This window comes from uncultured Marixanthomonas sp., assembly GCF_963974425.1.
Lineage (GTDB): Bacteria > Bacteroidota > Bacteroidia > Flavobacteriales > Flavobacteriaceae > Marixanthomonas.
The window spans coordinates 1-57,671 of the sequence record NZ_CAXBCK010000018.1 but is presented as its reverse complement, the minus strand read 5'-3'; the positions used below and the strand labels follow the sequence as shown (position 1 = coordinate 57,671).

At 36.1% G+C, this 57,671-nt stretch carries 55 protein-coding genes and 1 other RNA gene (1 of these 56 running past the window's edge); 28 read left to right on the top strand and 28 right to left on the bottom strand.

The features are described from left to right. Positions 1-535: the 3' portion of a lysophospholipid acyltransferase family protein gene (locus AACZ92_RS07020; protein WP_339698926.1), read on the top strand. 269 nt of this gene lie to the left of the window's left edge; the window shows 535 of its 804 coding nt (coding positions 270-804); the start codon falls outside the window, past its left edge; its stop codon occupies positions 533-535. 39 nt (positions 536-574) lie between these two features. On the opposite strand, the gene AACZ92_RS07015 is transcribed toward AACZ92_RS07020, so the two are convergent. The 3 genes from AACZ92_RS07015 to rlmD are packed head-to-tail and all read right to left on the bottom strand — an operon-like array spanning position 575 to position 3,189. Next, positions 575-1,288, bottom strand: a complete 714-nt coding sequence (locus AACZ92_RS07015; RefSeq protein WP_339698923.1) for a DUF6048 family protein — start codon at positions 1,286-1,288, stop codon at positions 575-577. Continuing rightward, the gene (locus AACZ92_RS07010) at positions 1,254-1,748 is read right to left on the bottom strand and encodes a DUF6452 family protein (RefSeq protein ID WP_339698920.1); all 495 of its coding nucleotides are present in this window, start codon (positions 1,746-1,748) and stop codon (positions 1,254-1,256) included. Before AACZ92_RS07010 ends, AACZ92_RS07015 begins: the two co-directional genes overlap by 35 nt. Positions 1,749-1,779: 31 nt before the next feature. Beyond that, positions 1,780-3,189, bottom strand: a complete 1,410-nt coding sequence (gene rlmD, locus AACZ92_RS07005) for a 23S rRNA (uracil(1939)-C(5))-methyltransferase RlmD (RefSeq protein ID WP_339698918.1) — start codon at positions 3,187-3,189, stop codon at positions 1,780-1,782. A gap of 145 nt (positions 3,190-3,334) precedes the next feature. Between rlmD and rocD the strand changes: the two genes are divergently transcribed. Continuing rightward, positions 3,335-4,579 carry an ornithine--oxo-acid transaminase gene (gene rocD / locus AACZ92_RS07000; RefSeq protein ID WP_339698917.1) on the top strand — a complete coding sequence of 415 codons (1,245 nt, stop codon included), beginning with the start codon at positions 3,335-3,337 and terminating at the stop codon, positions 4,577-4,579. A 76-nt stretch (positions 4,580-4,655) separates the two neighbouring features. Here the strand turns inward: rocD and AACZ92_RS06995 are convergent, their stop codons facing one another. From AACZ92_RS06995 to AACZ92_RS06985, 3 genes are all read right to left on the bottom strand, one after another. After that, the gene (locus tag AACZ92_RS06995) at positions 4,656-4,979 is read right to left on the bottom strand and encodes a CCC motif membrane protein (protein WP_339698916.1); all 324 of its coding nucleotides are present in this window, start codon (positions 4,977-4,979) and stop codon (positions 4,656-4,658) included. A 76-nt stretch (positions 4,980-5,055) separates the two neighbouring features. Next, positions 5,056-5,352 (bottom strand): DUF2752 domain-containing protein, encoded by a 297-nt coding sequence (locus tag AACZ92_RS06990; protein WP_339698914.1) that lies wholly within the window; start codon positions 5,350-5,352, stop codon positions 5,056-5,058. A 5-nt stretch (positions 5,353-5,357) separates the two neighbouring features. Beyond that, a complete protein-coding gene (locus AACZ92_RS06985) occupies positions 5,358-7,268 on the bottom strand; it encodes a T9SS type A sorting domain-containing protein (RefSeq protein ID WP_339698912.1) in 1,911 nt (636 codons plus the stop codon). Positions 7,269-7,437: 169 nt separating this feature from the next. On the opposite strand from AACZ92_RS06985, the gene AACZ92_RS06980 reads away from it, so the two are divergent. After that, on the top strand, positions 7,438-7,986 hold the full coding sequence (locus AACZ92_RS06980; protein WP_339698910.1) for a Smr/MutS family protein: 549 nt from the start codon (positions 7,438-7,440) through the stop codon (positions 7,984-7,986). Positions 7,987-8,118: 132 nt separating this feature from the next. On the opposite strand, the gene AACZ92_RS06975 is transcribed toward AACZ92_RS06980, so the two are convergent. Continuing rightward, positions 8,119-8,991, bottom strand: a complete 873-nt coding sequence (locus AACZ92_RS06975; protein ID WP_339698908.1) for a hypothetical protein — start codon at positions 8,989-8,991, stop codon at positions 8,119-8,121. Positions 8,992-9,172: 181 nt separating this feature from the next. On the opposite strand from AACZ92_RS06975, the gene AACZ92_RS06970 reads away from it, so the two are divergent. Both AACZ92_RS06970 and AACZ92_RS06965 read left to right on the top strand, forming a co-directional pair. Continuing rightward, positions 9,173-10,321 carry a cysteine desulfurase family protein gene (locus AACZ92_RS06970; RefSeq protein ID WP_339698906.1) on the top strand — a complete coding sequence of 383 codons (1,149 nt, stop codon included), beginning with the start codon at positions 9,173-9,175 and terminating at the stop codon, positions 10,319-10,321. Between the two features lie 81 nt (positions 10,322-10,402). Next, positions 10,403-11,113, top strand: coding sequence for a hypothetical protein (locus tag AACZ92_RS06965; protein ID WP_339698904.1), 711 nt, complete (start codon positions 10,403-10,405; stop codon positions 11,111-11,113). Positions 11,114-11,137: 24 nt separating this feature from the next. Here AACZ92_RS06965 and AACZ92_RS06960 read toward each other — a convergent pair whose 3' ends face one another. Both AACZ92_RS06960 and AACZ92_RS06955 read right to left on the bottom strand, forming a co-directional pair. Then, a complete protein-coding gene (locus AACZ92_RS06960; RefSeq protein WP_339698902.1) occupies positions 11,138-13,600 on the bottom strand; it encodes a carboxypeptidase-like regulatory domain-containing protein in 2,463 nt (820 codons plus the stop codon). A gap of 12 nt (positions 13,601-13,612) precedes the next feature. Next, entirely contained in the window at positions 13,613-15,301 is a 1,689-nt protein-coding gene (locus AACZ92_RS06955; RefSeq protein WP_339698899.1) for a M23 family metallopeptidase, read from the bottom strand. A 149-nt stretch (positions 15,302-15,450) separates the two neighbouring features. On the opposite strand from AACZ92_RS06955, the gene AACZ92_RS06950 reads away from it, so the two are divergent. The 4 genes from AACZ92_RS06950 to rny all read left to right on the top strand — a co-directional run bounded on the left by AACZ92_RS06950 (position 15,451) and on the right by rny (position 17,820). Then, on the top strand, positions 15,451-15,741 hold the full coding sequence (locus AACZ92_RS06950) for a hypothetical protein (RefSeq protein ID WP_339698896.1): 291 nt from the start codon (positions 15,451-15,453) through the stop codon (positions 15,739-15,741). A 15-nt stretch (positions 15,742-15,756) separates the two neighbouring features. Then, positions 15,757-16,047, top strand: a complete 291-nt coding sequence (locus AACZ92_RS06945) for a cell division protein ZapA (RefSeq protein WP_117160001.1) — start codon at positions 15,757-15,759, stop codon at positions 16,045-16,047. Positions 16,048-16,098: 51 nt separating this feature from the next. Next, positions 16,099-16,206, top strand: a non-coding RNA gene (ssrS, locus tag AACZ92_RS06940) — 6S RNA. 48 nt (positions 16,207-16,254) lie between these two features. After that, a complete protein-coding gene (gene rny, locus AACZ92_RS06935) occupies positions 16,255-17,820 on the top strand; it encodes a ribonuclease Y (protein WP_339698892.1) in 1,566 nt (521 codons plus the stop codon). Between the two features lie 161 nt (positions 17,821-17,981). Here the strand turns inward: rny and AACZ92_RS06930 are convergent, their stop codons facing one another. Both AACZ92_RS06930 and xerD read right to left on the bottom strand, forming a co-directional pair. Beyond that, on the bottom strand, positions 17,982-18,929 hold the full coding sequence (locus AACZ92_RS06930; RefSeq protein ID WP_339698890.1) for an aldo/keto reductase: 948 nt from the start codon (positions 18,927-18,929) through the stop codon (positions 17,982-17,984). Between the two features lie 81 nt (positions 18,930-19,010). Next, positions 19,011-19,907, bottom strand: coding sequence for a site-specific tyrosine recombinase XerD (gene xerD / locus AACZ92_RS06925; RefSeq protein ID WP_339698888.1), 897 nt, complete (start codon positions 19,905-19,907; stop codon positions 19,011-19,013). A 99-nt stretch (positions 19,908-20,006) separates the two neighbouring features. Between xerD and AACZ92_RS06920 the strand changes: the two genes are divergently transcribed. The 6 genes from AACZ92_RS06920 to AACZ92_RS06895 all read left to right on the top strand — a co-directional run bounded on the left by AACZ92_RS06920 (position 20,007) and on the right by AACZ92_RS06895 (position 24,335). After that, positions 20,007-20,567, top strand: coding sequence for a porin family protein (locus tag AACZ92_RS06920; protein WP_339698886.1), 561 nt, complete (start codon positions 20,007-20,009; stop codon positions 20,565-20,567). A gap of 86 nt (positions 20,568-20,653) precedes the next feature. Continuing rightward, on the top strand, positions 20,654-21,268 hold the full coding sequence (locus tag AACZ92_RS06915; protein WP_339698883.1) for a porin family protein: 615 nt from the start codon (positions 20,654-20,656) through the stop codon (positions 21,266-21,268). 154 nt (positions 21,269-21,422) lie between these two features. Next, entirely contained in the window at positions 21,423-22,049 is a 627-nt protein-coding gene (locus AACZ92_RS06910) for a porin family protein (RefSeq protein ID WP_339698880.1), read from the top strand. Between the two features lie 341 nt (positions 22,050-22,390). Then, positions 22,391-23,017: an outer membrane beta-barrel protein gene (locus tag AACZ92_RS06905; protein WP_339698877.1), complete on the top strand. Its 627-nt coding sequence runs from the start codon at positions 22,391-22,393 to the stop codon at positions 23,015-23,017. A gap of 161 nt (positions 23,018-23,178) precedes the next feature. Continuing rightward, positions 23,179-23,601, top strand: a complete 423-nt coding sequence (gene aroQ / locus AACZ92_RS06900) for a type II 3-dehydroquinate dehydratase (RefSeq protein WP_339698874.1) — start codon at positions 23,179-23,181, stop codon at positions 23,599-23,601. Beyond that, positions 23,601-24,335, top strand: a complete 735-nt coding sequence (locus AACZ92_RS06895) for a diphthine--ammonia ligase (protein ID WP_339698871.1) — start codon at positions 23,601-23,603, stop codon at positions 24,333-24,335. Before aroQ ends, AACZ92_RS06895 begins: the two co-directional genes overlap by 1 nt. Before the next feature lie 75 nt (positions 24,336-24,410). Here the strand turns inward: AACZ92_RS06895 and lpdA are convergent, their stop codons facing one another. Further along, on the bottom strand, positions 24,411-25,787 hold the full coding sequence (gene lpdA, locus AACZ92_RS06890; protein WP_339698868.1) for a dihydrolipoyl dehydrogenase: 1,377 nt from the start codon (positions 25,785-25,787) through the stop codon (positions 24,411-24,413). A 277-nt stretch (positions 25,788-26,064) separates the two neighbouring features. On the opposite strand from lpdA, the gene AACZ92_RS06885 reads away from it, so the two are divergent. Then, positions 26,065-27,459: a hypothetical protein gene (locus tag AACZ92_RS06885; RefSeq protein ID WP_339698865.1), complete on the top strand. Its 1,395-nt coding sequence runs from the start codon at positions 26,065-26,067 to the stop codon at positions 27,457-27,459. A gap of 67 nt (positions 27,460-27,526) precedes the next feature. Then, the gene (locus AACZ92_RS06880; RefSeq protein WP_339698862.1) at positions 27,527-28,906 is read left to right on the top strand and encodes a T9SS type A sorting domain-containing protein; all 1,380 of its coding nucleotides are present in this window, start codon (positions 27,527-27,529) and stop codon (positions 28,904-28,906) included. Between the two features lie 78 nt (positions 28,907-28,984). Here the strand turns inward: AACZ92_RS06880 and msrB (AACZ92_RS06875) are convergent, their stop codons facing one another. Genes msrB (AACZ92_RS06875) through AACZ92_RS06860 form a run of 4 tightly spaced genes read right to left on the bottom strand, consistent with a single transcriptional unit; the run spans position 28,985 to position 30,495 of the window. Next, on the bottom strand, positions 28,985-29,386 hold the full coding sequence (gene msrB / locus AACZ92_RS06875) for a peptide-methionine (R)-S-oxide reductase MsrB (RefSeq protein ID WP_339698859.1): 402 nt from the start codon (positions 29,384-29,386) through the stop codon (positions 28,985-28,987). Further along, positions 29,379-29,861: a peptide-methionine (R)-S-oxide reductase MsrB gene (gene msrB / locus AACZ92_RS06870; protein ID WP_339698856.1), complete on the bottom strand. Its 483-nt coding sequence runs from the start codon at positions 29,859-29,861 to the stop codon at positions 29,379-29,381. The genes msrB (AACZ92_RS06875) and msrB (AACZ92_RS06870) overlap by 8 nt, the downstream gene beginning before the upstream one ends. A 3-nt stretch (positions 29,862-29,864) precedes the next feature. Beyond that, the gene (locus tag AACZ92_RS06865) at positions 29,865-30,032 is read right to left on the bottom strand and encodes a hypothetical protein (protein WP_339698854.1); all 168 of its coding nucleotides are present in this window, start codon (positions 30,030-30,032) and stop codon (positions 29,865-29,867) included. Then, positions 30,007-30,495, bottom strand: a complete 489-nt coding sequence (locus AACZ92_RS06860) for a collagen-like protein (protein WP_339698852.1) — start codon at positions 30,493-30,495, stop codon at positions 30,007-30,009. The genes AACZ92_RS06865 and AACZ92_RS06860 overlap by 26 nt, the downstream gene beginning before the upstream one ends. 116 nt (positions 30,496-30,611) lie before the next feature. Between AACZ92_RS06860 and AACZ92_RS06855 the strand changes: the two genes are divergently transcribed. Next, positions 30,612-31,430, top strand: coding sequence for a M48 family metallopeptidase (locus AACZ92_RS06855; RefSeq protein ID WP_339698850.1), 819 nt, complete (start codon positions 30,612-30,614; stop codon positions 31,428-31,430). Between the two features lie 87 nt (positions 31,431-31,517). After that, on the top strand, positions 31,518-32,846 hold the full coding sequence (locus tag AACZ92_RS06850) for an MFS transporter (protein ID WP_339698847.1): 1,329 nt from the start codon (positions 31,518-31,520) through the stop codon (positions 32,844-32,846). Positions 32,847-32,963: 117 nt separating this feature from the next. Here the strand turns inward: AACZ92_RS06850 and AACZ92_RS06845 are convergent, their stop codons facing one another. Genes AACZ92_RS06845 through AACZ92_RS06830 form a run of 4 tightly spaced genes read right to left on the bottom strand, consistent with a single transcriptional unit; the run spans position 32,964 to position 35,903 of the window. Further along, positions 32,964-33,698, bottom strand: a complete 735-nt coding sequence (locus AACZ92_RS06845) for a head GIN domain-containing protein (protein WP_339698844.1) — start codon at positions 33,696-33,698, stop codon at positions 32,964-32,966. Positions 33,699-33,713: 15 nt separating this feature from the next. Next, on the bottom strand, positions 33,714-34,802 hold the full coding sequence (locus AACZ92_RS06840) for a hypothetical protein (protein ID WP_339698841.1): 1,089 nt from the start codon (positions 34,800-34,802) through the stop codon (positions 33,714-33,716). Continuing rightward, positions 34,786-35,355, bottom strand: a complete 570-nt coding sequence (locus AACZ92_RS06835) for a hypothetical protein (protein WP_339698838.1) — start codon at positions 35,353-35,355, stop codon at positions 34,786-34,788. The genes AACZ92_RS06840 and AACZ92_RS06835 overlap by 17 nt, the downstream gene beginning before the upstream one ends. Continuing rightward, complete coding sequence (locus tag AACZ92_RS06830) at positions 35,352-35,903, bottom strand: RNA polymerase sigma factor (RefSeq protein WP_339698835.1); 552 nt, start codon at positions 35,901-35,903, stop codon at positions 35,352-35,354. The genes AACZ92_RS06835 and AACZ92_RS06830 overlap by 4 nt, the downstream gene beginning before the upstream one ends. A gap of 620 nt (positions 35,904-36,523) precedes the next feature. On the opposite strand from AACZ92_RS06830, the gene lon reads away from it, so the two are divergent. The 4 genes from lon (at position 36,524) to rpsA (ending at position 43,011) form a co-directional block, all read left to right on the top strand. Then, positions 36,524-38,974, top strand: coding sequence for an endopeptidase La (gene lon / locus AACZ92_RS06825; protein ID WP_339698832.1), 2,451 nt, complete (start codon positions 36,524-36,526; stop codon positions 38,972-38,974). A 146-nt stretch (positions 38,975-39,120) separates the two neighbouring features. Beyond that, entirely contained in the window at positions 39,121-40,143 is a 1,023-nt protein-coding gene (gene porQ / locus AACZ92_RS06820) for a type IX secretion system protein PorQ (protein ID WP_339698829.1), read from the top strand. Further along, the gene (gene cmk, locus AACZ92_RS06815) at positions 40,143-40,838 is read left to right on the top strand and encodes a (d)CMP kinase (protein ID WP_339698826.1); all 696 of its coding nucleotides are present in this window, start codon (positions 40,143-40,145) and stop codon (positions 40,836-40,838) included. Before porQ ends, cmk begins: the two co-directional genes overlap by 1 nt. Positions 40,839-41,133: 295 nt before the next feature. Next, a complete protein-coding gene (gene rpsA, locus AACZ92_RS06810) occupies positions 41,134-43,011 on the top strand; it encodes a 30S ribosomal protein S1 (RefSeq protein WP_339698823.1) in 1,878 nt (625 codons plus the stop codon). Positions 43,012-43,075: 64 nt separating this feature from the next. Here the strand turns inward: rpsA and AACZ92_RS06805 are convergent, their stop codons facing one another. Then, complete coding sequence (locus tag AACZ92_RS06805; RefSeq protein WP_339698820.1) at positions 43,076-43,480, bottom strand: glyoxalase; 405 nt, start codon at positions 43,478-43,480, stop codon at positions 43,076-43,078. A gap of 155 nt (positions 43,481-43,635) precedes the next feature. Here AACZ92_RS06805 and AACZ92_RS06800 point away from each other — a divergent pair, with 155 nt between their 5' ends. Continuing rightward, the gene (locus AACZ92_RS06800) at positions 43,636-44,997 is read left to right on the top strand and encodes an NAD-dependent succinate-semialdehyde dehydrogenase (protein ID WP_339698817.1); all 1,362 of its coding nucleotides are present in this window, start codon (positions 43,636-43,638) and stop codon (positions 44,995-44,997) included. Between the two features lie 54 nt (positions 44,998-45,051). Here the strand turns inward: AACZ92_RS06800 and AACZ92_RS06795 are convergent, their stop codons facing one another. Continuing rightward, positions 45,052-48,144, bottom strand: coding sequence for a hypothetical protein (locus AACZ92_RS06795; protein ID WP_339698814.1), 3,093 nt, complete (start codon positions 48,142-48,144; stop codon positions 45,052-45,054). 80 nt (positions 48,145-48,224) lie between these two features. Further along, a complete protein-coding gene (locus tag AACZ92_RS06790; protein ID WP_339698811.1) occupies positions 48,225-48,959 on the bottom strand; it encodes an outer membrane lipoprotein-sorting protein in 735 nt (244 codons plus the stop codon). Positions 48,960-49,086: 127 nt separating this feature from the next. On the opposite strand from AACZ92_RS06790, the gene AACZ92_RS06785 reads away from it, so the two are divergent. Together AACZ92_RS06785 and AACZ92_RS06780 are read left to right on the top strand one after the other, a co-directional pair. After that, on the top strand, positions 49,087-49,974 hold the full coding sequence (locus AACZ92_RS06785; RefSeq protein ID WP_339698808.1) for a DUF72 domain-containing protein: 888 nt from the start codon (positions 49,087-49,089) through the stop codon (positions 49,972-49,974). Beyond that, the gene (locus AACZ92_RS06780; RefSeq protein WP_339698804.1) at positions 49,974-50,363 is read left to right on the top strand and encodes a hotdog domain-containing protein; all 390 of its coding nucleotides are present in this window, start codon (positions 49,974-49,976) and stop codon (positions 50,361-50,363) included. Before AACZ92_RS06785 ends, AACZ92_RS06780 begins: the two co-directional genes overlap by 1 nt. 10 nt (positions 50,364-50,373) lie before the next feature. On the opposite strand, the gene AACZ92_RS06775 is transcribed toward AACZ92_RS06780, so the two are convergent. The 4 genes from AACZ92_RS06775 to AACZ92_RS06760 are packed head-to-tail and all read right to left on the bottom strand — an operon-like array spanning position 50,374 to position 53,053. Further along, positions 50,374-51,081: an endonuclease/exonuclease/phosphatase family protein gene (locus AACZ92_RS06775; RefSeq protein WP_339698954.1), complete on the bottom strand. Its 708-nt coding sequence runs from the start codon at positions 51,079-51,081 to the stop codon at positions 50,374-50,376. Positions 51,082-51,084: 3 nt separating this feature from the next. After that, a complete protein-coding gene (locus AACZ92_RS06770) occupies positions 51,085-51,450 on the bottom strand; it encodes a hypothetical protein (protein WP_339698801.1) in 366 nt (121 codons plus the stop codon). Between the two features lie 41 nt (positions 51,451-51,491). Continuing rightward, a complete protein-coding gene (locus AACZ92_RS06765; protein ID WP_339698798.1) occupies positions 51,492-52,775 on the bottom strand; it encodes a mechanosensitive ion channel domain-containing protein in 1,284 nt (427 codons plus the stop codon). Continuing rightward, the gene (locus AACZ92_RS06760) at positions 52,775-53,053 is read right to left on the bottom strand and encodes a DUF3817 domain-containing protein (RefSeq protein WP_339698794.1); all 279 of its coding nucleotides are present in this window, start codon (positions 53,051-53,053) and stop codon (positions 52,775-52,777) included. Before AACZ92_RS06760 ends, AACZ92_RS06765 begins: the two co-directional genes overlap by 1 nt. 124 nt (positions 53,054-53,177) lie before the next feature. Here AACZ92_RS06760 and AACZ92_RS06755 point away from each other — a divergent pair, with 124 nt between their 5' ends. Next, a complete protein-coding gene (locus tag AACZ92_RS06755; RefSeq protein ID WP_339698791.1) occupies positions 53,178-56,000 on the top strand; it encodes a pitrilysin family protein in 2,823 nt (940 codons plus the stop codon). 6 nt (positions 56,001-56,006) lie between these two features. Beyond that, the gene (locus AACZ92_RS06750; RefSeq protein WP_339698788.1) at positions 56,007-56,942 is read left to right on the top strand and encodes a mechanosensitive ion channel family protein; all 936 of its coding nucleotides are present in this window, start codon (positions 56,007-56,009) and stop codon (positions 56,940-56,942) included. On the opposite strand, the gene AACZ92_RS06745 is transcribed toward AACZ92_RS06750, so the two are convergent. Continuing rightward, positions 56,935-57,546 (bottom strand): M15 family metallopeptidase, encoded by a 612-nt coding sequence (locus tag AACZ92_RS06745; protein ID WP_339698785.1) that lies wholly within the window; start codon positions 57,544-57,546, stop codon positions 56,935-56,937. The genes AACZ92_RS06750 and AACZ92_RS06745 overlap by 8 nt on opposite strands. Positions 57,547-57,671 lie beyond the last annotated feature (125 nt).

Sequence of the window (57,671 nt, the reverse complement as noted above, 5' to 3'; positions counted from 1 at the left end):
CTGGAATCCTAAAATGAATATTTATTTTGTAGCTGCCAAGGAAACTATGAAATCTGGATTGTTGCCAAAAATACTGGCATACGCAGGTTCTGTGAGTATTGAGCGTACTTGGCGAGCTAAAGGTGAAGAAGTGAACCGTCAAGTAAAAATGAGCGATGTAAGTAGCATTACTACGGCATTGAATGATGGGTGGGTAATTACATTCCCACAGGGTACTACAAAACCGTGGAAGCCTATACGGCGTGGAACAGCGCACATTATTAAGAAGAACAAACCTATTGTTGTTCCTATTGTTATTGATGGTTTTAGACGTTCTTTTGATAAAAAAGGAATCCGTATTAAAAAACGAGGTATTCTACAATCTATGGAAATTAAAGAACCGTTGGATATAGATTACGAAAACGACACGGTACAAGAAATTGTTGAAAAGTTGGAATATGCTATTGAACAACATCCTTCCTTTTTAAAGGTTATCCCGGAAAAAGAAATTGAAAAAGAAGAAGAACTCAACAAAGAGCGGCATTGGCGATATTAAGTTTTAGCAATAAAGCAAAACTTTATTTCAACACATTTTTTACTTCTTAAAAATTGGAATTAAATATGAAATAGTGTAACCGTAGCCTACACCAAATTCACTAAAGTCATAGGTTCTATTAAAGCCAGGGATGTAAAGGTTGCCAAAATTATCAGGCTCGTCTTCTCCTAATTTACGCTTTAACTGCAGATTTACTGAAAGGTATAGATTGTTTAAGATTTCAGTTTTAATCCCAACAATCAATTCTAGCCAATGACCTGTTAATCCTTTATATTCAACGGGGTTCTCTTTAAAAGTCTGCGGAAAATCTTGATTGGTAGTATAAACTTGATACGATAGTAATTCTTGTTTAAAAGTAGAAAAACCGTAGCGTAACCCAGCGAAAATAGCATTTTCCATTCCTATCCAGTTGTTGTAGGCGTTATAATCAAAACCTAATTTAGCGTAGCTTCCGGTGGTTATGGAGTTTAAATTATCTTCAAACCGTTCTTTTTTTTCATTTCCTATTTCTGCTGCTGCATAAAATTTTTCGGTCACCCTAAAATCTCCCATCAATTCAAAGCCTGAATAGCCTTTTTCAAAAGCAGTTCGGGCAAACTTAGACAAATCTGTACCTACCCGAATACCATATTTGTTATTCGTAACTGTAGAGTCGAGAACAGCCTCTTCTTTTTCAATGTCTTCTTGTGCCAAAGTTGAAAATGACACACAAAAAACACTAATGTAAAATAGTAATATGTGTGTCGTTTTCATTTTCTACTGTATTATTGTTTACATTAATTTGAAAAATCCAATTATTAGCTCCATCATCTTCAAAACTAGCTTGTAAATTGTTATATATTGTTTTAAAAGAACAAGCGCGATTTACATAAATATCTTCTCGTCCATAAGAAAATTCCACAAAATCGGAATTTGGAAGCGAGGGAACACTATCAGTGTTAATGGTAAATCGGTACCGAGTTAAATCGGCTCCAGTATTTAAGGGGATGGCGATAGAATCAGTTGTTTCGTTATCAAGTACTATTTGGCTGTCCTCTAAGGTTGTTTCAATAGTTAATGCATTGGCTGCTTTTGCTTCCGTAGGAATTGCTGCATTTTTAAAAGTAACGATAAGTAGAGGAGTGGTTTGGGTAGTTTCCGGACAAATATCATCACGCGTACAGCCATGAAAGACCAGCAAGATGAGGAAAGCGAAGCAGATTTTTTTTATCATATTCATTTTTTCGAAATTCTTCCGAAGAAGGTTATCGTTTTTCCAAAAGTACAACATTTTCCACGTGATGTGTTTGCGGAAACATGTCTACCGGTTGCACTTTTGTTACTTTATAGCGTTCGTCTAATAAAGCCAAATCTCTAGCTTGTGTAGCACTATTACAACTTACATACACAATTTTCTCTGGTGATAACTTTAAAAGCTGCATAACTACATCGGTATGCATGCCATCACGCGGTGGATCGGTAATTACCACATCTGGTTTTCCATGTGTGTTGATAAAGGTTTCGTTGAACACCTTTTTCATATCACCTACGTAGAATTCAACGTTTTCTATATTGTTTAATTGTGCATTTTCTTTAGCAGCTTCAATAGCATCTGGAACGGCTTCTACACCAATTACTTTTCCAGCCTTTTTAGCAACAAACTGAGCGATGGTTCCCGTTCCAGTATAAAGGTCGTACACTAATTCATCACCTTTTAAACCGGCAAAATCACGGGTTATTTTGTACAGTTCGTAGGCTTGTTCCGAATTGGTTTGATAAAAAGACTTTGCGTTTATTTTAAACTGCAGTCCTTCCATTTCTTCAGTTATATGATCTTTTCCGTGGTAACAGATTACGTCTTGATCGTAAATAGTATCATTTCCTTTACTATTAACCACGTATTGAAGTGAAGTGATTTCAGGAAACTCAGCAGTTATAGAGTCTAAAAGCTTTTCACGATTTGCTTCATCTTCAAAGTAAAACTGAACCAACACCATCACATCACCAGTAGTAGTGGTACGAAGCATTAACGTGCGTAAAAACCCTTCTTGTTTTCTTGGGTTGAAAAAGGACAAGTTTAATTCCTGTGCTTTCTCTTTTACAAAATTTCGGATCGCATTACTAGGGTCGCGTTGTAAATGACATTTTTTTATATCGATGATTTTATCCCACATTCCGGGTTTATGAAACCCTAAGGCGTTTCGGTTTTCAATTACTTCACCGCTTTCAATTTGCTCTGTTGTAAGCCATTTACTATCGCTAAAGGAAAATTCCATTTTATTTCGGTAAAAATAAATGTCTTCTGAACCTAAAATAGGGGTAACTTCGGGCAAATCAATTTTCCCTAGCCTTTGTAAGTTATTAACAACTTCCTTTTGTTTGAAGTATAATTGATGTTCATAGCCCATATTTTGCCATTTGCACCCGCCACAGGTATCAAAATGTTGGCACACAGGCTCTACTCGTTTATCAGAATAGGTTGAAAAAGCTACCGCATTCCCTTCATAATAGGATTTACGTTTTTTATAGGTTTCAATTGTAGCTACATCGCCAGGAATGGCGTTGTTTATAAAAATAACCCGTCCATCAGGTGCTTTTGCGACTGCTTTACCTTTTGCTCCGGCATCAATCACTTCTAGATCTTCAAATACTTTACGTTTATTGCGTCTTGCCATAGACAGCAAAAGTACTATTTATAACTTTTTTATAACAACTTGTAGCTTCAAAAAACATAGAATATTTAGTAACTTGCGCCTTTATGGATGATTTCTCTCCGCAAAGCAGGAATCAATGTAGTTACACGATAAATAATTAAAGAAAATGGCAGTTTTAGAAAAAAAAGCTACGCAAGATGCGATTGATTTAGAAAACAAGTATGGAGCTCATAATTACCATCCATTACCTGTTGTATTGAACAGGGGAGAAGGAGTCTATGTTTGGGATGTAGAAGGAAAAAAATACTACGATTTCCTTTCTGCTTATAGTGCCGTAAATCAAGGGCATTGTCACCCTAAAATTGTTGAGGCAATGGACAAACAGGCTAAAACATTAACTTTAACCTCACGTGCTTTTCATAACGATATGTTAGGAAAGTATGAAAAATATGCTTCGGAATATTTCAACTTTGATAAGTTGTTGCCTATGAATACAGGTGCTGAAGCAGTAGAAACGGCTTTAAAAATCTGTAGAAAATGGGCATATGAGGAAAAGGGAATTTCAGAAAATGAAGCTGAAATCGTTGTTTGTACCAATAACTTTCACGGAAGAACGACTACTATTATTTCTTTTTCAAATGACGAAGTAGCTCGTAACAACTTTGGTCCATACACACAAGGATTCACAAAAATTGAATACGATAACTTAGATGCTTTAAAAAAGACCATTGAAAACAATAAAAACGTTGCAGGATTCTTGGTAGAGCCTATACAAGGTGAAGCAGGAGTTTATGTGCCTTCTGAAGGTTATTTAAAAGAGGCTAGAACTATCTGTGAAGCAAATAATGTTTTGTTTATCGCCGATGAAGTACAGACCGGAATTGCACGTACTGGAAAATTATTAGCAGTGGATCACGAAAATGTAAAACCTGATATTTTAATTTTAGGTAAAGCGTTGAGTGGTGGAGCGTATCCAGTTTCCGCAGTATTAGCCGATGATGAAGTGATGAACGTTATTCGTCCTGGAAATCACGGTTCTACTTTTGGTGGTAATCCAGTTGCAGCAGCAGTTGCTATGGCAGCTTTAGATGTTGTAAAAGATGAAAACTTAGCCGAAAATGCTGAGAAACTTGGTCAGCTTTTTAGAAGTGAATTAAATAAGTACATCGAGACTAGTTCGATTGTTAAACTAGTTCGTGGTAAAGGGTTGTTAAACGCAATTGTTATTAACGATTCTGAAGACAGCGAGACCGCTTGGAATATGTGCTTAAAATTACGTGATAATGGTTTGTTGGCAAAACCAACACATGGGAACATCATCCGATTTGCTCCACCATTGGTAATGAATGAAGAGCAATTACTAGATTGTGTTTCTATTATTACTAAAACACTAAAAGAATTTGAGAAATAAGATATAGCATATTTTGCTTAAACAAAAACCCCGGCTATTTAAAGACCGGGGTTTATTGTTTTTAATTATTTGAATATTACATTCCGTACTCACGCATCATTTCTTCTTGCATTTCTTGTATACCATCCATACCAATGGTTGCATAGAAATAAATGTTTATTAATAAATAAATAGCGCTTAATACAATACCAATTATAGCTAGTATTTTACCAGTTTTTACATTCTGAAAACCAGAATAGATTTCTGGGTTTTCCAAATATAAAGCGGTTGCTTTTTTGGCCATTACAATAGCAATGACACCAAAGATAAGTCCTAATACTCCATAGCAACAGCACGTTACTATCGATAAGATACCAAATACTAAAATTAGGGTTGAATTAGGTAATTTTTGTTTTTCCATGAGTGTTTACATTAGTTGGTTACTATGCTTTAAAAATAAGGTAAATAATTGAAAGCGGCGAATAGTCAATAATACTTTAAAAAAAAGGACGCATTTTTACAAAATAACTAATCACAATAATTGCTACGTTTAATAGTAACAGACCCACTTTAATTTTAAAATCGTGTTTAAATTTTACGAAGAGGTTAAATACTACAAAAAGAAGTAGCACGATAAGGGTGTAAATTGCTGGATACATGTGAAAGGCCGCAGCAAACTCACCTCTAAAAAACAAGACTGTGGCACGTTGTGTACCACAGCCTAAACATTCTATTCCAAAAAGTTGCTTGCTAGTGCATTGCAACATATAGTCTTCAATGCCTTTTAATGCCATATAGTTTATTTCCTGTTGTAAACCGAAGTTTTATGACTAATATCTATATTGTCAGTTGTTTTTAACTTAACAATATAAACACCATCACTTAGGTTTGATGTAGGGAATGAGAAGTGCGTCTCTGCACCAATGTTTTGTTTTTCATAGACCAATTTTCCAGTCATATCAAAAATAAGAGCTTGTTTAATATTGTATCCTTCAGGATTTTGAACTTCAAGAACACCTAAGTTATTATTTTGAAAGAAGTCTACGTTTTCTTCAACTCTTCCTTGTGTTTCTTTTGCGTAATTGCTAAGTTCATTTTTACCTTTAAAGACCACAAAAAAGCGGTCATCATATGTTCCTGCATCTAAGTTATAGGTTGCAGACTTACCGTTTGTAAATTCTTGGTAGGTGTTATCTGCACTATCAAAAATATAAGCTTTTTTGTTATGCATTTTTACTTCTTCTACAGTTTCTACAAAAAATTTAGTTTGTTTAGTTAATTTAAAACCAATTGGAATCATTTTTTCTTTTCCATACGGTACAAACTGAATTACGAAGGGTTTTCTATTAGAATCATCACCAATAAGAAAATATGCTTCCCCACTTTTAGCATCCATAGGGCTTGGTGCATCCCAACCATAGTCCATGTTATCTGTTGTTCTATCATCTAAACCTAAAACTAATTGACGAGCATAACTTTCGTGCATTACCACATTTATGCGTAAATAAGGAGAGCGTGGGTCTGCTTCGGCCCAAGTACTAGATTCATCTCCAGGATTGTTCGTGTTTTTATCTATCTTGTTTTCAGGAGCTTCAGGTCTTTTAAAAATAGAGTTAGCACCTTCTCTTTGAAATACTCTATGACTATTGCTATACGTAATAAGTCCCGGAGTTCCGTCTGTTAAAATTTCAAAACCTTGTCCTATTGGGGAATACCTTCTTGAATAAAGTCCTCCTCTTCCAGTACCAGCTGAACCGCCTATGCCAGAAGCACTGTAGTTATTAAATGTTGGAGGTGTATATACGCCATCTGTCCCAGCACCAGCAGGAACCCAACTACCCCAACCTCCAGACTTATCAGCGTAAAAGTGACTATATTCAATATCTGTGTCTTTGGGTTCGTCCCAGAAGCGTATAGTAGCAATCTGTGGTCCACCAGAAGCATTATTATCCGCAACGAATTGCGATAAATCTATGGCAGAAGGATAAGGGTTTCCCGAAACCACTCTAACCTCTCCTCCGGCAGGCATATTAATTGAAAGTGTTCCTGTATTGGGTCTGCCTCTTAAGTCGAATTTAAAGTCTTTAACTAAATCTGCAAGTGTCCCTCTGTTCCCAGAAGGATCTGTACTAACCCCTTTCATAATAAACCCTTGAAATGGAGAAACCACATCATTGTTATTAATGCGTCTCCAATTGGCTTCATTATCGTTATTAGGTGATGGATCTTTTACATAAATCCATCGCGTAGATAGGGTAGTAGGGTTTAAGCTTCCATTACGTCCAGTAGTCGTTCCAATTGCAGTAGCAGCAGTTTCTGTGTCTCCACAACCATCACAATCAAAAAAACGGGAAACTCCAGCATTAGAGTTTCCTGAGCCAGAAGTAACACCTACCGGCATATTGTAAAATTTATAATGATAAGCTGAAGTGGAATCAACACTTCTGTATACCGAAAGCAATCCATCTCCTTGGTTATCCGCAGTGTCATTACCTTGTATTAATTGCCCGTTATTACGAAGATAAATACTAGCTTCGGTTGCACTACCGCTGGCATTTTTATCTAAGTTTACATCGTTTTCAACGTATAAAACTGCATCGTTTACATAAACATAAGAGTCGGTAGAACCATTTGGCCCTACATACAAATCAGATTGCGCCGTAACGCCGACACTGCTTACTATTAATAATGAGAGTAGTAGGTGTTTCATAAGTATTCAGTTTTAAAACTATAAGATCTGAGGTTAATATAGCCAAATTTTGGTATAAAAATAAAAATAAATTTTTTAATATTGGAGTAATTCTTTTCAAAAACGTAATTTTTTAGTTTTTAAGAGTTTATCTATTTAATATACGAATACTTAATACGTTTGGTTTTTTATGAAAAAAGGAGATACGGTTTCGGTGGTGGATGATGCTATCTCAGGAGTGGTAACCGCTGTTGATGATAGTATGGTTACGGTATTAACAGAAGATGACTTTGAAATGCAATTCTCTGAAAATGAATTGGTTGTTATTACGGGTGCGATTTCAGAAACCGATATGATGCAACAGGATATTTCAGAAATTCTTTCAGAAAAGAAAAGTAGAAGACCAAAAGCTTCTAAAAAGGTAAAGCCTAAAGAACGAAACCGTCCGCCCATGGTGGTCGATTTGCACATTCATCAATTAACGCAACAATATAAACGGATGAACAATCACGATATGTTGGTGCTACAAACCGATACTGCGCAACGGCAACTGGATTTTGCTATCGATAAAAAAATACAGCGGATCGTTTTTATACACGGAGTGGGTGAGGGTGTATTAAAAGCCGAGTTAGAATACCTTTTTAGAAGGTATGACAATGTAAAATATTACGAGGCAGATTACAAGGAGTATGGTCGTGGGGCTACTGAGGTGTATATTTTCCAAAATAAAACCCCTTGATTAATCGTGTTTGAGTAAATCATAAGTCATAAATCGTAAGACACTTCAACAGGTTAAGTAAAATGCCTAAAACTAAATCGATAATAAACTGCAAATCAGTTACTGATACTGCCAACTGCAACTACTTATAATTTACTCTGGAGCAATAAAATCTGGGGTCCCTGTAAATTCGCCACTACTTACAGTTTCAATACTACCTAACGAGAGCGCGTCTTGGGTAATCTGTTCTTCACCATTGACTAGAACTAGATTAGTTAAACGAATTACCACATCACTATCAAAAGTGTAAGTGTGCTCACGAAATGATTGTACGTCATATTGATCTGCAACTGCAGGATTTAAGTAATCGGCACCTACTTCCGGATTAGTGATATCGTCAAGCGGGTTTTGGTTTTGGTTTATATCTTCATAAATAGTGAAAATACCATCATCATCATCATCGGTGTCTAAATAATCGGGTGTGCCGTCTCCATCTGTATCTTGAGCTGGCTCATCTGGGAAGTTCGGGCCCAATTCAACAGAGGTAGGAACATTGTCGCCGTCGTCATCAAAATCGTAACTATCAGGAATCCCGTCTCCATCAGTATCGCCAGTCTCATCGTCGAGGCCATCATTATCATCTAAAACCGTGGTTGTGTTTAAACTTGCCGTGCCAGAAGCGCCTACATAATCCACGTTAACAGTTGGAGAGGTTGGCGGAATGGTGCTACAAAAATAATCACCGGTTACATTGTCATTAAACCTGCGATAGTTAACAACATTTGTACTACCGTTTAATTCAAAGGTTTTAGTCTCGCTTTGCAAAAACAGTTGATCATCGGTAGTGATTTTAAGTGAAATGCTTTCTGAAACGTCATTGTTTATTTTATAGAAAACATATTGATTGCCATTGTTGCAAAGGTTTAGGCTTGCATCTTCAAAGTCAAAGGTAGTAACGATTACTTCACCATCATCACAAGATTGTAGCGTTGCGAATACGAGGATAAAAAACAAGAGATTTTTCATAAACAATACGAGAATGTTGTGTTTTTACAAAGTAACATATTTCTTTGCACTTGAAACGTATTCAAGAATAATATTAATATGTATTTTTGAAGAATTAATTCTGAAAAAATCAGTTCTGAACTATTTCAGCAAAGCTAATAAATCAGGTTTTTCTACTGAAAAAGATAATTTTACAAAGAAGATGAAAAAAGTATATTTTGACAGTGCAGCGACAACTGAATTGCGAAGCGAAGTAATAAGATGTATCACCGAAGTTTTAAAGGTTGAATACGGAAATCCTTCGTCTACACACTCTTATGGTAGGTCGGCTAAGTCATTACTTGAAAATGCAAGAAAGCAAGTTGCTGGGTATTTAAATGTTTCGGCGGCTGAAATTATTTTCACTTCAGGCGGAACAGAAGCCGATAATTTAATATTAAATAGCTGTGTGCGTGATCTAGGTGTAACACGTATTATTTCAAGTAAAATAGAACATCACGCCGTTTTACATACACTTACCGAATTGGAAAGCAACAATGGTGTTCAAGTAGATTATGTAAAATTAGATGAATGTGGACACGTAGATTTTGATCATTTAGAATCTTTATTGAAAGAAGACGATAAAAAAACATTAGTTAGTTTAATGCACGTAAATAATGAAATAGGTAATATTTTAGATATTGAACGTACCGCTAAGCTTTGTAAAGAATATAACACCTTATTTCATAGTGATACCGTACAATCGGTGGGGCATTATGAGTTGGATTTTTCTGAAATTCCTATTGATTTTGCAGCCGTGGCGGCACATAAATTTCACGGCCCTAAAGGAGCTGGATTTGCCTTTATTCGTAAAAATAGCGGATTAAAGCCTTTGATTTTCGGTGGGGAGCAAGAACGTGGCATGCGTGCAGGGACAGAATCTGTTTTTGCTATCGCTGGTATGGCCGAAGCGCTTAAAATTTCCTATGAAAATTTAGAAAAAGAACGAAACTATATCGTTGAGCTTAAAAATTATTTTAAGGAAAAACTGACTTCTGAAATTCCAGGAATTAAGTTTAATGGCGCCTGCGATGATGATGCAAACAGTACGTACACACTTTTAAACGTTTGTCTGCCTATTTCGCCAGAAAAAGCAATGATGTTGTTATTTCAATTAGATTTAAACGGAATAGCCTGTTCTAAGGGTAGTGCTTGTCAAAGTGGGAGTGGGAAAGGCTCTCATGTTTTGAATGAAATATTAAGTGAAGACGATATGAAAAAGCCCTCTATTCGCTTCTCCTTTTCAAGCTTCAATAAAAAAGACGAAGTAGATTATGTGGTTGATGTCTTAAAAGAATTTATTGAAAAGTAGTGTTTTTTATTCCTTAAGCTATTACTTGTAATCTTGTAATAGAATAATTGTTTCCAATTTTTTGTCCCAATCTCACATAGTATGAATGCTTTTTTAAACTTTTTATTGTTTTCATTTTTCACTACATCTATTGTTGCCCAAGTAGGAATCAATACAACTACACCAGATGACGGTTCTTTACTTCAAGTAGATGGCACAACAGGAGCCTTTGTGCCACCAAGAGTAACAACAACTCAAATGAATGCAATACCTACGCCATTGAAGGGTGCTACTGTTTTTAATACAACGACCAATGCTATTTTTGTTTATAATGGCAGCATTTGGCAAAATCAAACAAAAAACGAAATATCGAACCTTACTTTATATAGAAACTTTTCCGGAGGCGAAGCTTTACAGGGGGATAGCACTTTTAACAATTTTCCAATTGGTGATGGTGTTAATGAAGTAACTAGTATTGATACGAGTGTTTTTGAAGTTGTTGGTGATGGAAAAATTAAGGTTTTAGTAGACGGAACTTATCAATTTTCTGCTGGTTTAAGTGTTCGGAATTTAAAAGGGGGACAACGAAAATATATTCTTGCCATTTTTAAAAACACAAGCAGATTCGGTTATTTGGCACGTGGATTTGCTTCTATTCCGACCCCCGCTACTAATATTGAATATTGGGGTGTCTCAGGTGTTTTTCAGTTAACCTTAAATGCTGGTGATATAATTGAAGTTCAGTATTATGTGAATAATGATGGTGTTGATTTAGCAGCCGATTTTCTAAATATCGGGGTTATAAAAATGTAACCTCTATATAATATCTTTTTTAACTTAAAACTTAGCCGTTAGTCTCACATTAAAAACTCTTGGAGTTAGGTAATTAGGAATGGAGTATTGCACTTTGGTGTACACATCGCGTACAAACGTATTGGTGATTGAGTTTTGAACATCAAAAATGTTGAAAATCTCTGCGCCGATAGTCAGTTCTTTAAATGGTTTTAAAAAACCGTTGTCTCGTAATTTTTTGTCATTAACAATCACATAGGAAACTCCAAGATCAGCTCGTTTATAATCTGGTAAACGTACTTGATAGTCGTACGGATCTGCATAACTTGGTGAGCCACCTGGTAAACCTGTATTGTAAACTAAGTTTAGGTACATTTTTAAATCAGGTATAATTTTCACATAATCCTGAAATAATACTGCAAACTTTAACCGTTGATCTGTTGGTCTAAAAATATAGCCACGATCATCTATATTTTCTTCGGTTTTAAGATAACCGAAACTTACCCAACTTTCTGTACCTGGAACAAATTCTCCTGCAAGGCGTGCATCTAATCCATACGCATAAGCAACCGCATTGTTGTTGGCACGATATCGAATACGCACGTTTTCTAGTGTGTATGGGTTTACATCGCTTAGACTTTTGTAATACAATTCAGAGTTTAATCGGAATGGCCGTCCCCAAAGGTCAAAACTGTAATCGTTTCCTAGTACAATATGAATAGATTGTTGTGCTTTTACATCGGGCCTAACCGTTCCTGTGGAATCACGTAATTCACGATAAAATGGCGGTTGGTGATACAACCCTCCAGATAAACGGAATAACATATCCATATCCCAATCAGGTTTTAGCGATACCTGTCCACGGGGACTAAAAACTGTTTGTGATGTACTCTCAATGCCATCACCACTTACATTCCAGTTATGTGCTCGTACACCGGCATTTAACCAAATATCGTTGGAACCTAAAGTGGTTCTTCGGCTCCATTGCGCATATCCTGAAACTCGGTCTATTTGTACATCATTTTGAGCTCTAATCGTTGTGTAAGGTACAATAGGGGAAGTATAGGGCTCATATGGTTGGTTGTTTGCAAAATCGGCTATAGGGGGTCTGATGGAAAACCCAGCCGAATCTATAATTTCATACTCCTGTACTCGATCACGGATATCTTCGTGTGTATATTTTACACCATATTCAATAGTGTTTTCATCAATGTTAACGGTTCCTTTGTGTTCCGCATTAAAAATTAAAGCATCTAAGTCGTTACGGGCGTGAGTAAGTTGACCGCCAATTCCTTCAGTAAACTCTACTTCACCTAAATCTTCATCCCCAATATTGGTATTCACTTCTCCTAATCGGTATTCTGCCAAGATATCATAATATTCCTGCTCGGTAGTTTGGTAAGCCGAAGCAATAAACTTTGCGGTATAATTTTCAGACGCTACATATGTACCTTTAAAGGCTCCAAAGTAGGTGTTATAGCGATCTTGTTCTTGACCTTCATAGAAAACTAGTAACGCTACAGGATCTGCAATTGTACCAAAATTGGTTTGGCGTGTTAAAGGCTCGTAATCATAGCTGTTTATAGAGACATTTCCGAGGAAACCTAATTCAAACTTATTACTTACTTTGTAAGTTAAATACGTTTGTGCATCTGCAAATCGAGGTTTGAAGTTGGTTTCAGTTTGTTTAGCATCTACTAGTAGGCTATTGTCACGGTAGCGCAAACCAACAATACCGGTTAATCTTCCATCATTTGAAATACCACCTGCCGAAACACTGGCTCCTAGCAAACTTAAATCTGCAGAGGCGCTAAAATCTGCGGGTCTGCGGTAGGTAATGTCCAACACCGACGACAATTTATCGCCGTATTTAGCTTGAAACCCACCTGCTGAAAAATCAACATTCGAGGTTAAATCACTATTAACAAAACCAAGTCCTTCTTGTTGACCGCTTCTTATTAAAAACGGGCGATACACTTCAATTTCGTTTACATATACGAGATTTTCATCGTAATTTCCTCCACGGACAGCGTACTGCGTACTCAATTCGTTATTACTGTTTACACCAGGAAGTGATTTTAGTAAATTTTCAACTCCTGCATTGGCACCCGGTATTTTCCGAATGGCTTCAGGACTTATAGTGGTAATCCCTTCTATACGTTTTCGTTCTCGTCCTGAAATTACGACAGTGGCAATTTGTTCTACATTGGTGCTCATTACGGGATTAAGTTCGAAATCTTCGTTAGCACCTAGATTTAAAGTTACCTCTATTTTTTTATTACCTACGTGCGAAAAAGTAAGCGTTACATCTTCATTTGCGGGAATTTCCATTAAATAATACCCGTTAAAATCTGACAAGGTCCCTTCGTCCCCATGAGAGATAGAAGCTCCAACAACTGGCTGGTTTTCTTCGTTGAGAATAACTCCTTTGACCACTGCTTCTTGTGAAAAAACAGTTGTGGAGATAAAGAATAAGATAAGCAGTAGGGGTAGTGATTTTGTTCTCAAAAGCAGTAGTTATTATTGTTTTCTGAAAAAAGTTGCCTCAAATGTAGCACTATTTCCCACATTATCGGTAACAATTACTTTCAAATTGTTTTCGGATTCTGATATGATTTTGTCATCAAAATTATAAGTTATAACGTCTTTTTTGTAATCATATTCCATTAAAATGAATTTTCCGTTAATTGTTCCCCGATACGAACTTATGCCGCTCAATTCATCATCAATAGAAAGTTGTAACGTTTTATTACTACTTATCCACTTACCATCATCAAAATTAATAGGTTTAATTGTTGGTGGTGTTGTATCTGTGGCTATAACATAAGTTCCAAAAGTTCGAGTTTTTGCAGAAAGCTTGTCACCCTTTCGGTATGTTGTATTGTAATAAGGGCGTCCATAATAATTTAAGCGACCTATGTATAGTTTGTCTTTGTCAACATCATTATAGTTTGAAATATCTGCAGTAATGGTAATATTTTTATGAATAGGAATTACATCAGTATGAAAATCGAGTGTGTCGCTGGAGGTCCTTATATCAAGAAAAGTATCGTCATATAAACTGTTAGCTGGAATATATACGCTGTATTTGCCTTTGGTTATCGACGTGGCTTGGTCTGCATAAATATAATCATCTGTCTTAATAACTTCTCTTGGGGTAACGATCTCTTCCTTTTTCCCTTCAATAGGAACGGTAATAAGGGTTTCATTCCCTTCAAAATCGGTTACTTTAATAGTGTAATTGGCGTTAAACCCTTCTTTAACCTCAATATATCCGTCAGTATCCTCGCTTACAATGATGCTCAAAGGATTATTTGATTGTCTAAATAGTTTTTGAACACGGCTTTTATTGGTCATCCAATAGTTATAATCGATAAACCGATTTAGATAGCGTGTTTCGGCAAAAGAAAATTTTTCAAACAGTATATTTATTTTTTCCTGCCCATTGTAGGTTGTCTTTATTTGATATACTCCATTTTTATTTGAAGCCCCATCTAATTGGTCGTATGCCGAAACACCAAACCCTGTTTTCCCGAAGGCTTTTATTTTTTCTGTTTTGTAGCTGCCGTCTTTTTGAAGAATCAATCGAAGTTTAGTACGGTCTTGACTATGGTTTACTTGAGCATCTTCGCCAATAGGATACGCTTGAAGATTAATAATTAAGGGTTTCTTAGAATCTGGGACACCAATACCAAAAAGCATAGGGTTCATAGGGCGAGAAGCTGCGTCACGAATTTCAAAATGCAAATGAGGGCCACCGCTACCTCCAGTATTCCCAGAATAGCCAATTAAATCACCTTTGCTCACCTTAAGTGCCGATGCATTAGGGAAAAGTTCAACTTCTTCCGTCTCTTTTTTGTATTGAATATCGTGAACATACTTAAAAATATCCCCAGCATAGTTTTTTAAATGGGCATAAACGGTAGTATAACCATTTGGATGCTTAATGTATAACGCTTTGCCATAGCCATAATGAGATACTTTTATTCGGCTTACGTATCCATCGGCAGGAGCGTATACCGGAAGCCCTGTTCGTTGTTGGGTTTTAATATCCAACCCGCTGTGAAAATGGTTGCTACGAAGCTCACCAAAACTTCCAGAAAGGATTAAGGGAATCTCCATTGGATTACTAAAATAATCTTTAGGTATCGATTTTTGTCCAAGAGCAGTAAAGCCCAATAATAAAAGGCAGAATATAAATTTCTTCATATTGTAAAAATAAGAATATGCTTATTTAAAAAGGGGAGTAGTGTAAATTTATTGTGCAATAATTCAATATTACAAAAAATTACAGAAAACTGTTGTCTTATTGAAACTCGAATGTTAACTTTGTGTTAGAAGTATTGAAATAATTTTTAATGAGCAAGCTTTCAGAAATTGTTGATTCTCTTGAAAATAGAATTAGTAAGTTATTGCACAGATACGAAAAACTGAGGCAACAAAACACTAGATTAGAAGAAGAACTCAGCGTTTTACGTTCACAAAAGGAAGAATCTGAAAAAGAAATTGAAACCCTGCGTGAAAAATGCAGTTCGTTAAAAATGGCAAATTCAATGCTTGGCAGCGACCAATATAAAAGAGATACAAAGCTCAAGATAAATGCTTTAGTTCGGGAAATTGACCAATGTATTACCCAGCTTTCTGAATAAAAAGATAAAAAGAAGATGTCGAACCAATTAAAAATAAAACTTTCTATTGCTGATAGGGTATATCCATTAACAATAAACCCTTCACAAGAAGAGGGGCTGCGATTAGCCACTAAGAAAATAGAAGAAATGATTAAACGGTTTGAAAAAAGCTATGCCGTAAGGGACAAACAAGATGTATTGGCCATGTGTGCCTTGCAATTTGCAGCCCAGGTAGAGCAAAAACAGATAGATAAAACAAATGACAAGCAGGAAATGGAGGAAAAGCTAGAGGCTTTAAACCAATTACTGCAAGAGCACCTGTCATAAACGTTCTTTTCATAACAAAGGTTACTGCCTGCATTAATATCTTTTTGGTAAACTCAACACTAATTCTTATAAGAAGGGTGAGTTAAAGCTGTTAAAACGAGCCGTCTTTGAGCGGATGTTTGACCAGTTTGTTAGCCCTAAACTTTCTTTTAGGAGTTTATTCAAAACACATTAGTGCAGGCTTTTTTTATATATAAAGTTTAAATTATGGACAATATGGTTACCCTAATAATAGTGGGAATTGTAGCTTTAGCAATAGGCTTTTTAATAGCTAAGCTAATAGAGCGTAATAACTCTTCCCATTTAATAAAATCAGCGAAGAAAAATGCAGCTTCTATTTTAAAAGAAGCCAAAACCGAAGCTGAGTCAATTAAAAAAGACAAAATATTACAAGCGAAGGAAAAATTCATCGAGCTTAAATCGGAACACGAAAAAGTGATTAATAAGCGCGAATCTAAAATGGGTGATGCTGAAAAGCGTACCAAAGATAAAGAATCTCAGGTTTCTAGTGAATTAGCAAAATCTAAAAAGCTAAATTCACAAATTGAAGGCAAAAAGAAAGAATATGATGAACGACTAGACTTTCTTGAAAAGAAACAAAATGAAGTTGAAAAATTGCATAAAAGTCAAATTGAGCAATTGGAGGTTATTTCAAGCCTATCGGCAGAAGAAGCAAAATCACAATTGGTTGAAAGCTTAAAAGATGAAGCCAAAACTGACGCTATGAAATTTGTGCAGTCTTCTATCGACGAAGCCAAAATGACGGCACAGCAAGAAGCCAAGAAAATTGTAATTAACACAATACAACGAATAGGTACTGAGGAAGCGATTGACAATTGTGTGTCCGTATTCAACTTGGAAAGCGATGATGTTAAAGGACGTATTATTGGTAGAGAAGGACGAAACATTCGTGCGATTGAAGCTGCTACTGGTGTAGAAATTATTGTTGACGATACTCCAGAGGCTATTATCCTGTCGTGTTTCGACTCTGTACGTAGGGAAGTGGCGCGATTATCGTTGCATAAATTAGTGACCGATGGTCGTATTCACCCAGCACGTATTGAAGAAGTAGTAAAAAAGACTTCAAAACAAATTGAAGATGAAATATTAGAAGTTGGTAAACGTACAGTAATCGATTTAGGTATCCACGGCTTAAGCCCTGAATTAATTAAAGCGGTTGGTAGAATGCGCTACCGTTCTTCGTATGGCCAAAACTTATTACATCACTCACGTGAAGTTGCTAGATTGTGCGGGGTAATGGCTTCAGAGTTAGGCTTAAATCCAAAACTAGCTAAAAGAGCTGGTTTATTACACGACATTGGTAAAGTGCCAGAAACCGAAACAGAAGTACCTCACGCAATCTTAGGAATGCAATGGGCCGAAAAATATGGTGAAAAACCAGAAGTATGTAATGCCATTGGTGCTCACCACGACGAAATTGAAATGACAAGCCTATTGTCACCAATCGTTCAAGTATGTGATGCAATAAGCGGTGCTCGTCCAGGTGCTCGCCGTCAAGTATTAGATTCGTATATTCAACGTCTTAAAGATTTAGAAGATATAGCTTTTGGTTTTAACGGTGTGAATAAAGCGTATGCTATTCAAGCGGGCCGTGAACTTAGAGTTATGGTAGAGAGTGAAAAAGTGAGCGATGAAAGAGCAGCGCAACTTTCTTTTGAAATATCTCAGAAAATTCAAACTGATATGACGTATCCAGGACAAGTTAAAGTAACTGTAATACGAGAAACAAGAGCTGTTAACGTTGCCAAGTAGTTGGTAGTTGTTAGTCGGTAGATGGTAATTAGCTCTCCGACTCCGGTCAGAACAAGTTAATAAGGCTGTTTTAAATTATATTCAAATAAAAAACCAAGAGTCAAAAGCTCTTGGTTTTTTGTGATTCATTGTGTTGAGATTTTTAAAACCTCGAGTTTATTTTAATCATTATAAATGTTATCATAGCCTTTTTCTGGGCATTCAAAAAACTTGCCTGTTATAAATCTGTAATTCTTGTTTAGGCTTTTAATGGTTTTTAAATCTTCCTTATCCAACTCTAAGCTGGCAGCTTGAAAGTTATCTTTAATGTGTTCTTTACTGGCAGATTTTGGTATAGTCGCTGTTCCACGTTGGGTGTGCCAATTAATTAATACTTGAGCTGTTGAAGCGCCGTTCTTTCTTGCAATTTCTTTAATTTCATCAATTTCCATCAAATTTGGTTCGTCTTCACCTTTCATCGCAGCACTTCTATCGCCAGAACCTAATGGAGAATAGGCAGTCATTAAGATATTTTCATTTTTACAAAAATCGACCAAATCATCTTGTTGTAAGTACGGGTGCATTTCTACTTGGTTCATTTCGGGTTTTATTTCAGCTTTTGAAATAAGATCTTTTAATTTTTCCTTACTGAAATTAGAAACCCCTATATGTTTAGCATGACCAGTTTTTTTAGCTTTTTCCATCTGCTTCCAAGTTTCTATAATAGGAGCTTCATCTGCTGAAACATAATCTGAAGGCTTTGAAGGTTGTCCTACTCCAGATTTAAAAGCCACTGGCCAATGGATTAAATATAAGTCTAGGTAATCTAATTTTAGTTTGTTTAAAGAGTCTTCAATTGCGGGAATTACCTGACCTTCTTGATGAGCATCATTCCAAAGTTTAGATGTAATAAATACATCTTCTCTTAAAATATTACCTTCTGCAAAAACTTCGGCTAACGCTTCTCCAATAACTTCTTCATTTCCGTATACGGCTGCCGTATCAATATGTCTGTAACCAGCATATAAAGCTTCTTTTACAGCATTTTTCACGTCGCTTCCAGTTGCTTTCCAAGTTCCTAATCCTATGGCGTGCATCGTGTCGCCATTGTCAAATTTCAGTGTTTTCATAATCTAATTTCTTTTTTGTTTAAGATACAAAACACTCGTTTTTATAGAAAGAAGATGTTAGCTTTTAGCGTTTTTTTAACCCTATTTCCGGGGATGGTACTTATTAATCACTTCAGTAAGGTGGGTAGTGTCAACATGCGTGTATATTTCAGTAGTAGTAATACTTTCATGACCTAGCATCTGCTGTATAGACCGTAAATCGGCTCCATTTTCAAGTAAATGTGTAGCAAATGAATGTCGAAAAGTATGCGGACTTATCTTTTTTTGAATTCCTATTTTTTCAGCCAACTGTTTTACGATGGTAAAAATCATGGCTCGTGTAAGCGGGTTTCCTCTTCGGTTTAAGAATAAGTTGTCTTCCGCTTTTGGTTGAATAGGTGTGTGAATACGCACTTCATTTTTATAAATATTGATGTATTTTATGGTATTTCCGCCAATGGGCACAAAACGTTCTTTATCACCTTTTCCAGAAACTTTTATAAATCCTTCATCGAAGAACAAGTCTGATATTTTTAAACTAGTTAATTCAGAAACACGCAAACCGCATGCATACAAGGTTTCTAGTATGGCACGGTTTCGCTCGCCTTGCGGGTGGTACAAATCAATAGCTTCAATTAAGGAATCTATTTCTTCGGTTGATAGCGTGTCGGGCAGTTTCCGGGCAATTTTTGGGCTTTCAATGAGCTCTAAAGGGTTTGTTTGTCGATATTCTTCAAAAACAAGATAATTGAAGAACCCACGCAAGCCTGAAATAACTCGGCTTTGCGATTGTGGTTTCATTTCTTTCGCAATCGTATAAATAAATTGTTGCACGGTTTCTTCTGAAATAGATATAGGGGATTCGTTAATTTCTACTTCAGAAAGCCATTTTATTAGCTTTTTAAGGTCTAATGAATAATTTTTAATGGAATTGGCTGAGAGACCACGCTCTATGCGTAAGTAGTCTTGATAGTCGTTTAAAGCTTGTTGCCAATTCATAGTACGATATTACTAAATATAGCGGTATTAAAAAATAATAAATGGTGAGATACGTTATTTCTTGTATATTGTATAATACAAACTTAAAAAACAAATACTATGAAAAAACTGATTTTTGCCGTTCTGGCAGTGATTACTATTACAACAACTCAAGCTCAAGGTCTTGACCTGGGTATAAAAGCTGGAGTTAATTTTGCCACTTTGACGGATGCTAGTGGGTTAGATAACCGTACTGGATTTGTTGCTGGTGCTTTTGTCGGCGCAAAATTGGGTGATAAATTTGGCATACAGGCAGACTTACTGTATTCGCAACAAGGTGCAGAATTTGATGCAGGGGAATTTAACCTAGATTATGTTAATGTGCCCATTGTTGCAAAGATTTATCTTACAGACAAGTTTAATGTTCATGTAGGACCACAATTTGGTGTGCTTGTGAATGATGAAGCGCAAACTGTTATAGGAGAGGTGATTAATGACATTGGTACAAACGAATTTGATGTGTCTGGAGTAGTAGGTGTTGGCTTTGATGTACCATTAGGGTTACGATTAGAGGGGCGTTATAACTTTGGTTTAACTGATGTACCTGAAGAAAGTGGCGCAGATTTTAATAAAAGTAAAAACAGTGTATTCACATTATCACTAGGTTATAGTTTCCTTTAAGAGCCTTTAATAAAAGCTTATAAAAGTCTTAATACTTTTTTTATAGTCTTCACTTTAGATTTGTCCAAAATTTAAAAACAAGAACTATGAAAAAAGTATTTTTTATTGCTGTACTTGCAGTATTTGGAGTAACAGCAACACAAGCACAGGAAGTAAGATTAGGAGCTAAAGGTGGTGTAAACTTCTCCTCTTTTTCAGGAGATGGTTTTGATGCCTTTGACGATCCTGAAGGTAGAACCAGTTTTCATATCGGCGCCTTTGCAGAGATTCCATTAAGTGAACGATTTTCTATTCAGCCCGAGGTTTTATATTCTGGGCAAGGATTCGATTTAATAAGTAGGGAAGGTGCTGACGATACAGAAGTACAATTAGATTACATAAATGTACCAGTAATGGCAAAGGTGTATATAGTTGAAGGATTGTATGCTGAGGCAGGACCACAAATTGGTTTTAATGTAAAAAGTGAAATTGACACCGACCCTGATGATGTTGATTCTGGAGATGTTACAATTGATGAAGATGTTATTAATGATGTTGATTTTTCAGTAGGAGTAGGAGCTGGGTATCAATTTAATAATGGATTATTTTTAAATGCTCGTTATAACTTTGGTTTAACCGATGTGTTTAACAATGAAGATTTGCTAATTGATAGTGATGCTAAAAATTCAGTATTTGCTGTATCAGCGGGTTATTCATTCTAAAATGTGAAACACTTTAGAGAAAAAGCAGGGTTATAACCCTGCTTTTTTTATTGATATTCATAAATATATAACTTTAAGGAAGTTATATATTTATGAATATCATAAAAATTTTAGTACATTTATCTTATTAACTAATCAAAAACACAATTTTATTATGAAAAAACTATTACTTATGACAGCTTTAGCTGTATTCGGATTAACAACTACTAACGCTCAAGAAGTCCGGTTAGGGGCTAAAGCAGGTGCTAACTTTGCCTCAATTGGTGGCGATGAAACTGATGACTTAGACGGGAGGACAAGCTTCCATATTGGTGGTCTTGTTGAAATTCCTATTTCAGAAGTTTTTTCTGTGCAACCAGAATTACTTTACTCTTCACAAGGAGCGAAAATAGAAGAAAGCTTTGAAGGTGGTACTATTGAAAGTAAAACCAAGTTAGATTATATTAATGTTCCTATTATGGCAAAGTTTTATGTGGCCGATGGGTTTAGTATAGAAGCAGGACCGCAGGTAGGTTTTTTGGTATCTGCTAATGCTGAAACTGAATTTAGTGGTGATTTTGGAGATATAGAAATTGAAGGTGATGGTGAAGATGATATTTCAGACTTTGTATCAGGAATCGATTTAGGAATTGGAGCTGGAGCTTCCTATCGCTTAACCAACGGTGTTTTCTTTGGTGCAAGGTACGTACTTGGTTTATCCAATATTAACGATGGTGAAGGGGCCGATGATTTTAAACAACAAAACAACGTGATTCAACTTTCAGCTGGATATTCTTTCTAATTTCTAAGAAAAGATTGTATTCAATAAATCTAAAGCAGAAGTGTAAGGCTTCTGCTTTTTTATTTAGTTATTTTGAAGTAAACATAGAGTTTGCCCTTCATTTCTACACTTTCAATATATAAACACTTAAAAACAGAGAGAAACAGATTACGTTCTTTTAGTTTCTGAAATATAGTGTACCTTCATACAAATAATTCTAATTTTTAAAAAACAGATGATCAAACACTTAAGATATAAAGTGTTTTTAATGGCTTATACAAACTGTTTTTTTTAAGAATACTTTAATAGCTCTAGTTACATTTCAGGATACATTTGCGGGTTCTAATATAAACCTAATAATGATGAGAAATTTTTTTTTAGTAACTGCTTTAGCAGTATTTGGATTAGCGAATGTAACCGCTCAAATTGAAGCACCTACCTACGGCTTTGATCAAGGCGATATATTTTTGGAAGGAAATATTCAGTATAATGCTACAAACAACAGAAATACTGAAGTAGAAACCAGTAATTTTAACATCAGCCCGAAAGCTGGTTATTTCCTTAACAGTGATTTTGCATTTGGAGTGGAAGCTTCTTATGGTCAGAACAAGGAAACTGAAGAAGATATTGAGACGACTAACTCAAATCTTTCTGCAGGAATTTTTGGCCGCTATTATTTTTTAGATCTTGGTAAGCGTTTTAAAACTTTTACCGAACTAGGTGTAAACTACTTGCATACTAAAACTGAAATAGATGGTGTTGACGATGATTTAAAAGCCAATGGCTTTGGTGCAGGTCTTGGCCTTGGGATTAACTATTTTGTAAATGACAATATTGCGATTACTTTTGGGTTGTCAGATTTAATATCGTATCAATCTGTAAAAGCAGATATAGACGGTGCTAAAGCTGTTAGTCAAACCAATGCAGATATCAATATTATCGATAACTTTTTTGACACGGCTCAGTTTGGATTGTTGTTCAAATTGTAATCAAATAGTTTTATAATTCATTTTATAAAGAAAGCAAGGGCATATCGTCCTTGCTTTTTTATTTTCTATCTTTGAGGTATGAAATGCCCATAAACAATTTGTAAACTAACTGAAGATAAAAAGGGCATTCCATCTTCCAGTTTATCAAATATTTTAAACAGATGAAAATAATCATCATTAACGGTCCTAACTTAAATCTGCTTGGTAAACGTGAAACCGACGTCTATGGCGATCAATCGTTTCAGGATTTTTTTACTCAACTTCAGTTTAAACATACAGAAGTAGAATTACAACAATTTCAATCTAATATTGAAGGCGAATTGATCGATAAGTTACAAGAAGTGGGCTACGATTACGATGGTATTATTTTAAATGCAGCCGCTTATACGCATACTTCTATTGGGATTGGCGATGCGGTAAAGGCAATTGAAACTCCTGTTGTTGAAGTGCATATCTCTAATACTTTTTCAAGAGAAGATTTTAGGCATAAATCATACATTTCTCCAAATGCACAAGGTATAATTTTGGGTTTTGGTTTACAAAGTTATGAGTTGGCATTACAAAGTTTTTTTACTGAAAAATAATGAAACAAACCTATCTAAATTGGAGTTCTGGTAAAGATTCGGCATTGGCGTATTATCTTTTAAAAAATAATCCTGATTATAACGTTTCAAAATTAGTTACCACTATAAATACAGCTGTAAGTCGTGTCTCTATGCACGGTTTGCAAGAGGCATTGTTAGATGCTCAAGCGAAAAGTATGGGACTCCCGCTTCAGAAAATATACTTGCCGAAAGATACTTCTATGCAGCTTTATAATTCTAAAATGCAAGAAGCAACTCAAAAATTAATGTCAGAAGGATTTACCCACGCTGCTTTTGGTGATATTTTTTTGGAAGATTTAAAAAAGTATAGAGAGGAACAATTAGAAAAAGTAGGTTTACAAACTATTTTCCCACTGTGGGAAAAAGACACTACCGCGATAATGAAAGAGTTTTTAAGCCTCGGTTTTAAAGCTTTTACCGTCTGCGTTAATGCAAAACTATTAGATGAATCGTTTGTGGGAAGAGAAGTGAACGAACAGTTTTTAACGGATTTACCCGATACGGTAGACCCGTGTGGTGAAAATGGCGAATTTCATACGTTTGTGTACGATGGGCCAATTTTTAACCATCCAATTTCTTTTGAAATAGGGGAGAAGGTGTTAAAAGGCTATAGTCCTTCAAAAGAGGACGATGACGATTGTTTTACTGGTGATACTAAAAGCTGGGACACACAGTTTTGGTACTGTGATTTACTTCCAAATAATATAGCATAATGTCCGGTCGAGCTCAGTCGAGACCTCATTGGCAGTCGGTAATTTATAGTTCTCGACTGCGCTCGAACAGACAGGCTATAAATGAATTACTTCATCGTAAGCAGCAGCTGTTGCTTCCATCACCGCCTCACTCATCGTTGGGTGTGGGTGAACTGCTTTTAATACTTCGTGTCCTGTAGTTTCTAGCTTTCTACCTAAAACGGCTTCAGCAATCATATCGGTTACACCGGCACCAATCATATGGCAACCTAACCATTCGCCGTATTTGGCGTCATAAATTACTTTTACGAAACCATCTTTTGTTCCGGCAGCACTGGCTTTCCCACTAGCAGAAAACGGGAATTTACCAATTTTAAGTTCATAACCAGCTTCTTTAGCTTGCTTCTCTGTCATACCTACGCTTGCAATTTCAGGCGTTGCATACGTACAACCTGGGATGTTTCCGTAGTCAATAGCTTCTACGTTCATTCCAGCAATTTTTTCAACACAAGTTATTCCTTCAGCAGAAGCAACGTGAGCTAAAGCTTGTCCAGGAACAGCATCACCAATAGCGTAATAGCCAGGAATGTTAGTTTGGTAATAATCGTTTACCATAATCTTACCTTTATCGGTAACAATACCAACATCTTCCAAGCCAATGTTTTCAATATTTGCGGCAATACCAACTGCGGAAAGTACAATATCTGCTTCAAGCGTTTCTTCGCCTTTTTTGGTTTTTACAGTCGCTTTTACCGTTTTACCAGAGGTGTCCACTTTTTCTACGGAAGAATTTGTCATTACCTTAATCCCCGCTTTTTTGAAGGACTTTTCAAACTGCTTTGAAACGTCTTCGTCTTCTAATGGAACTAAGTTTGGTAAAAATTCTACAATGGTAACTTCGGTACCCATAGCGTTATAAAAATGAGCAAACTCAACACCAATGGCGCCACTACCTACAACAATCATCTTTTTAGGTTGCTTGTCTAATGACATAGCTTCACGGTATCCAATTACTTTTTTACCGTCTTGTTTTAAATTAGGCAACTCACGAGAACGCGCTCCGGTTGCAATAATTATATGATCGGCTGTATATTCTTTTCCATCAAGATCAACCTTTTTACCTGGTTTCAGCTTTCCGAAACCATCAATAACGTCAATTTTGTTCTTTTTCATTAAGAATTGAACACCTTTACTCATTCCATTGGCAACGCCACGGCTACGTTCAATTACTTTTCCGAAGTCTTTATCAGCACCTTTTACTGTAAGACCGTAGTCTTCGGCGTGGTTTAAATAATCAAAAACCTGCGCACTTTTTAATAGTGCTTTAGTTGGTATACAACCCCAGTTAAGGCAAACGCCTCCAAGGCTTTCTTTTTCAATAACAGCTGTTTTTAAGCCTAATTGTGAAGCCCTGATTGCAGCAACATAGCCTCCGGGACCACTTCCTAAAACGATTACGTCGTATTTACTCATTTCGTTGTTTTATGTCGTTATTTTGAAGCTACGAATTTACAAAATGTAACTGTAATGAAATAAGAAAGCTGTAAAAAACAATTAGCGAACTTAAAACCATCCGCTTTTAATTTTTATAAAGTTGATTGTTAAAGCGGAGTTAAAAATATTTTTGTATATTTAGCAATGGCTCCCCTTACTACTAACCAAAAATTTATTTTATTATGAAAAATTCTAAAAAAATCCTTACCCCCCCCCCCTCAAACTATTATTGATCTTTTTGTTGTTTGGTAATTTTATGAATGCTCAAACACTAAGTGATTTTTGTGCCACTATTGAAGACACAACACTTGATCCAGCCAATGTTTATAGCTACTCGGCAGATCCCGCTACATTAGATGATTGCCAACCCATTGTTGTGAATATCTTTTTCTGGGGAGTTAACAGGCCAAATGGACAAAATGACTATCCGGAACGGGAACACACGACATTGGAGGCTGTAGCAAACTTGAATATAGTGTACAATGAATTTGGTATTTATTTTAAATACCGGGGCTACGAAGAATTTGACAGTCCAGCAATTCAGAATGACCCCAATGGCTATTATATACTTGAAAGCACAGGTGATTTTCATCATTTAACCAGTTGGGCGGCTAACAATGGGTACAAAAAAAACGACGCCTTTAATGTATATGCCTACGGTTGGGGTAATGGCTTTGGTGGTATTTCCCCGGGACTCAACGCAACCACAACAGGACTTTCTTCTGGGCATTTGGCTACAGAATCCCGTATTCCAGTTCATGAAATTGGGCATAATCTTAGCATTCGTCACACCAGGAGCTGTGGCTCCAACTGCGAACATGTAACACGTGATCCCAACGATCCTAACTTTAATGCAGATGTTACGGCAGACCGTGTGGTAGATACTGCTGCAATGCCATGTTCGTTTAGGGACCCCAGCTGTGATTGCTACCCGGATATCAATCCACTTACCTGTCAATATACTGGTAATGGCACTGATTGTCAAAACAATCCCTATCAAATATTCCCAGAGGATTTAAAAAACGCGATGTCCAATGCCAACCTCTGCCCGGAAAACCTATTAACCATGGGACAGGGCATCCGTGCCCGCGAAGCATTAATCGCCGATACCCAAGGAAACTATGCGCCTACTCTTACCACCATAGAATCGTTATATGAACCCTATGCTGGTGAATATTACGATGTAGGCCCAGAACAAGATCCAAAAGATAAGCCACTATTCCAGCCAGGATTTAATTATAAATTTTATAGATGCTGCTGCGACTACCCACAACCATCAGATTTTAACGATGTATCTTTTGAATATGGGGGTGTTAACCCTATATTGTCAATTTCAAAATATGAAACGGATTTTGATGTAATAACCCACCCCAATCATACGGCTATATGGATTGATATGGAACTGTGCGATTATAACGGACAGAATGTACGGAAGTGTTACGATAACTGGAACAGAGCTGCCGATGACGGGAGCGTTACCAAATTCAATGACGGAGTTTTTAATACAAATGTAACGGTTATGCCTAAAGACTCTCAAAGTATCAATGACCCAGACTTGGTCAACGATTTAGATTCAGGACTATATAAAATAGAGAAAAACTACAACGATGGCTCGACGGATGAAACCGTTATCCATAAAAACAACAATTAACAGAAATTAAATAGAAATAAAGGCTATCCATGTACAAGGGGTAGCCTTTTTAAAATATATTGATGATATGAAAAATATATGTGTAGGTGTAATTGTTTTTTTCTGTTCTTTTTTAACTACGGCGCAATCCTTTGGACCACAAGATATTATAAGTGAAAACATACAAAATGTAGGAGCTGTAAGCGCGGCAGATATAAACGGTGACGGTAACAACGATGTGTTGGTTTCTTATTTTGATGGTATTAGTTGGTTTGAAAATATGGATGGTGCGGGTATGTTTGGCTCAGAACAACCTTTGACCACAGGTTTAGGGCAAAGTTTTTCAATAGTGGCTGCCGATATAGACAACGATGGGGATATGGATGTATTGGCTACTTCTTTTGACAATAGATTGGTCATGTGGTTTGAAAATACCGATGGGCAAGGAAACTTTGGTACGCAGCAAATAATAGATGACAATGGAACAGGAGAAGGAGCAGATAACGCAATCGCTGCCGATGTGGATGGCGATGGGGATTTGGATGTTATTGCTGGATTTAATTTGGATTATGTAGCTTGGTATATAAACTTAGACGGTACAGGCAACTTTGGCCCTAGGCAAGTGATTACCAATACTGTCACCAACGGGCGTTCCATACAAGCTGCCGACTTTGATGGTGATGGGGATATAGATATTGCCACTTCCTCTTCTGGTAGCATTACGGTGGCTTGGTTTGAAAACACCGATGGAGAGGGCACTTTTGGCCCAGTACAGATAATTTCAGGAGCGGCATCAGCTGTTGAAACCATATTTGTAGTGGATCTGGATGGCGATGACGATATGGATATTGTAGCAGGAACACCAGCAGACGACATTATTTCTTGGTATGAAAACACTGATGGTTTGGGTTCTTTTGGATCCATCCAAATTATTTCCAACGAAGCTGTCTTTATCCGGGATGTGCTTTCTATTGATGTGGACAATGATGGGGATATGGATGTAGTTTCAGCTTCAGCTGAAGATGATAAAATAGCTTGGTATGAGAATGTAGATGGTACAGGTAGTTTTGGAGGACAACAGATAATAGACTCCAACCTCGAAAACCCGAGAACGTTGTATGCTGCCGATCTGGATGGGGATGGCTATAAGGATGTGCTTTCGGGCACTCGAACCATCGAGCCTACAGCTAAACTAGTATGGTATAAAAACCAGACTGATTTGGGTATTGGGGAAAACAATGGTATTGATGTACTGTTATACCCAAACCCGGTAAAGAATATTCTCTATATTAGTGCCCAATCAACAGCCATAAACAGTATAACGGTTTATACCGTATTGGGTGAAGCGGTATTAAAAACAGGGGTTTTTGACAATTCAATTAATCTGTCAAGTTTGCCAACGGGTACTTACTTTGTAAAGATTGAAACAGATGCGGGAAGTATTACAAAGGAGGTTATTAAAGAGTAATATTCCAAAACAAGAGGCATCAAATTCCAAATTTTGATAATTTAGAACCTAATGCCATCTCCATTCATGGAAAGAATGTTACTTTTTGTCAAAATCTACTGAAAGGGAATTCACACAAAATCGTTGTCCAGTTTCGGTAGGGCCATCATTAAAAACATGCCCTAAATGGCTTCCGCAGGTAGCGCATAGAATTTCTGTACGGATCATTCCTAAAGAAGTATCACGAACATATTCTACAGCGCCGTCAATGGCTTCATCAAAAGAAGGCCAGCCACAACTACTTTCAAACTTGTTATCGCTTTTGAATAAAGGAGTGTTACAAGCTCCACATTCGTAGGTGCCATTTTCAAAATGAATATTATACTTACCGGTGTGTGGGCGTTCTGTGCCAGCTTCACGAAGAATTCGATAACGCTCGTCACCTAACTCTTCTCGCCATTCGGCTTCGCTTTTTTGTATGGAATATTTGTTATTACTCATCTTTTACTGGTATAAAGTCTAAAGCGGCCCCATTAATACAGTGTCTTTTTCCTGTGGTTTCCTGAGGGCCATCGTTAAAAACGTGCCCTAAGTGACCACCACAAGTGGCACAATGCTCTTCATTACGACTGTACCCTAATTTATTGTCAGTTGAAAATTCTACATTTCCTTCAATAAACCGATCAAAACTTGGCCATCCGGTTCCGCTTTTAAATTTGTTTTCACTTTTATACAAAGGGGTTCCACAAGCAGCACATACGTATGTTCCTTTGTCTTTATTACTGTTTAATTCGCTAGAAAAAGGGCGTTCGGTGCCTGCTTCCCGTAGTACATGGTATTCCATATCTGTTAGCTCTGCTTTCCATTCAGCATCGGTTTTGGTAACCTCGTATTCCTTTTGTTCTTTTTTATCTTGTGCTTTGGAGTTACAGCTAAATAGTACTACACTACACAGTAAAAAAATGATCTTTTTCATAGTTTATTTTTCAAGGTTAATGACTTCAATTTCTGAATTGCTCATAATCTCATTCTTTGCCAAATCTGCAGTTGCAAATTCGGCTAAGACTATGGCAATTCTAACTATTTGGTCGTTTTGATACTTTGAACCTAACTGTGAAAATTTATAATTGAATGTTAAAAGTTTCAATAGCTTCGTCCATGCTCATTTTTGCATCTGCAAACTCTGCTGGGACAACTACAAAACGAAACGTTTGGTTGTCTGTAAAGTCTAATGGGAGTGTTTGCGGATCATAATTACCATCTATTAAAACCTGAACATCTACAAATGTTTGCAGATGGATATATTGAATAACTTCACCATTGCTCAAATAAAAGTTCTGAGGAAGCTGAGTCCATACGTCAAAGCCATCTTCATCTACAGCTTCTAAACGATAAGCTAATACAGCATCACTTTCAAAAACTTCAAATGGATATGAAAAACGATCTGTTTGATACAAGTTGTCTTGTGAATTAAAATTGAAAGTAGTTGTTACTTCAAAAGTTTGAGCTAAAAAATCATCTCCTGGAGGACCAGCAGGTCCTGGATCGCCCTCACACGATGTAAATATAAAAGTAGTTGAAAGCGCTAAAAATAAAAGTATCTGTTTCATGATTTGTTTGTTTTAATTGGTAATATATCAAAAGCTATTCCAGTTTTTATATAAATTTTAATAAAAAGCAGTAGTTTTATTTTTAACTTTAAATTTGAAACGTAAAATAACTTACAATGAATTATAAAAAAACACTATCTCTACTAACAGTACTTGCTTTTGCTGTAGCCTGTAGTACTAATCCATTTACAGGGAAAAAGACCTTAGCATTGGTACCGAATTCACAGATATTACCGATGGCTTTTCAGCAATATGATCAGTTTTTAAATGAAAATAAAGTTGTTACAGGGACAGCGGATGCGCAAATGATTCAAAAAGTAGGTCAAAAAATTGCTGCAGCTTCCGAGCGTTACTTAACGGCCAATGGGTATGCTGGATATTTAAAAAATTATCGATGGGAGTATAACCTAGTGCAAGACGATGCAGTAAACGCTTGGTGTATGCCAGGAGGTAAAATTGTTTTTTATACAGGTATTTTACCCGTTACCCAAAACGAAGCAGGTGTAGCAGCCGTTATGGGGCACGAAGTGGCACATGCATTGGCCAATCACGGACAACAGCGAATGAGCGCCGGGCAATTGCAACAATTGGGAGCCGTAGCAGGAAACTTAGCATTGGCCAATAATCCTGAAAATCAACAATTATTTAATCAGTATTATGGTGTTGGATCTCAAGTCGGGGTTATGCTACCTTTTAGCCGAAGCAATGAGACCGAAGCCGATAAAATAGGCTTAACTTTAATGGCCATTGCTGGCTATGAACCTGCTGTAGCAGCAGATTTATGGCAACGTATGCAACAACAAGGAGGCGGAGCACCGCCAGAAATATTAAGTACCCACCCATCTAACGATACGCGTATAAATAATATACAAAGTTGGGCCGCTGGCGCAAAAGTAGAAGCTCGTAAATTTGGTGTAACTACTTTTAAGAAATAAGTTTTTAAATAGAATAAATTCAAGTAATTTAGTCCCGTTCAGTTAGTAATTTGAACGGGACTTTCTTTTATTCGTAAAAATTAAAATATGACCAACTTACCAAAGGGCAGCAAGAAACTTTTAAATGCTTGGGCTGTTTACGACTGGGCCAACTCAGTTTATAATTTAGTCATTTCTTCGGCTATTTTCCCCATTTTTTATGGTGCTTTAACGCTAGTAAAAGACGAAAATGGTAATATACTGGACGATACCATTACTTTTTTAGGGTTTGACTTTAATAACGATACGCTTATTAGCTACGTTACTGCAGCTGCTTTTTTAGTAGTTTCTATTTTAAGTCCGTTATTAAGTGGGGTTGCCGATTATGTTGGGAATAAGAAAATTTTTATGAAATTTTTCTGCTATTTAGGAGCTGTTTCGTGTATTGGTCTCTTTTGGTTTTATTTAGACCATTTATGGTTTGGCTTACTGTGTTACTTTTTAGCTCTGATTGGGTTTTGGGCTAGTTTGGTTTTTTATAATTCGTATTTACCAGATATTGCTTTCCCTGAACAGCAAGATAAAATTAGTGCCAAAGGATATTCATTAGGATATATAGGGAGTGTTATATTGTTGTGTATATGTTTGGCGATGATCTTGATGCATGAAACTTTCGGTTTTGAAGATGAAGGGTTACCAACGCGCTTGTCATTTGTATTGACCGGGGTTTGGTGGATTGGATTTAGTCAGTACACCTATTATTATCTTCCAAAGGGCAACAAAAAACAAAAATTTACAAAACACCTTCTTTTCAACGGATTTAAGGAACTAAAGAAAATTTGGAATAATCTAGGCGAAAACAAAAGTCTAAAACGCTATCTCACCGCTTTCTTTGTTTATAGTATGGCCGTACAAACTATTATGCTGGTCGCTACGTATTTTGGGATAGAAGAACTAGATTGGGGCGAAACCGATGTTACTGTTGGATTAATAGTAAGTATATTATTAATACAATTAGTAGCGGTTTTAGGAGCCTTTTTAACGTCCCGTGCTTCTGCGAAATTCGGAAATATTAATACATTAATTGTTTTGAATATTATTTGGATTTGCATCTGTATATACGCTTACTCGATTACGACACCCGAACAGTTCTATGTTACAGCTGGGTTTGTAGGTTTGGTAATGGGCGGAATTCAATCGCTCTCGCGTTCAACTTATTCTAAATTAATCCCGGAAGGAGCGGTCGATACGGCTTCGTACTTTAGCTTTTATGATGTGGCTGAAAAAATTGGAATTGTAATCGGGATGTTTAGTTATGGCTTTGTAGCTCAAATAACAGGTAGCATTCGGTATGCAATATTATTTTTTATATTATTTTTCGCCGTAGGACTTATACTGTTGTTTCGTGTACCACGAAAGTTGGAAGTTTCAGAGTAAAGAAAATCCTAAAAAAATATTGAAAACATCTTTTTAGGATTTGTATTTAATTTTCATTGTGTTGGTGTCTGAGTGTCCTAACGATAGGTGGGAAGTATTGAAGAGACAGCATGTAAACTACATCGATTTAATGGTTCCGCTTCCCAAAACCTTGGTATCGCTTTTTGATGGATTTCCTTTATAAGAAATATCGCCAGATCCATTTACTCGCGCTTTTATACTTTCTTTTGCTGAAACGGTTGCATCTCCAGAACCAGAAACATATACTTCAGTAGCATTGGCTTCAAAACTTCTACCGTCAAAATCACCACTACCGCTTAGTTTCAGTTCAAAGTCATCGGTGTTTCCGCTTAGTTTCATATCACCAGATCCAACTATTTTTGCATGGAAGGAGTTTGATTCCACATTCAAAATAATATCACCAGAGCCTACTAAACTTGTTTCAAAATCATCAGTTTTAATTATATTAGTAGAAGTAATATCGCCAGAACCAACTAATTTCACTACAGAAAGATCTTGAAACGGAACCGTTACATCAATTCCTTTTTTAGTGCTAATGGAATGTCCTTTTTTTACTGAAATTGTCAAGGTGTTACCACTTGTGCTAATATCTAAATGTTCGTGTATGTTGTTGTCTGTTGAAACGGTGATGGAACCCTCTTTGCCGCTAACAAGGGTTACATCCATAGATCCAGTTACGTGTACGTTGTCATAATCACCTGTTGAAACGGTTTTCGTGGTTACATTTCCATCTCCTTTAACTTTTGAATTATTCCAGTTTTGTGCAAGTGCCTGTTGTCCTGTTATTGACAGTAAAAAAACAATAAGTACGCTTTTTGATAGTGTTTTCATGTGTTTATTTGGTTTTTAATTTTTATTAAAAGTAACTCCGCCATAATCGGAATTTATATGTACAGTATTTCCAGAGCTTTGTGTTCCGTGATATCCACTATAATTTCTACTGCTATAATCTTTTGATGATTTTAAAACTGTTACATCTTCTTCGCCTTTTAAGCTAGCATATGATAAATCTACGACGAAATCAAAATTATAACCGCTATCAAACCCAAGTTTAATACCTGTGTAATCTGCTTTTATAGTGACATCTTTTGCGGTATTTGTGATATTTTCTACTCTAATAGATCCATAACCAGTATTTAAATTTAATGAACCTGTTACAGTTTCTATTTGATTATTTACATAATCACCTTTCCCTATTACTTTTTGTGCTTTACCTATAATTACTTTTCCGTAATCGCAATTATAGTTAATGCTTTGAGCTTCTAAAATTTCAGACTTTGTATAATCTGCGGTTAACTCTAAACGTTCTGTTTTTTCTAAGGTAAACCCTGAATAATCTGCGTTAATACGGCCGCTTTTCATATAACCAATAGTAGATTTATCTGTATAATCAAAAGTTAGGGAGTTATCATCTGCCAGTAGTTCACCAATGATTAATTGACCATAATCACAGTTTATTTTGGCGTTACCTTTAAGTTTATTGATATGGATGGCGCCATAATCATTATTCAAATCCACTGTATTTGTAATAGGCAGTTTAATAGAATAATTGACTTCTACCGAAACATTGCTTTTAGTATTGCTTCCCCACCAGCTCCAGCCAGACTTTTTTTCGTTAAAAATAGTTTCAGCATTCACTAATGAAGCATTTCCGTTAAGCTCGATATTAATTTCTTTGAGCCGTTCAATAACTTTTTCTTCGTTATCGCCATTGGTTTTAATGGTAACTTCAATAACCGTTCGGTTTTCGGTCCAGGTTACAATATCTATGTTTCCATAACTGTTATTCACGTTAAGACCGGCACCTGAGTTTACGTTAAATTCTTTTTTAACGGTCTTCTCTTTGGTGTATTTTCCTTTCATTTTACCATCTGTGGCAATAGCCAATGTAGGTAGCAATAAAAGAAAAAGTAGTGTTTTAGATTGTATTTTCATTTCTATTTGCTTTAAGTGTTTTAATTTCTTCAATAGTTTTAATTACGTTTTCCAAAAGATCGATCCTGTTTTGGAAATTGGTGATCATCGCATAAATTACTCGTTTGTCATTTCCGCTTTCTGTGAGATCGCCTTTTAAGGTTTCATATTCTTTCTCGAGCAGTTCTATTTGTGTTAGCGCGTCAGTAACCAGTTCTTTGGTTTCAGGACTTTCAAAGCTTTTTAAAGTTTGTAACTCCTTGTTGATGGCGGTCGTAAAAAAAGATTGTGTTTTCTGCATCTCCGGGGAAACACTGGCTAAATCGCTAGCTTGTGCTTCGGTATTCTGAAATAAAAATCCAAGCGCTAAGATTACAGCTATACTTGCAACAATACTTAACGGTTTCCACCAGCTTATTTTTTCAACATCTTTCTCTTCTGAAATATTTTTGCCAGTTTCAGTTTGTACGTTCAATTTTGCTAAAAATCTTTTTTGATGTCCTTGTGGTGTGTCGTGCACGTCAAAATCTGTTCGGTTTTGTTCAAATAAAGTATCTATATCATCTTTTTTCATGACGCAATTTTTAATTTTTTCCGTAAGCTTTCTTTAGCTCGTGAAACTAATGTTCTGCAATTTGCATAGGTAATGTCCAGTATTTCGCACATTTCTTCATAATCATACCCTTCAATTAAATGAAGCGTTAATACTTGTTGGTAGCTACTGTGTAAACTACTCATACAACTTAATACAGCTGCTGCCTTTTCATTGCTATAATCGTTTTCTGTAATTCCAGAAGTCGCTTCTACTGTTGCAGCGATAGTTTCATCTGGCAAATCGATAAAACGTTGTTGTTTTTTGTATTGTGAAATACTGTTGTTTACCACAATCCGTTTTAACCAAGCTCCAAAAGTTGCCGTTCCTTTAAAAGATTCCAGTTTGCTGAAGGCGGTTATAAAAGATTCTTGCATAATATCTTCTGCTTCTGCAGTATCTTTTACAATCCGCACGGCTACATTGTACATGGCACGTTGATAGCGGTTGTACACTTCTAATTGTGCTAAATGGTTTCCTTTTTTACAAAGAACTAGTAATGAGTCAATATGTTGGTCGGTCAATGTCAAAAACAATCTTGTTTAATTTAAAGATAGGTATTGTTTAAAATTGTTACAGTTCTTATTAATTTTTTTTTGGATTATCAATAACCCTAATTTTAAGGTTCGGCATTAATTGTTTTATCTACGATGGATTATTAAGATTGCTTGTCCATCAAGATTGTATGTTTAATTTATCTATAGCAAAGCCATAGATACTCCATAGATACTCCATAGATAGTTCATTGTTTTGTAGGAAAAAAAATAAGTTTGTAGGAAGAAACAAGAAATGAAAAAATAAAACAAACCAATAAAAAACATAAAAGGCTTTTTGAATATAAATAAATAATGGAACGACAAATCAAATGGGTTTATGATACGAAAAATTGAATAGAAAAGTAAAGGAGAATATAAACCCTAATTTTCTATTCAAGTAGTATTCTTTTCAAGCATAGAATTCACTCAGTTTATAAAAAAACGCAAAGAAGGGTAAAAATATAGCTTGTATTGGCATAACTATTGAATATTATAGTTTAGAGACCGATAGGCATAACGCTAAGCACTTGGTTTCCATAAAAACAAGTATAAAGAATTATTTAAAAACAGCTATTGTGCACCTTTTTTAGTGACACAATGTCTTAAAATAGTATATGGCCCATTCAAAAGTTAAAACATTAGACAGTTTGTCATTGCAAGAATTAGAGCAAGATGCCGAGTTAATCCCTTTAATGACGGCTGAAGACGAAGATGCAATGAATAAAGAAGAATTACCGGAAATACTTCCTATTCTTCCGCTTCGCAATACAGTTTTATTCCCTGGAGTAGTAGTTCCTATTACTGCTGGACGCGATAAATCGATCAAATTAATAAATGAAACCAATAAAGGCAGTAAAACCATTGGAGTTGTTTCTCAAAAGGATGAAGAAGTTGAGGATCCTAATTTAAACGAAATAAACACCGTTGGTACCGTTGCAAAAATTCTTAGGGTTTTAAAAATGCCTGACGGAAATACAACCGTAATCATACAAGGTAAAAAACGCTTTGAAACCACAGAGGTAATTACTACCGAACCGTATATGACGGCCACCATTCGGGAAGTTAAAGAAGCAAAACCTGCTAAAGAAAGCGAAGAGTTTTCTGCAATTATTGATTCTATTAAAGAGATTGCCCTTGAAATTATAAAAGGAAGTCCAAATATTCCTTCGGAGGCGGCTTTTGCTATTAAAAACATTGAAAGCAATTCATTCTTAATAAACTTTGTTTCTTCAAACTTGAACATTTCAGTTAAAGAAAAGCAGAGCTTGCTTGAAATGAACGATCTTAAAGAGCGTGCAATGGAGACGCTTAAATATATGAATGTTGAGTTACAGAAGCTATCATTGCGTAACGACATTCAATCTAAGGTACAAAGTGATATCAATCAACAGCAGCGCGAGTATTTTCTTCAACAACAAATGAAGACCATTCAGGAAGAATTGGGAGGAAATTCCAATGAAGCTGAAATACAAGAAATGCGCGAAAAGGCGAAAGCAAAAAAGTGGGGAGACGAAGTACAGGAGCATTTTGATAAAGAAATCACCAAATTGCAACGTATGAATCCGCAAGTTGCAGAATATAGCATTCAAAGTAACTATTTGGATTTGTTACTTGACTTACCTTGGAATGAATTTAGCACGGATAAATTCGACTTAAAAAGAGCGAGAAAAATTCTAGATCGTGATCATTATGGTTTAGACGATGTTAAAAAACGAATTATTGAATATCTAGCGGTTCTAAAACTTCGGAACGATATGAAATCACCGATACTTTGTTTATACGGACCTCCGGGAGTTGGTAAAACATCGTTAGGTAAATCAATCGCCGAAGCCTTGGGTAGAGAATATGTTAGAATGTCGCTAGGTGGTTTACGGGATGAAGCTGAAATACGCGGACACCGTAAAACCTATATTGGTGCTATGCCGGGACGTATCATTAAGAACATTAAAAAAGCAGAAACCAGTAATCCAGTTTTTGTTTTAGATGAAATTGATAAACTTTCAATAGGAAGCCAAGGAGATCCTTCTTCGGCCATGTTAGAAGTTTTAGACCCAGAACAGAACAATTCTTTTTATGATAATTTCTTAGAGTTAGGCTATGATTTGTCTAAAGTGATGTTTATCGCTACTTCAAATAGCTTAAGCACCATACAACCAGCGCTTCGTGACCGTATGGAAATAATTAATGTTACGGGTTACACCGTCGAAGAAAAAGTTGAAATTGCAAAACGACACTTATTACCAAAACAATTGGAAGAACACGGTCTTACAAAAGACGACCTAAAAATTGGTAAAAAGCAATTAGAAAAAATAGTAGAAGGGTACACTCGTGAAAGTGGTGTTCGTAGCTTAGAAAAGCAAATTGCTAAAATGGTTCGTTATGCTGCAATGAAAATTGCAATGGACGAAGAGTATGAGAAAAAAGTAACCAATGAAATTGTAGTTGACGCATTAGGAAGCCCAAAATTAGAACGAAACAAGTACGAAAATAATGACGTAGCTGGAGTGGTTACTGGATTGGCTTGGACGCGTGTTGGTGGCGATATATTATTTATTGAATCCACACTTTCTAAAGGGAAAGGACAGTTAAATATGACTGGAAACCTTGGTAAGGTGATGAAAGAATCAGCAACCATTGCGTTGGAATATATAAAGTCTAATGCTGAAGAATTAGGCATTTCGCCAGATATTTTCGAGAAATACAATGTGCACGTACACGTTCCAGAAGGAGCTACCCCTAAAGATGGGCCAAGTGCAGGTATAACGATGCTAACCTCGTTAGTTTCCTTGTTTACGCAACGTAAAGTAAAGAAAAGCATTGCGATGACTGGTGAAATTACATTACGTGGAAAAGTACTTCCCGTTGGTGGAATTAAAGAAAAAATATTAGCTGCTAAGCGTGCTCACATTAAAGAAATTTTATTGTGTGAAGATAATAAGCGTGATATAGATGAAATTAAAGCTGAATACTTAAAAGGGTTGACGTTTCATTACGTAAAAGATATGAGCGATGTACTAGATTTAGCACTTACCAAACAAAAGGTTAAGAACGCTAAGAAGCTTTAAAATAATTAATACCCCTTGATAAATCCATTCATAATATAGGTTTTTCAAGGGGTAAATTATATCTATATTTGAAAACCTTTTATTCGGTTTAAAAATAAATTAATATTGCAGTCGTTAAAAGGTATAGAAAAAGCTAACTACTGTACATGAACCAAAAGGTTTACTTCTTAGTATTTACAATTTTACTATCAACTACTGCTGTGGCGCAAGTAGGTGGGCGTTCAACCTATCAGTTTTTAAATTTGGTAAATTCCCCTCGTCAAGCAGCTTTAGGAGGAAAGACAATAACAAATTACGATTACGACCCTACGCAAGCACTTTTTAACCCGGCGGCGATTAATCCAGCGATGGATAATCAATTCTCTCTTAATTATGCCAATTATATAGGTGATGTAAATTACGGAACAGCAGCCTATGCTTATGCTTGGGATCGCCGTACACAAGTAATTAATGCAGGGGTTACTTATATTAACTACGGAAAGTTTGACGGATATGATGAACAAGGAAATGCAACCAATAGTTTTAGTGGGGGCGAAGTAGCCTTGTCTTTTGGTCACGCTCGAAATATTGCGTTTACTGATTTTTATGTAGGAGCCAATGTAAAATTTATATCCTCTAAATTAGAACAGTACAGCTCTTTTGGAGTAGCTACCGATATTGGTGTTATGTATTTCTATGAAGATTGGGACTTACACATTACTGGAGTCGCTAGAAACATAGGGACACAAATTACTCCCTACCACGAAACCTACGAAAAACTCCCTTTTGAGTTAATCTTCGGAATATCACAAACCCTTAAAAATATACCTATAAGGTGGCATTTTACCTTAGAGAATATGCAACGATGGAATGTAGCCTTTGCCAACCCCAATCGTGATGAAACAGATTTAGAGGGAAATTCTACAGGTGAAAAAATCAACTTTATTGATAATGCATTCCGCCATATGATCGTTGGGATTGAACTTTTTCCCAAAGGAGGTTTTAATATTCGGTTAGGCTATAATTTACGTAGGGGAGAAGAACTTCGAATAATAGAACAAAGAGCCTTTGCTGGGTTAAGCGCTGGATTTTCTTTAAAACTGAATAAATTGCGGCTGAGTTATTCGTATTCACAATATAGTTTGGCGGCTTCAACGAGTACTTTCGGACTCAATATAGACTTACAATAATGCATAAAATTACCATTGCCATAGACGGCTACTCATCCACCGGAAAAAGTACAGTTGCCAAGCAGTTGGCAGATTGGTTGGAATATGTGTATATCGATACTGGCGCAATGTATCGTGCCGTAACGTTGTACGCTATGGAAAATGGTTTTATTTCTGAAGAAAAATTTGATAAGAAAGCACTTATCAAAAAACTATCAGAAATTCATTTAGAATTCAAAAAAAGCAGTCCTACAGCAAAAGCTGAAATATTCCTTAACGGAAAAAATGTAGAAAGCGAAATAAGGACTTTAGATGTTTCAGAATTTGTAAGTCCAATCGCCACCGTTTCCGAAGTGCGAAAAAAACTAGTAGAACAACAGCAACGAATGGGGTCTGAAAAAGGCGTTGTAATGGATGGTCGCGATATTGGCACCATTGTCTTACCCAAAGCCGAACTGAAAATCTTTATGAACGCTTCCGCAGAACAACGCGCGAAACGAAGGTACGATGAGCTTACCGAACGTGGTGACCAAGTTACATTTAAAGATGTTTTAAAAAACGTTCAGGAACGCGACCATATAGATACTACCCGTAAAGATTCTCCTTTACGAAAAGCAGATGATGCTATTGAAATTGACAACAGTGAAATGAACTTGGAAGATCAATTTCACATTATTCTGCAATTAGCCAAAGACCGAATAGCCGGAAGGGTTTAATTTGTCATTTCCACCTTAGGAGAAATCTCATTTTCACGGTGCCTGAGTGTCCCGACGATAGGAGGAAAGTATCGAATGCATAACACCTACCACTTTCTTTTCAAAACACTTTGATTATCAAAAGAAAAACAGTAATTTTGCACTCCTTTTAGCGACGAGGCAAGAATAAAAGGAATGATAAAATTTAATCTAAATCCTTCTGTGGGATGGTCGCGGTAACTTCTTGTAACAACACAGAATACAAATTGTTGAAATTCAGAATCTTTTAAAATGAATTTCACAAACATTATATTAAATGGCTGATAAAGCAAACAAAGATGCAGCAAAAGAAAAAGCTGCAGAAAAACAAGAAGATGTAGCTGTTGCAGAACAAAAAGCTACTGAGGAAACTCAAAAACCTCAAGAAGAACTTTCTTTAAAGCAAAGAGATCCTAAACAATTTTTAGAAGAATTCAACTGGCATAACTACGAAGAGGGTATTGACCCAATCGATGACGGTAAGTTAGAAGAGTTTGAAAAATTAGTTACTGAAAACTTTGTTGACACATTAGATGATGAAGTAGTAGAAGGAGAAGTAGTTTATATTACAGATCGTGATGCTATTATCGACATCAATGCGAAAAGTGAAGGTGTAATCTCTTTAAACGAGTTTCGTTACAATCCAGACCTTAAAGTTGGTGACAAAGTAGAAGTATTGATCGATGTACGTGAAGACAGTACAGGACAATTAATTCTTTCTCACCGTAAGGCTAGAACTATTAAAGCTTGGGAGCGTGTTAATGATGCTCATGATGATGCTACTATTGTTAACGGTTATGTTAAATGCCGTACTAAAGGTGGTATGATTGTAGATGTATTCGGTATCGAAGCTTTCTTACCAGGTTCACAAATAGATGTGAAGCCAATTCGTGATTACGATGCATATGTAGGAAAAACAATGGAATTCAAAGTTGTGAAAATCAACCACGAATTTAAAAACGTTGTTGTTTCGCATAAAGCACTTATCGAAGCGGATATCGAAGAACAGAAAAAAGAAATTATCGGGCAGCTTGAAAAAGGACAAGTACTGGAAGGTGTTGTTAAAAACATTACTTCATACGGTGTATTTGTTGACCTTGGAGGTGTTGACGGATTGGTACACATTACAGACCTTTCTTGGTCTCGTATCAACCACCCGAACGAGATTGTGGACCTTGACCAGAAATTGAACGTTGTAATTCTTGACTTTGATGAGGATAAAACACGTATCCAATTAGGTCTTAAGCAATTAAAAGCTCACCCATGGGATGCTCTTGGAGACGACCTTAAAGTAGGTGATAACGTAAAAGGTAAAGTAGTTGTTATTGCAGACTACGGTGCATTTATTGAAGTTGCTGAAGGCGTTGAAGGGTTAATCCACGTTAGCGAAATGTCTTGGTCTACACACTTACGTAGCGCGCAGGATTTCGTAAATGTTGGTGATGAGGTTGAAGCTCAAATCCTAACTATGGACAAAGAAGACCGTAAAATGTCTCTTGGTATTAAGCAATTAACACCAGATCCATGGACTGATATTACAACTAAATATCCTGTAGGTTCTAGACACACAGGTATTGTACGTAACTTTACAAACTTTGGTGTATTTGTTGAATTAGAAGAAGGAATTGATGGATTAATTTACATTAGCGATCTTTCTTGGACTAAGAAAATCAAGCACCCAAGTGAATTTACTGAAATTGGAGCTGAATTAGACGTTGTTGTTCTTGAATTAGATGTTGAAGGACGCAAGTTAAGTTTAGGCCACAAACAAACAGAAGACAACCCTTGGGATAAGTACGAAGGTGAGTTTGCTGTAGGAACTAAGCACACTGCTAAGATTGACGAAATAGTAGACAAAGGAGCAACGATCGAGTTTAACGACGACATCACAGCATTTGTACCAAAACGTCACTTAGAAAAAGAAGATGGAACAGATCTTCAAAAAGGTGAAGAAGCAGAATTCCAAATTATTGAGTTCAACAAAGAATTCAAGAAAGTGGTAGTTTCACATATGGTTATCCATAAAGAAGAAGAAGCTAAGATTGTAAAAGATGCTGCTAAAAAACAAGCCGCACAATCCGAAGACTCTAAAACGACTCTTGGTGATGCAAATTCTAAACTTCAAGAATTGAAAGACAAAATGAGCGGTAAATAAGCCTTCATTTCGTTATAAAAGTAAAGCCCTTCAGAGATGAAGGGCTTTTTTTATTGATTATAGTTTATGCAAATTCTGGTTCTAACAGTTGCACATTGCTCTTTAAACGCTCGATAACAATATTCATCATTCGTTTATTTAAAGCAGAAGAGTCATTAATGTACGTTTCGTATTCGTACAAAGTAAATTGGCCAATGACCATTCCTTTTAAAGAATTCCGAAACTTCATGTCCTTGTGTATAGCATTATCAATATAATCCATCCGTTTTTCAACCGAAAGATCATAAAACACATTTTTATGTTTTCGAACATAATTTCTGAAAGCTGCCAATAATAAATTTTTCTGAAGCTTCACAACGGGGCGCAAGGTATTGTTCTGAAAATACTCTGCATCACTCATTTGGTCATTGAATGTTGCCGAAGGAATTTCGGGTCGTAATTGCAATAAAACTTCGTCTCTAGTTTCCATAATAATTGGGTTTTACTAAAATTATACATTTTAAAAGCCTCTTTTTTCTGAAACAACACATAGTTATAAACGGCTTTTCAACAGTTGTTTGCCGTTAAAATCGTCTTAATCCGTCCCTTTGTCTATAGTCTTTTCGGTACTTTTAAAAGAAAAAGATGGCAACAAAAACTTCTATAAATCCATATAATGGTGCTGAAATAAAATCTTACAAAACACACACCAAACCCGAAATTCAAGATATTTTAACAAAAGCCGATAAACGGTTTTATTCGTGGCGAGAAACCTCATTTGCAGAACGAAAAAAATTAATGTTGGCAGCCGCTTCTGAATTAAAAAATAATAAAGAAGAATATGCAAAGGATATGACCTTGGAAATGGGGAAACCCATAAAACAAGCCATTGCCGAAGTTGAAAAATGTGCGTGGGTTTGCGAATATTACGCCGAAAATGCAGAAGAACAATTAAAAAATGAAATAATTAAAACCGATGCCCATAAAAGTTATGTGAGTTATGAGCCTATGGGAGTAGTTTTAGCCATCATGCCTTGGAACTACCCGTTCTGGCAAGTGTTCCGTTTTGCAGCACCAGCTTTAATGGCTGGTAATATTGGGGTGTTGAAACACGCTTCCAATGTCTTCGGAAATGCGCTAAACATTGAAAAAGTATTTAAACGAGCTGGATTCCCAGACCACTGTTTTACTACTTTAAAAGTGGGAAGTGATGCTATTGAAGAAATTATAGAAAGCCCCATTGTAAAAGCCGTAACCTTAACGGGTAGCGGTCCTGCTGGCTCTGAAGTAGCAGCTACGGCTGGGAAAAATATAAAAAAAACAGTCTTAGAATTAGGTGGTAACAATGCTTTAGTCGTTTTAAAAGATTGCGATATAGATAAAACAATCGATACCTGTGTACAGGCTCGTTTTCAAAATACTGGACAAAGTTGTATTGCCGGAAAACGGTTATTGGTAGACGAATCAATTTCAGAAGAATTTATTGAAAAGCTAGTAATAAAAGTACGGGAATTGAAAAGCGGTGACCCTGTAGATGAAGAAACCTTTATTGGTACGTTGGCACGAGAAGATTTAGCGAAAGATTTAGAAGAACAGGTTGAAAAATCTGTAAAAGCTGGTGCAAAACTGGAAATAGGAGGAAAGCGGCAAAACGCTTATTTCGAACCAACTGTAGTGAGTAATGTTTCTCCTGAAATGACTATGTTTAAGGAAGAAACCTTTGGTCCTGCATTATCTGTTACCACCTTTAAAACGGTTGATGAAGCCATTGAACTTTCCAATAACTCAAAATTTGGTTTAGGAGTTTCTCTCTTTTCTAAAGACACTGAAGCTACTGAAAAAATAGCGTATCGTTTTAATGAAGGTGCTGTATTTATAAATGAATTGGTGAAAAGTGATCCGCGTTTACCTTTTGGAGGTGTTAAAAATAGCGGGTATGGGCGCGAGTTAAGCAACCACGGAATTACAGAGTTTGTAAATAGAAAAACCGTTTATATAAATAAATAAAACAAAAAAAAGCTCGCAATTTAATTGCGAGCTTTTTTAAAGAGTATTGTTTAGTTATTTTTTAGAAAGAAATTCTTCTTTGGTTTTGATGGTTGGCTTTTCAATCTCATTCTTTTCTATGAATTTCATGAATTTTTCACCTTCTTTATTTTTAATCTTTTGATAACGCTTTTTAGCCTCAGCAAACTCTTCAGAAATTAACTCTAAATTTTGCTTTTGAGATGCTGTTACCCGACTAAAAGTACCTGCAATACTCGAGTATAAATCTGCCATCCGTTCTCTCAATTCTGGCTCAGCGGAAGTGACATAGTTGTCACCGGTGGTAATCACTAAGTCTTTCCGAAGTTTTTCTAATGCGTCATACAGTTTTTGAGCATCTTTTTTACCTTTAGGATTGTTTTCAATTACTGAATTAGCTTTGGTTTGCAATTCGCCTAATTCATACACCATATATGCTAAATCTTCAACCATATTAAATAGTTGTGTTGTTAATTGCTCTTGCTCTTTACGTTCAGCTAATGTAGTTAAGGATTTTTCATCATATTTTACATCTATTGTAGTCTCGTAGGTGTCTTTGCCTTTTGTCAATACTACGTTGTATGTTCCTGCTGGTACTCGAGGTGCTGTAAAACCTCCGTATGAAAGTGTTTTTCCAGCTGCCATTTTTGGAATAGAACTCGTATAATTCCAGTTTACAATATTGATGCCTTTTGATTTTCCAGGAGAAAGGGAGGCTATTTTGTTTCCTTTCATATCTTGGATTTCCATTTCCATTTTTCCGAAGGTATGTCTCTTCTTCAAATAGTAAGCTATCCTAGCTGAAGTTGGTTTATTGCCGCCTACAAATTGTGTTTCAGTTCCAAAACTACCGCTAAAGCCACTGTCTTCTGGCATAGTAAAAGCTTCCGAATCAAAAAAGTGAACGTCTTCTTCTAAAATAGATGGGGTAAGTTGACGTAATGGACTTATATCATCTATTATAATAACACCGCGTCCGTGGGTACCCATAACAATGTCGTTAGTTTGTTTTTGCATATCGATAAAATGAACAGCTACGGGTGGCATGTTATTGGTAAATTGTGACCAGTTTTTGCCTCCATCTATAGTAACATATAATCCCATTTCAGTGCCTAAAAACAGTAAATCTTCATTTTCATTATCTTCTTGAATATTTCGAACAAAAGCATTCTCTTGAATATCTTCTGAAACAATCGACTTCCAAGTTTTACCGTAATCTGTAGTTTTCAATGCGTATGGTTTCATATCACCAGTTGTATGTCCTTCAAAAACGGCATAAGCTGTTCCTTTTTCATGTACACTCGCTTCAATATGATATACCCAAGTATTGGCTGGAATACCCGTTAAATTTTCAGAAACGTTGTTCCAGTTTTTTCCACCATCGGTTGTTACTTGTACATTTCCATCGTCAGTTCCTACCCAGATAATGTTTTCATCTAAAGGAGATTCTGCAATTGTAAAAATAGTTGTGTGGTTTTCAGCTCCGCTATTATCTACAGAAAGCCCTCCAGATTCTGATTGATCTTGTTTATCAGGATCATTCGTGGTTAAATCTGGAGAAATAATCTGCCACGTTTCGCCCATATCTTCACTTTTATGTACAAATTGGCTTCCCATATAAAAGCGGTCTGGAGCGTGAGTACTTACTGCCATTGGAGCATTCCAGTTAAAGCGTAATTCAGCATCTCCTTTTTTAGGCAACGGTTGGATGGTTCGAGTTCTATTTCTGCCTACATCATAACGCCAAACATTTTGAGCCCCTTGCATTTCAGAATAAATAATGTTTTTGGTTGGGTGTTTTAATACTCTAAATCCGTCGCCGTAACCCACACTATTCCAGTCACGAGCATTTACACCACCTGGAGAAGAAGATGGGCCGTACCAGCTTCCATTATCTTGTAAACCACCATACACATTATAAGGTTCGGCATCGTCAGTACTTATGTGATAAAATTGTGAAAGTGGCAAATCTTCAACAATTTCAAATACGGAACCACCATTCCAAGAGCGGTACAGACCGCCATCGGTAGCTGAATACATAATATCGCTATCATTTATATGGAATGTGATATCGTGAATATCACTGTGCATATTCCCTAAATTTTTGAACGTTTTACCACCATCCCGGCTTATAGAACCGGTAAGACCACCTTTTACAACAATATCAGGGTTTTTAGGATCAACAGTAATACGCGAAAAGTAAAAAGGGCGAACGGTTAACCCAAAATCATTGTTTAAATGTTCCCAACTTTTTCCGGCATCAGTAGATTTCCAAAGTCCGTTTTTATCTTTTTCTTCAGTTTCCAGTACCGAATACAAAATGTTATTTTCACTTGGAGCAACTGCAATGGCAATTCTACCTAAATCGCCTTCAGGAAAACCATTATGTATTTTATTCCACGTTTTCCCGCTGTCGGTAGATTTGTATAAGGCACTGTTTTTACCACCCGAATTAAAGCTCCATCCCGTACGTTTAAACTGCCACATAGAAGCATATAATACATTAGGGTTTTTAGGATCCATAATTACATCTGCTGCTCCGGTTGAGGGGCCAACGTATAAAATTTTATTCCATGTTTTTCCGCCATCGGTTGTTTTATAAACACCGCGGTCTTCGCTATCACTCCATAATGCACCTAAAACCCCTACAAATACTTCATCGGTATTATTAGGGTTAATAACTACGGAAGCAATTCGCTCACTATTTTCAAAACCAGGAATCTCTTTCCAGTTAGTTCCACCATCTGTTGATCTAAACAATCCATCGCCAACAGAAACCGAATTTCGAGTCCATGTTTCACCGGTACCCACCCAAATAGTTTGATCGGGGTCCTTTGGATCTAATGTCACTACTCCAATAGATTGCACGTGTTCGTCAAAAATAGGGGAGAACGTAGCTCCTCCATCATTTGATTTCCAAACACCACCACCGGCAGTACCAATGTATATGATACGGGTATTTGTTGGGTGCATTTCAATATCATTAATACGACCGCTCATTAGTGCGGGGCCTATATGGCGAGCTTCCATATCGCCAAATAATTCTTTTCCTTTTAAAGCGGTTTCTTGCGCTGAAATTGAAATCGGCAAAAGAGCTAATACTAATAAGGTGTACAGTAATTTTTTCATGAGTTGGTTTTTTTGAAGTGAATTACAATGTGGAATAAAAAATCCCCGTCGAGCGGGGATTTTTAAGTTGTACTATTAAATTATTCAGGGAAAGCAAACATTCCCTCATTGGTTTCTGGGTTTAGCGTAATATCTTTTACTTTAAGGTTTTGGCCAGAAATTCCCATATCAAAAGGGAAATACAAACCATCCACTTCTTGATAATCACTCATAGAGTTTGTTACAGTTTGTCCTTTCATAGGACCTTGTTGAACTTCATTTTGAGTCGCAATAGGAACAAAATTTTCAGTTTCAAAAAAGTAATACGTTACATTTGGAACCTCTTCGCCATCGACCATCATTGGTTCTTTGGTTAATCTAAGCTTATAGGTTTCAGTACCTTCAATCGTTTCCTTGCCCATAGCTTCTACCGTATAGCCTTTTTCTTTGTAGTTGAAAAATGGAGAAGGAAAGTCCTTCTTAGCTTGCTGTTTCATGTTTTGATTCATTTCAGCATCACTTTTTTCAGCTTGCATCGTCATCATATTTGTAGTCCAAAGTGTTTCACCATCAAAAGCCATTTGTTTAATTTCTTGACCTTGAAAGTTGATAGTTACTAATTGTTCTCCATCTTTGGTTTGGATAACATCCACAGGAATTTCCATTCCTTGAGCATTTACACTTCCAGAAATTTTAATGGCTTCCAGATTGCTCCAATTATCTTTACCTCCAGTTGTTTCAAAATAGTTATCAATAATTTCATCTGCTGTTTGAGCCGAAATAGGAGCTACAGTAACAAGCAATAAAGCGATGAATAGTGTTTTTGCAGTTTTCATGTTGTATATGTTATGGTTTATTGTAAAAGTAAGACACTTTTTTAATGATTATGTTACAATATATTGAATTTTTTTTCAGAAGAAAAAAGTTACAAAACCCGTATCTTTACTCTAAAAGATAGATGTTATGAAATTTGGTAAAGTTGACGACCCCTCAAAAATAGATTTTACATTACCTGAAGTTCATCCAGATACGAAAAAAACGCTTTCTAATTATAAACCTGTTTCCACACCCAACTTATATGTAGGTTGCGCCAAATGGAACCGGGCCGATTTAAAAGGATTCTACCCAAGAGGAACAAAAGATGAGCTGGAATATTATTCTAGACAATTTAATAGTATTGAATTGAATGCTACTTTTTATAGAATTTTCCCGGCTGATGTTTTTGCAGGATGGTACGAAAAAACACCGTCTGATTTTCGTTTTTTTCCGAAGTTTTTTCAAGGAGTTTCGCACTGGAAGCGATTAAATGATTTTGAAGGTTATTTGAACGATTATCTATTAAATGCTTCTAACCTGAAAGAAAAGCTGGAAATGGCTTTTGTGCAAACACACAATAACTTTAAACCTACCAATATGGATAGGTTAGACCCATTTTTTAAAGCGATACCTAAGGATATGCGCATTGCTATGGAGTTTCGGCATACCGATTGGTTTAATGACGAAGCTGTTTCAGAGGAATTGTATGATATACTTGAAAAGAATGATGTTACAAACATTATAGTAGATTCTGCTGGACGACGAGATTTACTACATATGCGAATGACCACCGACAGTGCTTTTATTCGATATAACGGCTCTAACCACGAAAGTGATTATACGCGTTTGGATGATTGGCTTGATAGACTAGAAGAATGGGTTGATCAAGGCTTACAGAATATCTACTTTTTTGTACACCAAAACATAGAAAAAGCATCGCCTCTACTTTCAGCTTATTTTATTGAGAAGGCTAATGAGCGCTTTGGTACCGATGTAAAAATTCCAAAAATGGATAAAACTAAAACCTTATTTTAATGAACTTTCATACCCGTAAATGGATAAAACCTGAAGATTTAAACCCAAATGGCACCTTATTTGGTGGCCGGTTGTTAGAGTGGATCGATGAAGAATCGGCCTTGTATGCCATTATCCAACTAGAAAACCCAAAAACGGTAACCAAATTTATGAGTGAGATTAATTTTCGAAGCTCAGCAAAAAAAGGTGATATTGTTGAAATAGGTCTAGAGGCTGTAAAATTTGGGACTTCTTCGTTAACACTTGCTTGTGAAGTACGTAATAAAATGACCCGTGAAGTAATAATTACCATCGACACAATAATTATGGTAAGTTTAGATGAAAACGGAAAGCCAAAACCACACGGCAAAAAAGAAATAGAGTTTGTAAAAGACCGGTTGGAAAATTAAAAGTAAACTGCTACATATCTAGTTCTACTTTTTGGACTCCATTTGCTTGTTCTTTAGCACGCTCTAATTGATCTTGAGTGGGTTTTTTGGGTTGTTGTTCTGCAGCGTTTTCAGGTTCAAAACTCAATTTAGTATAGGTAGGAAAATGATCTGAATTGATATCGCTACCTAACGAAACTTCTAAAGATCTAAATTCACTTGAAATAAAAATATGATCTAACGGCCAACGCATAATAAAGCTTTTTGCATCGAACGTATTATAAAACCCACGTCCTTTACGAATGTCCAACAATTCGGCAACATTATAAAAAAGTGATGTAGTTGCAGACCAGGCAACATCGTTAAAATCTCCAATTACAAGAACTGGATATTCAGATTGTCTACTCAAATTTGCTATTTTCATCATTTCTGCATCTCTGTCAGAAGATTTTGGGTTGTGTTGCGGCATAGGCGGCGTTGGGTGTATGGTGTATAGCTGTATGGTGTCATTTGAAGGTAATAAAACTTGTGTATGAATTGACGGGATGTCTTTATCAACCAAATATTTTACTTGCGGTTCTATTAACTTAAATTTAGAATAAAGCAGCATTCCATAGGTGTTATCTAAAGGGACTGCTACCTTATATTTATATTCTTCAGAAATATCAGTATCAATTTTTTCTTTCCAACCAGTATTAGTTTCAACAAATAAAAGAATGTCGGCGTTGAATTTTTTTATATCCTAAATAAGTTTCTCTTTTTCTTTATTCTTCTGGTACACATTTGCCGTGTATAGTGAAACTATCCTTTTAGGATTATTGTTTTTAGCTTCTAATACTTCAAAATCTGCAAAAGGGGTGTAAGGGTATATTTTAGTAAGTTGAAAAATAAAACAGCAAACGAGCCCTATTGCAAACAGATAGTCTTCTACACGTTTAATTTCGAAACGCATAAAATAGGTAATCAGTGCTGTAAATGTTAAAATGGTAAGTTGAATATGAGGAAAATCGAATATTCTAATCCACCAATAGTCGATTGCAATTAAAGGAATTAGAGTTAAAACAATTGCTAACCCACCAAATATTTGAAGTACAGGTTTTAATTTCATGAAGGGAAAAAATAGTTTGTTCCCTTAAAGATAATAGATTGTTAGTTACTTGAATTCAATTTAGTAGAAATTTGAGAAATATCTTTTCCTGAAGGGATTTCAAAAAGCTCCAAGCCAAAGTAAGGAATTGCCGCAATTAGGTGATCAAAAATATCGGCTTGAATATGTTCGTAATTTTCCCAACGCTTGTCATAACTAAAACAGAATACTTCAATAGGAATACCACGATCGGTAGGTGCTAAATGACGCACCATTAGAAACAAATCTTTATTGATAGCAGGATTCTCATGTAGAAACGCATCGGCGTATTTTCTGAAAATTCCTAAATTAGTTTGGTTGCGACCATTTAATAGAACTGACTTATCAGCCTCAGTATTGTGGTTATATTTTTGAACGTCTCGCTCGCGATGTTCAATATATGGTTTAATAAGCTGAATTTTCTTTAACTCTTCAATTTCTTCAGAGGATAAAAATTTAACCGAAGTTTGTTTAATAAATAAAGAACGTTTAATACGTCTTCCGGCAGACTGTTGCATTCCACGCCAGTTTTGAAACGAGTCTGAAATTAAACTGTACGTAGGAATAGTAGTAAACGTATGATCAAAATTTTGAACGGTAACGGTTGCAAGGCTTATTTCGGTAACATAACCATCTGCTCCATATTTACTGAAGGTTATCCAGTCGCCAATACGCACAATATCGTTTACTGAAACTTGAATACTGGCCACAAACCCTAAAATAGTGTCCTTAAAAATAAGCAACAGTACTGCAGATGCCGCTCCTAATGTCGCAAGGCTAAAAATGGAGTATCCCGTTAAAATATTGATGATAAAGAAAATGCCAATGCCCCAACCAAATATCATTAATACCTGCTGGTAACTTTGTAGAGGTTTATCGTGAAAACGGGGTTTGTGTTCTAAGTAACTTCGGGTGGTCTTTAAAATACTTCGGAAAACAAGAACTGACAGAATAATTAGATACACATCTATTATCCGAAGTAGAAATTTCGAAATAATTGGATATTCAGCAAAAATTATTGGCGTGGTGTACCAAACGATAACCACAGGAAAAAAATGAGCTACAAAACGTGGAAAGTTACTTTTTATAAGAAAATCATCAAAAGTAGACTTTGTTTTATCGCTAAATGCTTTAAATATTTGAACAATAAATTTTCTAACAAAAATATCAATCAAGGTAACCACAAAGGTAAGTACAATGGAGTTGATCATTGCATTTAAGAATATTGCCAAATCTTCATTCATCCCAGAATTGACAAAATAGTTTTGCAGCAAACAAAGGTAATATTTTATGGTTTCTTGGTTCATTATAAATACTTACGTTCTGCGTAAAAAGGTCCAAAGGGAAGTACCGAACATAACATGACGATGCCTAAAGTTCCCCACGACCATTTTAGTTTTTCTTTCATAAAATAAGCACCAATAATATAAAGAATAAATAAAACACCGTGGGCCATTCCAACGATTTTTACCATTTGAGGCATATCCCAAATGTATTTTAAAGGCATTGCAATACCTAACAAAACTAGAAACGATATGGCTTCAAGCGCGCTGATTATTTTAAAGGATTTAGTTGAAATATCCATTGTCAAAATTTTTGTGCAAAGATACGGTATCAAAGTATAGTTTTAGTATTTTTAATACCCATTTTTTAGTAGTGATTTCAAGAAAATGCTACTTATTACCACACCAAAAAAACACATACGTATTATGAAATTTTCATCAGTTCTTTCTTTCTTATTTATTGCTTTAGTTTTTAGTACTGTTCAGGCTCAGGATAAAGCTGCAACTGAATTTTCTATCGATTACGAAAAATTTACCCTAGACAATGGCTTAGAAGTAATCCTCCACGTTGATAAAAGTGAACCTATTGTAGCAGTAGCAACTATGATGCATGTAGGGTCTAATCGTGAAAAACCAGGAAAAACAGGGTTTGCACATTTTTTTGAACATATGTCTTTTAACGATTCTGAAAATGTTCCAGTAGGGGCCAACCGTAAAATGATTCCTGAGTGGGGCGGTAGCCGAAATGGTGGAACGTGGAGTGATGGAACCGTGTACTATGAAGTAGTGCCAAAAGATGCTTTTGAAAAAATATTATGGATCGATAGCGACCGGTTTGGCTACATGATTAACACAGTAACAAAAGCCGCTTTAGAGCGTGAAAAGCAAGTGGTTAAAAATGAAAAAAGACAACGTGTTGATAACGCACCGTATGGTTATACAGATGAAATTATCCGTAAAAACTTATATCCAGAAGGACATCCTTACAGTTGGACAGTAATTGGGTCACTTCCAGATTTGCAAGCAGCGACATTAGAAGATGTAAAAGAATTCTATAACAAGTATTACGGCGCAGCTAACGCATCCTTAGTAATTGCAGGAGATATTGACATCGCTAACACAAAAGAATTAGTAAAAAAGTGGTTTGGTGAAATACCACGTGGTCCAGAAGTAGAGGCTTTAAAGGCAATGCCCGTAACATTGAGCGAAAGCAAATCTTTATATTTTAAAGACAATTTCGCAAAACTACCAGAGCTTCGTATGGTATATCCTACAGTAGAAGGTTATAATAAAGACGAATACGCATTGGATGTATTGGGTCAATTATTGAGCGGAAGCCGTAAGTCGCCTTTATATAGAACAGTTGTAGAAGAAGGGAAATTGGCGCCTAATGTGAGTTCATACAACAGTAGTTCAGAGTTAGCTGGAGAGTTCGTCATTCGTGCCCGTGCTAACGAGGGTGTAGATTTAGATGAAGTGAAAAAAGCAATTGAAAAAGGATTACAAGATTTTGAAGCTAATGGATTTGAAGATACAGAACTACAAAGAATAAAAGCTGAACTAGAAACCCAATTATATTCTGGAGTTGCAACAGTGCTTAATAAAGCGTTTCAATTAGTGCAGGATAATGAATTTGGTGGGGACCCAGGATATATAACCAAACGAGCAAAGTTATACCAAAAAATAAATCGTGCCGATGTAATGCGCGTGTATAATGAATACATAAAAGGGAAAAACTATGTAATGACAAGTGTTGTTCCCAAAGACTCCCCAGATTTGGCAGTATCTGGTGCTAAAGAAGCAAGTGTTTGGGAAGAAAAGGTAACCACAATGGATGCCAGTGAAGAAGTTGCCCAAGGAGAAGAAGCAGAATATGAAAAAACACCTTCAAAATATGATCGTTCTGAACCTGCTTTTGGAGAAGCACCTCTATTTGTGATGCCTGAAGTTTGGAAAGCAAATATGGATAACGGTATGAAAGTATTGGGAATTGAAAATAATGAATTACCATTAGTAAACTTTTCAATTAGTTTTCCTGGAGGCCATAGCTTAGATCCAGACAATAAAGCAGGTTTGGCGATGCTCACTGCCGATTTGATGAATGAAGGTACAAAAACCAAAACGTCTGCTGAGCTTGAAGAAGCAATTGGCTTATTAGGCTCTAGTATTTCCATTCGTGGTGGTTTAGAAGAAATTAATATCTACGGAAATAGCTTGACTCGCAATTTTGAAGAAACTATTAAACTAGTTGAAGAAATGTTATTACAGCCTAGATGGGATGAAAAAGAATTTAACCGTCTTAAGCAGGAGTTAGTGACATCTTTAAAAGGTAGGGAAGCAAACCCACAAGCTATTGCATCTATTAACTTTAACAAATTAATTTATGGAGATGGAAATATGTATGCAGTTCCGTCAGAAGGGACATTAGAAACAGCTAATAATATTTCATTGGCTGATGTAAAAGAATTTTATAAACATCTTTCCCCTAATGGAGCTACATTTAAAGTAGTTGGTAATATTGAAAAACAACGAGTAACAGAAGCATTGTCTTCGCTTTCTGAAAAATGGAAAGGAGAAGAGGTAACAATTCCTTCCGAAGAAATTTCAGAAAATAACTCTGAAGGGAATTTATATTTTATCGATGTTCCCAATTCTAAGCAATCTGTAATTTATGCCGGTTTGCCAGCTCTTTCAGCTAATAATGATGATTACACGAAGCTTGATTTTGCCAATGAAATTTTAGGAGGTGGTTCAAGCGGAAGGCTTTTTCAAACCTTGAGAATTGAAAAAGGCTATACATATGGCGCGTATTCATATATTCCATCACGTAATGAAACAGCACCATTTACTATTAGTACTAGTGTTCGGTCTAATGCCACGTTGCCTTCTTTAGAGATCATAGAAAATATGGTAAAAGAGTATGGTCCTGGTTTTACTAAAGAAGATGTTGAATTGACTCAGAATAAAGTAATAAAACAAAATACTCGAGCTTACGAGTCATTAAATGCTAAATTAGGGCTCTTAACTCAGATAGATAAATATGGGAAACCGGAAGATTACATTAATAAAGAGCAAGAGTTGTTAATGAATATGAATATGGAAGACTTTAAAAATATCATCAATAAGTACATAAAAGAAGGTGAGATGACCTATGTTGTAGTAGGTGATAAGGCCACACAATTTGAAGAAGTGAAAAAGTTAGGTAAAAAAGTAATCGAGCTGGACATTCACGGAAACCCGGTTAAATAAAGAAATATGTTTTTAACGCAAGAACCATCAGCTACTGAAACAATATCGAATGCAGTAGAGGGATATTACGACCATTTTTTAACCGTACTGCCACGTATTGCTTTAGGCATATTTATAGTGGTAGCTGGGATATTAATAGCTCAATTAATCACAAACTTATTTAAAAGACGATTTCTTCATAAAGCTGAAGATCCTTTAATGGCACGTTTTCTGGCACAGGCTTTAAAAATTGTATTAAGCCTTGTGGCAATAATGATAGCCCTAGACGTGGCAGGTTTAGGAGGAATTGCAACGGGTATTTTAACTGCGGCTGGAGGAGCAGCTATCATTTTAGGATTTGCCTTTCAAGATATTGGAAAAAACTTTCTGGCGGGAATTATTTTAGCGTTTAACAGGCCGTTTAATATTAATGATACCATTATGGTCGATACGCATTTTGGCAGGGTAAAAGCGCTTAATTTTCGCTATACCCACGTAAAAACAACAGATGGTCGTGATATTTACATTCCAAATAGTGATGTGTTGACCAAGCCGGTTGAAAACTATACAGCCGATGGCTTTTATCGTGTTGATTTTACTGTGGGAATTGGATATGAAGACGATATTGAATCCGCGAAATCTATTATTCAAGAAATATTGGATACCAATAAAGAAATAGTACACAATGACACACACGATAACTTTGTAATTGAGTCTGAATTAGCAACCAGTACGGTAAACTTAAAAGTACTGTTTTGGGTGCATACCATTGACTATAGAAAAGCTTCTCGGGTTTTGCGAGGACAAATTATTCAACAAGTGAAACAAGCCCTAGAACAGAAAGGATTTAATTTACCTGCCGATATTACTGAGCTTAAATTGTATGGTAATGAAGAAGATATTCCATTACGTGTTCGGAAAGACCCTAGAGATTTACTTACTGAGGGTAAAAATCCTAATTAGAGCAAGGCAGTGGCTCGTTTAAAACAGGGTATTGCCAGTTTTTTTGATACCCGTAATGCCACCATTCGGTTCTAATGGTTTTAAAACCATGTTTGCGCATTCCTTCGATAAGCAATTTTCGGTTGGCGAGAATTTCTTCAGAAAAATTATAATTATCAATATGCGCTTCGCGGCCAAAATAATCGTAATCGCTGCCCATTTCTACATAACAGCCTTCTAAGGTCACTAATGTGATATCCACAGCGGCACCACGATTGTGCACCGATGCACCATCATATGGATTAGCAACATAAGTTGCTCGCGGCACTTTTGCCCACATTTGTTTCTGCACATCCAAGGGGCGATAGCAGTCGTAAAGTTTTATTTTGTACCCTATTTCACAGAAATATTGGTTGGCTTTCACTAAAGCTTCAGAAACTTCCTTTACTAATAGACATTTGGCACAATCGTATAAAACTTCACCAATAAAATTATTTTCAGTAGCATAGCGCACGTCATAATCAAACTCGGTAGATAGTTCTGAAATATCAATTAATTTGTTTTGAGCGCTCATTTCCGAAGAAAATATAGAAAGAATTAATAACAAAAATACTTGACGATACATTTAGAAGAATTTGCTGAAGATGGTATTCAAATTTAAGGATAAATTAATAACAATTGGTAGCGTGGCTTTGTAACTTTGGAAAAAACAAATTATATGAAAAATTTAAACGATAAAGTTGCGCTGAT

What these genes read in the sequence shown, in the direction of transcription:
- msrB (WP_339698856.1), bottom strand. Translation starts at nt 29,861, where the DNA reads ATGAAAAAGATCATTTTTTTACTGTGTAGTGTAGTACTATTTAGCTGT.
- porQ (WP_339698829.1), top strand. Translation starts at nt 39,121, where the DNA reads ATGAACCAAAAGGTTTACTTCTTAGTATTTACAATTTTACTATCAACT.
- AACZ92_RS06745 (WP_339698785.1), bottom strand. Translation starts at nt 57,546, where the DNA reads ATGTATCGTCAAGTATTTTTGTTATTAATTCTTTCTATATTTTCTTCG.
- AACZ92_RS06860 (WP_339698852.1), bottom strand. Translation starts at nt 30,495, where the DNA reads ATGAAACAGATACTTTTATTTTTAGCGCTTTCAACTACTTTTATATTT.
- AACZ92_RS06755 (WP_339698791.1), top strand. Translation starts at nt 53,178, where the DNA reads ATGAAATTTTCATCAGTTCTTTCTTTCTTATTTATTGCTTTAGTTTTT.
- msrB (WP_339698859.1), bottom strand. Translation starts at nt 29,386, where the DNA reads ATGAGTAATAACAAATATTCCATACAAAAAAGCGAAGCCGAATGGCGA.
- AACZ92_RS06990 (WP_339698914.1), bottom strand. Translation starts at nt 5,352, where the DNA reads ATGGCATTAAAAGGCATTGAAGACTATATGTTGCAATGCACTAGCAAG.
- AACZ92_RS06805 (WP_339698820.1), bottom strand. Translation starts at nt 43,480, where the DNA reads ATGGAAACTAGAGACGAAGTTTTATTGCAATTACGACCCGAAATTCCT.
- rlmD (WP_339698918.1), bottom strand. Translation starts at nt 3,189, where the DNA reads ATGGCAAGACGCAATAAACGTAAAGTATTTGAAGATCTAGAAGTGATT.
- xerD (WP_339698888.1), bottom strand. Translation starts at nt 19,907, where the DNA reads ATGAATTGGCAACAAGCTTTAAACGACTATCAAGACTACTTACGCATA.
- AACZ92_RS06905 (WP_339698877.1), top strand. Translation starts at nt 22,391, where the DNA reads ATGAGAAATTTTTTTTTAGTAACTGCTTTAGCAGTATTTGGATTAGCG.
- AACZ92_RS06955 (WP_339698899.1), bottom strand. Translation starts at nt 15,301, where the DNA reads ATGAAGAAATTTATATTCTGCCTTTTATTATTGGGCTTTACTGCTCTT.
- rpsA (WP_339698823.1), top strand. Translation starts at nt 41,134, where the DNA reads ATGGCTGATAAAGCAAACAAAGATGCAGCAAAAGAAAAAGCTGCAGAA.
- AACZ92_RS06880 (WP_339698862.1), top strand. Translation starts at nt 27,527, where the DNA reads ATGAAAAATATATGTGTAGGTGTAATTGTTTTTTTCTGTTCTTTTTTA.
- AACZ92_RS06920 (WP_339698886.1), top strand. Translation starts at nt 20,007, where the DNA reads ATGAAAAAACTGATTTTTGCCGTTCTGGCAGTGATTACTATTACAACA.
- AACZ92_RS06790 (WP_339698811.1), bottom strand. Translation starts at nt 48,959, where the DNA reads ATGAAAACTGCAAAAACACTATTCATCGCTTTATTGCTTGTTACTGTA.
- AACZ92_RS06835 (WP_339698838.1), bottom strand. Translation starts at nt 35,355, where the DNA reads ATGAAAAAAGATGATATAGATACTTTATTTGAACAAAACCGAACAGAT.
- rny (WP_339698892.1), top strand. Translation starts at nt 16,255, where the DNA reads ATGGACAATATGGTTACCCTAATAATAGTGGGAATTGTAGCTTTAGCA.
- lon (WP_339698832.1), top strand. Translation starts at nt 36,524, where the DNA reads ATGGCCCATTCAAAAGTTAAAACATTAGACAGTTTGTCATTGCAAGAA.
- AACZ92_RS06840 (WP_339698841.1), bottom strand. Translation starts at nt 34,802, where the DNA reads ATGAAAATACAATCTAAAACACTACTTTTTCTTTTATTGCTACCTACA.
- AACZ92_RS06785 (WP_339698808.1), top strand. Translation starts at nt 49,087, where the DNA reads ATGAAATTTGGTAAAGTTGACGACCCCTCAAAAATAGATTTTACATTA.
- cmk (WP_339698826.1), top strand. Translation starts at nt 40,143, where the DNA reads ATGCATAAAATTACCATTGCCATAGACGGCTACTCATCCACCGGAAAA.
- AACZ92_RS06965 (WP_339698904.1), top strand. Translation starts at nt 10,403, where the DNA reads ATGAATGCTTTTTTAAACTTTTTATTGTTTTCATTTTTCACTACATCT.
- AACZ92_RS06770 (WP_339698801.1), bottom strand. Translation starts at nt 51,450, where the DNA reads ATGAAATTAAAACCTGTACTTCAAATATTTGGTGGGTTAGCAATTGTT.
- AACZ92_RS06760 (WP_339698794.1), bottom strand. Translation starts at nt 53,053, where the DNA reads ATGGATATTTCAACTAAATCCTTTAAAATAATCAGCGCGCTTGAAGCC.
- AACZ92_RS06945 (WP_117160001.1), top strand. Translation starts at nt 15,757, where the DNA reads ATGTCGAACCAATTAAAAATAAAACTTTCTATTGCTGATAGGGTATAT.
- AACZ92_RS06995 (WP_339698916.1), bottom strand. Translation starts at nt 4,979, where the DNA reads ATGGAAAAACAAAAATTACCTAATTCAACCCTAATTTTAGTATTTGGT.
- AACZ92_RS06795 (WP_339698814.1), bottom strand. Translation starts at nt 48,144, where the DNA reads ATGAAAAAATTACTGTACACCTTATTAGTATTAGCTCTTTTGCCGATT.
- AACZ92_RS06915 (WP_339698883.1), top strand. Translation starts at nt 20,654, where the DNA reads ATGAAAAAAGTATTTTTTATTGCTGTACTTGCAGTATTTGGAGTAACA.
- aroQ (WP_339698874.1), top strand. Translation starts at nt 23,179, where the DNA reads ATGAAAATAATCATCATTAACGGTCCTAACTTAAATCTGCTTGGTAAA.
- AACZ92_RS06845 (WP_339698844.1), bottom strand. Translation starts at nt 33,698, where the DNA reads ATGAAAACACTATCAAAAAGCGTACTTATTGTTTTTTTACTGTCAATA.
- AACZ92_RS06885 (WP_339698865.1), top strand. Translation starts at nt 26,065, where the DNA reads ATGAATGCTCAAACACTAAGTGATTTTTGTGCCACTATTGAAGACACA.
- AACZ92_RS06970 (WP_339698906.1), top strand. Translation starts at nt 9,173, where the DNA reads ATGAAAAAAGTATATTTTGACAGTGCAGCGACAACTGAATTGCGAAGC.
- AACZ92_RS07010 (WP_339698920.1), bottom strand. Translation starts at nt 1,748, where the DNA reads ATGATAAAAAAAATCTGCTTCGCTTTCCTCATCTTGCTGGTCTTTCAT.
- rocD (WP_339698917.1), top strand. Translation starts at nt 3,335, where the DNA reads ATGGCAGTTTTAGAAAAAAAAGCTACGCAAGATGCGATTGATTTAGAA.
- lpdA (WP_339698868.1), bottom strand. Translation starts at nt 25,787, where the DNA reads ATGAGTAAATACGACGTAATCGTTTTAGGAAGTGGTCCCGGAGGCTAT.
- AACZ92_RS06930 (WP_339698890.1), bottom strand. Translation starts at nt 18,929, where the DNA reads ATGAAAACACTGAAATTTGACAATGGCGACACGATGCACGCCATAGGA.
- AACZ92_RS06855 (WP_339698850.1), top strand. Translation starts at nt 30,612, where the DNA reads ATGAATTATAAAAAAACACTATCTCTACTAACAGTACTTGCTTTTGCT.
- AACZ92_RS06765 (WP_339698798.1), bottom strand. Translation starts at nt 52,775, where the DNA reads ATGAACCAAGAAACCATAAAATATTACCTTTGTTTGCTGCAAAACTAT.
- AACZ92_RS06980 (WP_339698910.1), top strand. Translation starts at nt 7,438, where the DNA reads ATGAAAAAAGGAGATACGGTTTCGGTGGTGGATGATGCTATCTCAGGA.
- AACZ92_RS06950 (WP_339698896.1), top strand. Translation starts at nt 15,451, where the DNA reads ATGAGCAAGCTTTCAGAAATTGTTGATTCTCTTGAAAATAGAATTAGT.
- AACZ92_RS06850 (WP_339698847.1), top strand. Translation starts at nt 31,518, where the DNA reads ATGACCAACTTACCAAAGGGCAGCAAGAAACTTTTAAATGCTTGGGCT.
- AACZ92_RS06975 (WP_339698908.1), bottom strand. Translation starts at nt 8,991, where the DNA reads ATGAAAAATCTCTTGTTTTTTATCCTCGTATTCGCAACGCTACAATCT.
- AACZ92_RS06800 (WP_339698817.1), top strand. Translation starts at nt 43,636, where the DNA reads ATGGCAACAAAAACTTCTATAAATCCATATAATGGTGCTGAAATAAAA.
- AACZ92_RS06895 (WP_339698871.1), top strand. Translation starts at nt 23,601, where the DNA reads ATGAAACAAACCTATCTAAATTGGAGTTCTGGTAAAGATTCGGCATTG.
- AACZ92_RS06750 (WP_339698788.1), top strand. Translation starts at nt 56,007, where the DNA reads ATGTTTTTAACGCAAGAACCATCAGCTACTGAAACAATATCGAATGCA.
- AACZ92_RS06780 (WP_339698804.1), top strand. Translation starts at nt 49,974, where the DNA reads ATGAACTTTCATACCCGTAAATGGATAAAACCTGAAGATTTAAACCCA.
- AACZ92_RS07015 (WP_339698923.1), bottom strand. Translation starts at nt 1,288, where the DNA reads ATGAAAACGACACACATATTACTATTTTACATTAGTGTTTTTTGTGTG.
- AACZ92_RS06910 (WP_339698880.1), top strand. Translation starts at nt 21,423, where the DNA reads ATGAAAAAACTATTACTTATGACAGCTTTAGCTGTATTCGGATTAACA.
- AACZ92_RS06985 (WP_339698912.1), bottom strand. Translation starts at nt 7,268, where the DNA reads ATGAAACACCTACTACTCTCATTATTAATAGTAAGCAGTGTCGGCGTT.